Here is a 57671-nt window from a genome sequence, read left to right on the forward strand (position 1 = left end):
CAGCGTCGAGACGATGGCCGTCTCGACCGTCAACCCGCCGGCGCGGTCGATGACCGGATACATCAGACCGGCGACGATGCCGACCAGCGCGAAGACGAGGCCTGCGGTGGCACCGAACGCCACGTAGTAGCGGTCGGCCTGCGTCGCCGCCGCGTACACTCCCGCGAGCACGAGCGTGGCGAGGACGAGCGCGGCGACCGGCGCGGAGAACAGGGCCGATCGCATGGCGGGAACCGCTCCGTAGACGTATCCCAGCGTCACCACGACCAGGACGAGGTACGCCACGAGCGCGCGGTAGCCGTCCGTTTGAAGGCTCTCACGCAGGTCGCCGCGCGTCTTCAGTCGAAGGAAGGCTACGCCGTCGACGACGGTTAGCGCGACGACGGCCGATCCGACGACGACTCCCGGAAGCGTGACGATCGTCGTCGCGCCGAGCAGCCAGTTCGCCGTGAACATTCCGAGGAAGAACGGTGCGGTGAGGCTGCCGATGACGAACGCCCGTCCCCACCACCGTTGCCACGCCTCGTCGTGGCGCTGTTCGTACATCTCGGGGGCGAGCCCACGAAGAATGAGCGCACCAAGGATCGCGAACAGCAGCAGGTAGTGGCGACTGAACAGGTTGGCGTAGACCGCCGGGAACGCCGCGAACATGGCGCCGCCGAAGACGACGAGCCATACCTCGTTGCCGTCCCAGAACGGCCCGATGGCGGACAGTAACTGCTCGCGTTCGTCGGCGTCCTCGCGGGTCACGAACAGTGCGCCGACCCCGAAGTCGAAGCCATCGAGGAACAGGAACGTCGCGAAGATGCAGAACAACAGCCCGAACCAGAGGTCCGCGAGCGGGAGCCCGAACAGGGGGTCGGTCGCGAGCGAGACCGGGTCAGTCATCGGCCTGCACCTCCGACGCGGGCGTCCCCGCCCCGTCCAGTTCGGGACCCTCCACCTTCGGCGGGCCGGCACGAATGAGCCGGACGACGACGTACGTATAGAGCGCGAGCAGTCCGAGGTAGACGACGACGAACCCGGCGAGCGTCGTCGTCGCTTCGACAGCCGTGAGTCCCGTCGAGACGCCCTCGCTCGTTCGCAAGACGTCCTGGATGAGCCACGGCTGACGACCGACCTCGGTGACGACCCAGCCGAGTTCGACCGCGAAAATCCCCAGCGGCGTCGAGATCATCAGGGCCTTGTGGAGGAGGTCGTCCGCGAGGAGTTCGCCCCGCCACCAGCGGTAGCCGCCCCAGACGGCGAGCAGGATGAACCAGAAGCCGAGCGCGACCATGAGCCGAAACGCCCAGAAGACGATCGCGACCGGCGGTTGGGGCCCGCCGAACTCCTCGAGTCCCTGAATGGTCGCCTGTGGATCGCCGCCGCTGGCGAGCCACGACGCCCCGCCGGGGATGCCGATGCCGAAAATGTCCTTGGCCCGCGGATCGAGGAGTTCCTGGATGCTCGTCGGGAACGCGACGATGTACTCGGGGACGTAGGAGTCGGTCTCCCAGACCGCTTCCATCGCGGCGAACTTCTGTGGCTGCGTTTCGACGACGTGTCTCGCATACAGATCGCCGTGGAGCACCTGCAACGGCGCGGTGATGAGCAGCGCGAGGAGGCCGAACTTGAGCGTCGTCTCCCAGAAGCCGATGTGCTCGACCGGATACCCCCACACGTAGTGTCTGAAAACGAAGTAGGCTCCGAGCCCGGCCATGAACAGCGCGACTGACTCGACGGCGGCGTTTTGCATGTGGACGAACATCCAGGGGAACCGCGGGTTGGCGTAGGCGGCGACCGGATCGACCAACTGCACGATCGTCCGCCCGTTTTCCGTGGCCAGTTCGTAGCCCCGCGGGGTCTGCATCCACGAGTTGGCGATCAGAATCCAGAGCGCCGAGAGCCACGTTCCGAGCCCGACGGCGATCGCCGAACACATGTACAACACGTTTCCGACGCGTTCGCGACCGAACACGAAAATCCCGAGAAACGTCGCCTCCAGCATGAACGCCATCATCCCCTCGAGCGCGAGCGGGCCGCCGAACAGTTCGCCGGCGGTCATGGAAAACGCCGCGAAATTGGTACCGAACTCGAACTCGAGGACGATCCCGGTCACGGTGCCGACGACGAAGCTGACCGCAAAGATTTGCGTCCAGAACCGTCGCAACTGCTCGTAAATCGGTTTTCCGGTGCGGATGTCTTTCCACGTGAAGTAGACGAGAAAGGGTGCAAGCCCCATGCTCATCACGGGAAAGACGATATGGACGATGGTGGTCAGTGCGAACTGTACCCTGCTTGCGAAGACCGGGTCGATCATGATCTGTGTTGGGGAACGCGGGAACTGCGATTCATCAACCGGTGCTTTTCGATCCGAATGATTCGCCCTATTCGTATCCGAGAGGCCGAAATGCGGTAGTATTTGTGGTCGGAACGTCGAAAACGACGGTCGTCTCGAGTTGGCAAGACCGCGGCTCGAACCCGCCCGGATCGGGCTGGTGTCGCGTTTCCGCTACGGGCCGACGAGAGACATCGAGCCGTAGCCCAGTCCGAACGCGAGCACGAGCGAGCCGATCCAGGCGGCGACGGTAAGCCCCAGTTTGCGGGGGCTGACGCCGGCCCCGCCGGCGACCGCGAGTCCGCTGCCGACGATGGCGCTCACGACGATCTCGTTGAACGAGACCGGCACCCCGAGCAGGACCGCGGTCTGGGCGATGAGAAACGAGGGGACGAGCGTCGCGATCGACCGGCGCGGGCCCAGCGACGCGTACTCCTGTGAGATCGACTTGATCATCCGCGGTGCGCTCGTCCAGGACCCGACGAGAATCCCGACACCCCCGCCGAGCAACACCGCGATCGGCGACACCATCGGCACCGTCGCGAGCAGCGGAAACAGCGGGCCGACGGCCAGTCCGACCTGGCTCGCGCCCGCCGAGAACGCCACGAACGCGCCGAGTGCGAGCAGGAACCGGCGCAGGCCGCCGGCCTGATCGCGGCCGATATCCCAGCGGACGGCGGCCGCGACGACGACGCCGATGCCGAGCGAAATCGCGGCCGTTACGGCAGTCCCGTCCGCCGAGACCGCAGCGGCTCCGGCGGCGGCGAGCGTTCCACCGACCGACGAGAGGAAGGCGAACTCGAGGTTCGCGACGACGGTGCCGACGATCCCGGCGAGGAGCGGCACGCTGACGGCCTCGGGCACGTCCGGCCGCGGGAGGACGCTGGCGATCCCGTATGCGATACCGCCGCCGACGAACGGCGTGAGCACCCACACCGAGCCGATTTCGGCGTACTTCCCCCAGGCCGGATCGCCGCCGAGCGCGACGCCGACGCCGATGACCGAGCCGGTCACGGTAAACGCGGTCGCGATCGGATAGCCGGTGGCGATGCCGATCGCCATCAGCCCGGCACCGATCAGCAGGACGACGATGACGCCACCGACCGGGAGCGTGATCCCCTCGACGAGACCGGTGCCGACGGCTTCCGAGACGCGTCCGCCCTGCGTTACCGCTCCAGCGAAGCCGAGGATGCCGACGAGAAACGCCGCGCGCATCGTCGGTATCGCGTTTGCGCCGACGGCCGGCGCGAAGGGCGTTGCGCCGCTCGAGCCGGCACCGATCACCCAGGCCATGAACAGGCTCGCGACGGCCGCAGTAGCGAACAGCAGTATCGTTGTGAATTCCATTCGTATCTATCAGCCGTGTTTCGGTTCTCGAGACTCGAGGGGCGTCAGTCGGCATCCGATGGGGCGACTTCGGTCGTGGCGTGCGTGCTCCGCCAGACACCCTGTAGGTAGGCACCGACGAACATGCCGGCGAGGGCCCACAGGATGGTGACGTTCCCGACGCCGAGGCTGGCGTAGGCCGCGCCGGGACAGATCCCCGAGAGGCCCCAGCCGACGCCGAAGATCGCGCCGCCGATCAGGACGTTCCGATCGAACGGCTTCAGCCGGCGTTCGTACCGGTCGCCGGTCAGCGGCGCGCTATCCCGGAGACGGGGCATCACGGCGAAGGCGATCCCGGAGACGATCGCCGCGCCGAACATGACGAACAGCAGTCCAACGTCCTCGAACTGTAGGAAGTGCAGTACGACTTCCGGGCGCGCCATCTGGCTGAACCCGAGACCGAACCCGAAGATCAGGCCGCCGACGAGGATCAGCGGCATGAACAGGGGATGGCGATCCGCCATTACGGACTCACCCCCAGTGCCGCGACGATCTGTGCAGTCGCGATCGCGACTGTCAGGAACGTCAGCACGCCGACGATCGAGGTTTTCGACGCCGAGCCGACGCCGCAGACGCCGTGGCCGGACGTACACCCTTTGCCGATTCGGGTGCCGATCCCGACCAGGATGCCGCCCAGGAACAGCCGCCACGGTTGGACGGCCGTCGACCAGAGCGTCACGCCGCCGACCTCGTACAGTTCGCCGGTCGTTCCGGCTTCGTAGAGCGAGGTCGTGATCACTCCGGACTGGACCGTCGCCGCGAACGCCAGCGCGCCCAGAACGATCCCAAGCGTGAACACGACGCGCCAGTCCCGGGACGAGACGTACCGCTGGAACCGCGACTGCCCGGAGACGTACGATAGCGTCGACTCGAGGAACGTGCTCGCCCCGGCCGGGATGCCGGTTCCGACGTAGATGACGACCGTGCCGAGACCGACGAGCATTCCGCCGACGGCGTAGCGACTGATCCCGTTGGGGAACAGTTCGGCGGTCAACTGAAGTGGGACTGGGTCGGCTACCATTGGGGGTTAGTCACCGGCGAGCGACTCCTGGCTCGCCGCACAGTTGTTCGGGCCGAGTTCGAGTTCGAACGCGTCCGCGTCGTCGGCCGTCTGCTGGCCGAGGTTCGTCGGGATGATGTCCTCGTAGTTAGCCGGCCGAGGCGGCATATCCGAGAGGATCAACTCGACGAACGCGTCTTCGTCCATCGTCAGGGCGTCCATCTCCGCCTCGAGTTGCCCGAGCGGTGCGGTGTAGGTCCCGTCTTCGGCGGGCTCGGCTGCGTCGCTGACGTGAGCGCCACCGATCAGCGTGTCATCGGGGAGGGGCAGCACGCGCTCCTGGAGCGACTCGTAGAGCTGCGCGGCCGCCTCGGGAGCGCCGTCGTCGCCCTCCTCCAAGTCGGGTCGGGCGACGCTCTCGACGAACAGCCCGTCGCCGGTCGCGAGCAGCGAGCCGTCGAGCAGATACGCGGTCATGCCGGAGGTGTGGCCGGGCGTGGAGACGGTCTCGATCGTCGCCGACCCGACCTGGAACTCGTCGCCGTCCGCTGCGAGGGTCATCTCGTCGGCGTAAGTGACGCCACGGTCGACCGATGCCTCGGGGATGACGCCATCGACGCCGACGGCATCGAGCGCACGGACCCCGGAAATGTGGTCCGCGTGAATGTGCGTGTCGATCGCGTACTGCAGGTCGACACCGAGTTCGTCGGCGTCCTCGAGATATTGATCGGTGAACGCGCGCAGCGGGTCGATCACGGCCGCGTCGTCGCCGTCGACGACGAGGTAGCCAAGACAGCCCGTCGCGGGGCGCTGGTACTGGTAGAGCGTTCCGCTCCCGTCGTAGCGCTCGACTTCGACGCGGTCGTAGATGCGCGCCCAGCCGTTCATCCCGTTCTCGAGGTGATCGACATCGTAGCCGCGCTCGGTCAGCGTTCCGGCGACGTACTCGCTCGAGCCGCCCTTCGCACACACGACGGTAAGTTCGCGGTCATCGGGAAGCCGTGCAAGAACGTCGTCGTCGATTTCGTCGTCCAAGAACTCGAAGTACGGGATGTTGATTGAGTCGACGTTCCTCCCGTCGATCTTCCACTCGGCGTACTCCGATTCCATACGGGTGTCGAGGAGCGTGATAGCCTCTCCCGCGTCGATTCGGTCCCTCAACTCGTCGGGACTGACCGATTCGATTTCTGCGTCCGGCGTTGGAAAGTCCATGTCGTCCATGTTGTACAGTTCCCGTTATCGGCTACTCGCACTTAAGAGTTTGCGTAGTATTTTCTATACTCTGCAATATCATTACCTCAAACCCAAGTGTAGAAGGCATATACAGGCCCATAGACCAATCTGAGGCAAATACTGGGAGAGAGCCGGATACGGATGTTTGTATATTGTACAATAACCGGTGACCTTTTATGGGTGCAGGCTATATTGTGCAATAGCTCCAATACGGAGCATAGAAGCAACCCATGAGTTCGGAATACCAGACCACGGAAACGCTGGACGTGACAGGACAGTCCTGTCCGATGCCCGTCGTGAAGACCAAGCAAGCAATCGACGACCTCGAGGCCGGCGATGTGCTCGAAGTCGTCGCGACGGACTCGGGCAGCATGAGCGACATTCAGGGATGGGCCGGCGGCACCGACGGCGTCGCACTCCTCGAGCAGGTCGCGGACGACGACCGGTACATCCACTACGTGGAGAAGACAGGGGAATGAGTACGGAGCACTCGCCGCCGTCGACCGACGACGCCGATCTCGAATTCGACCCCGCCGAGTTGCAGGCGCTGCGCGAGCGCGTCGCGGCACTCGAGGAGACGGCCGCCGATGGCGACGACGGGACGAAGATGACCATCGTCGCCACCCAGGGAAGTTTCGATATGGCGTACCCGCCGTTGATCCTGGCGAGCACGGCCGCCGCCTTCGGCTGGGACGTCGTCGTCTTCCACACGTTTTGGGGCCTCGACATCCTCCACGAGGAGAAGTCGGCGGACCTCAAACTGAGCGCCGTCGGCAACCCGAACATGCCGATTCCAAACGCCATTGCCGCACTTCCCGGGATGGATACGGTGGCCACGAGACTGATGCAAAAGCGGATCGACGACAACGGGACCGCCACCATCGAGGAACTGATCGATCTCTCGCTCGAGAGCGGCGTCGATTTGCAGGCCTGCCAGATGACGATCGAGTTGATGGACTACGACGAGGACGACTTCTACGACGGCGTCACTACCGGCGTCGGCGCGGCCACTGCGCTACAACACATGGCCGACTCCGACATTCAACTCTTCGTCTAGGAACCCGTCCGACTCGGTACGCGCCAGACGCGTTCGTTTTCGATCGCGGTGTTCCGACTTCGGTATCGTGAGTGGTGTTATTGTATGTCACGATTCTTGGTTCTGAATTAAAACCGATCGCGATTATGGACAGGACATCCCAATCACGTTCTATCCTTCCCACTTTGCATTCTGAAATAATTGATCGGGTAGATATTTAACGCATGAATTTCCAACCACTGTCTTATGCCAGTTCAGAGCGACATGACGTTGCTTTACATCGTGGCCGGATATCTGGCCGTAATGCTCGGCGTCGGTGTCTGGGCGTACGGCGAAACGGAGACGGCGGAGGACTTCATGGTTGCCGGTCGAAGCCTCGGCGCGGTCGTCATCGCCGGGACGCTGCTGGCGACGTGGATGGGGTCCGGGACGGTGACCGGCGGCGCGAACTCGATCGCGTACGATAACGGCCTGATTCCCGCGATCCTTATGGGGACGGCTTCCCTCATCGGTATCGGCGTTTTGAAGATGCTCGCACCGCGTATTCGGCGGTTCGACAAGCTCACGGTCCCCGAAATGATCGGGGAAGAGCTGGGCGACGAAGGGCGGATCATCAGCCTGCTCGTGATCGCGTTCGCGTACGTCGGGATCGTCTCCTACCAATTCATCGGTATCGGGTTCGTGTTGAACGTGACGACCGGGCTCTCGGTCATGCAAGGAACGCTCCTCGGAACGGTCCTCATCATCGCACTCGCGGCGATGGGCGGTCTCATGTCGGTCGCGTACACGGACGCGATCAGCGCGTTCCTGATGCTCGTGGGTCTCGTCATCGCGGTGCCGTTCGTGTTCTTCGAGGCCGGCGGCTGGTCGGGCATTACAGCGAACGTTCCCGCAACCCACCTCGATACGTTCGGGGACCTGTCGTTCGTCGAGTTTTTCGCACTCTGGGCACCGCCGCTCCTGTTGATCCTCGCCGACCAGAACATGTACCAGCGGATCATCGCCGGCGAAACCGACGACGGAACGAACGCAGGACTGATCGCCTGGTTCGTCGGCGCGATCGCGACGATGACGCTGGTCCCCCTGATCGCGTTCGCTTCGCGGGCGATGTTTCCCGAACTCGACCCGGGAATGGCCCTGATCGCGACGACGACCGCGCTCCCGACGTGGGTCGGCGGTATCCTTCTCGCCGCCGCGACGGCGTTTATTATCACGACCGGGAGCTCCTACCTGCTGTCGGCCTGTACGAACCTCTCCCAGGACCTCTACAAGGGGTTCGTTAATCCCGACGCGCCGGACAGCCGGATCTTCTGGCTGACGCGGGTCCTCGTGATCGTCCTCGGGCTCTTCGCGTTCGTCCTCGGCCAGTACTTCCCGACCATTCTCGAGGTCCAGATGTACTCGTACACGGCGTACGGGGCCGCGATCACGCCGCCGCTGCTTTCGATCTTCCTGTTCCGGGATCGGCTGACGAAAATCGGCGGGCTCACCGGGATGGTCACCGGTGCCGTGCTCGCGGTTTCCTGGGACACGGTTCTGGGCAGCCCGTACGGATTGGACGCGGTGATCGTCGCGGCACCGATCGGGTGCGTGCTCATCGTCCTCGTCAGTTACCTCACGAGCGCGCTGTCGTCGCCGTCGCCGACCCGGGCCTGAGCGTCCGCCGACGGACGGTCGGCCGTTTCGTCGATGGCTACAGCCCTCCGACCGTTCTTTCCGAGTGAGATCGGCTGTGTCCGAATCACGGCGTCCTGTTCGACATGCGGCTCTCGTTCACTGCTCACCGAGGCCGTGACCTCGACGAACTGTTCGCGCCGGCCAACGGCGGGCGCTGCGGTACCTCGACTCCGTCTCCTGGGACGGCTGTCCCCACTGTACGGGGTCTCTCGAGGAGGTAACGTTCGCCACGCCTCGCCTGGAGCCGGATGCCCGACTCGAAACGCTCAGGTGGGACACTTCGACGATGGTGATGGCCGGTCTGTGCTGGCGGCAGTGTGGCGTCTCGGTCCGGCTTCCCGCGTGCCTGCGCGACCACGACATCGACTACAGAACGTTCGAACTGGCGTACGGTTCACCCTCCCGGACTACGAGAGAGAAGTACTCGACGACGGCGTCGTGGGCCGATTCGCGAGCGGCGACGACCAACCCGACAGGGCGCTGAACACTCGATCGGACCGACGCACGTCGCTAACCGAGGAGCAGTGACCGTTCCGGGAAGACGCCTTCGAGGGGGCGAACGGATCAGTCGCTTCGTCGACCGATAGTGCGGATCGGGCGTTCATTCGCTAGTTTCCTATCAGGAGTGCGCTTGATACCCTGAACGCCGATTTTTCATAACCGCACCAGAATTTTTTATACCGAAATCGTCGGTACATCGAGTGGGTGTAACACCCATGACAGAATACGACATCGAAGAGGTCGACGACGAGGAAGCACCGGCGCTCCATCAGCATCACAAGGTCGTCGAGTCCGACGACTGACGACCTTCGGACGATCCACGGGGACGCTACCGGGCGTCATCGGACGCCGGCGGCCGGCGGAATGACGTCGGCCCGGTAGCGCCCGTGGGTGTCCGATTTTCGGGATCGGACGAGAGAAACTGAACGATTCGACGATACGTATGAAGGTTAGAACGAACAACCTCGTGCAGTTCGACTGGAACGGACCCGCGGACGGTGGAATACGCGGGACCGTGTTCGTCGACGGAACGACGAACACGTACGAACTCGACGACATCGACGTCGTCGAACTCCTCGAGTACGCGTTGACGGCCCGTTCGAGGGACGACCTTCGAACGTTCGCTCGCGACTCCCTCGGGTGTGATACGACGGCGGCCGACGACCTCCTCGACACGCTGATCGAGACCGGATTCCTGCTGCCGGACGATCACGAGAACTTCGTCGCGTATCGGACGTGGATGGAAAAGGGCTGGCAACGGGCGCTTTTCTACCATCTCCGTACCCGGACGGCAAACGTCGAACAGCCGACGCCCCCCGACGACCGAGAGGGAACGACCCGGAGCGGCGAGTCCCTCGAGCCGCCGTCCGCGAGGGCTCGAGACGGGCCGCGTATCGACGTTCCCGACCCCGACGACCTCCCAGACGAGTCGTTTCGAGCGGTCGCGTTGCGGCGACGCACCCATCGAAACTTCAGCGGTACTGAGATGGACCTGACGACGCTCTCGACGGTCTTACACCACTCTTTCGAGCCGGTGAGAGCCGCCTTCGATCACCTCGAAGAAACGCCGCTCGCCGAAACCGAGCCTGGTGCGGTCCGGCGAGCGGGACTGCGCGTGTATCCCGTCGTCCAACGGTGTCGGGACGTTCCGCCTGGCGTCTACGAGTACGACATTCGAGAGCACGCCTTGTTCCGAATCCGCAAGTTCGATACCGTTGAAACGGCCGACGACGCGGTTACCGATGCTGCACACCGGCAGAATCACCACACGGATGCGGCCGTCTCGTTCGTTTTCGGTTCGGTATTCGACCACGATCAGCGGTGGTGTCCGAAATCCCGCGGGCTTCGGAACAGTTACCTTCACGTCTCGGAACACGCGCATCGACTCGTCCTCGTCGCGACGGCACTGCGATTGCGGAACTTCGTGACGCCGGCGCTCAAGGACGAGCGGATCGACGCGCTCGTTGGAGTCGACGGGGACGACGAGGCGATCACGTACCTGGTCGCGATCGGTGAGTGACATGCGGGGACGCGTTCGGAGTGATCCGCGATGAGGCGAGTCGTGGTCGTCGCCGGCGTCGGACCGGGACTGAGCGCCGCCATCGTTCGCGAGTTCGCCGATCACGGGTGGTCGGTCGGCTTACTCGCCCGGACCACCGATACGATCGACTCGCTCGCCCGGGAGATCGAAGACGATGAGACCGCGGCGATTCCCGTCCAGGCCGACGTGACCGACCCCGGGGACGTGGAACGGGCGTTCGACGAGATTCGGACGGAACTCGGAGCCGTCGACGCCCTCGTCAATCACGCAGCCACCGTTTATGCCGGGGGTGTTTCGGATGTCACCGCCCCACAGTTCGAGGAGATGTGGCGGGGGTGTGCCTTCGGCGCGTTCCTCTGTGCGCGGGCGGTCGTCCCGAACATGCACGATCGGAACGACGGCACGATTATCTTCACCGGTGCCGACGCCGGAACGCGTGCTCGAGCGGACGCGGTCGGGTTCAGCAGCGCGAAGTTCGCCGTCCGTGGACTCGCCCAGGGACTGGCGAAAGAACTGGGTCCGGACGGGGTTCACGTCGCTCACGTCGTTCTCCACGGCGGAATGGATACGCCGCGTACCCGACGGGCGATGCCGGATATCGATCACTCGTCCCTTCTCGATCCGGAGGAAATCGCGACGACCTACCGGCACCTCGCCCGTCAACCGCCGCGCTCGCGGACGACCGAAGTCGACATCCGGTCGTACTGAGCCGCGTGTTACGGCCCGCGAACTCGAGTACTCGGTTACCCGGCTTCGGTGCCCGCTCCGTCCCCGGAGCCGGCGGACGGAACGACGTCCTTCGGGACGGGCGATTCGACGGCGACGAGGAGCCACAGTCCGACGAGCATCGCGACGTTCGTAACCGCGATCATGGTGATCGGAGACGTGACATCCGCTATCAGCCCGCCGAGAGCCCTGAATCCGATCATAAACGCCATCGAGATCATCACGACCGTCGAGAGGATCGTCGCGCGGCCGATCGAATCGGCGTGGGCGTTCAAATACTGCTCCTGAAGCGGTTTACTGACGTTTCGAGCGACCCGACAGGCGAACAGGGCGGACAGCGCCACGAGCGGAGACAACGGGGCGACGACGAACAGGACGCCGACGCAAAGCGGCGCGCTCAAAAACCACCACCTGATCCCGACGATCCGTTCGAGAGTTCCCGAAAAGAACGTGATGGCGGCTGAGACGAGCGAAAACCCTGCGTAGAGCCAGCCGAGTTTGCTGATGTCGATACCGATGCCCGTCGCGATCGGTTGCGTAAACGTCGCGACGAGACCGAGGTACGCGGTAAACAGACCGCTGTAGACGACGAAGGACCTGAGACCCGGAGTCGACAGGAACTCGCGGACGACCGGGAGTGCGTCCAACGGCGTGAACGACTCGGCGTCGGCCCGGTCGCCGACCGATGTCGACAAGCCGAAGACGGCGACGATACTACAGAGATAGAGCCCGGCGTTTCCGACGAACGGATAGAACCAGTTTCTCGTCGCCATCCACGCGCCGAGCAGGGCCGTACCGGCGCTCACCGCTAGCTCGATCGCCTTCGCCCGCCCCTGAACGGCGGTAAACGAATCGCCCTCCCCGGATCGAGTCAACGTGTCGTACAACCAGGCGGAGGCGACTCCGGAGCGAAAGACGATGCCGACCGCCCACACGACGTACGCGACGAGAAAGCCGGCGAACGTTCCCGAGACCCCGAACGTAAGCATGGCGACGATCGTGAGCGCACTTCCGGCGACGAGCATGCTCCGTCGGCCCAGCCTGTCGCCGAGATAGCCCGCGGGCACTTCGCCGAGCAACGTCGTGAGCGTAAAGAGCGCGGTCAGCAGTCCGATCGCCGAATAGGACAGCCCACGGTACCGAACGTATTCGATGATGACCGGGGCGATGAACCCTTGACTCATCGTCGCCCGATAGAGATAGTATCGGCGGACGTCGCTTCGAGCGCGTTCGACGGTATTCGTGAGCAGCGACTCGGCCAGCACGGGTGTCAGGGATCGGCGGACAGCGCAGCGTAGGCGAGCAGCGGTTCTTCGGCGTGGTCGACGCCGAAGCAGTCCTCGAGGTACTCGTCGTCGAATTTGAACCCGGCCATCGTCGACAACCCGTACGCTCGAGCGGTGATCCTGAGCGTCTCGAGGACGTGCCCGAGGTCGTGTAACAGGACGCGATACGTTCGCGGCTCGCGGTACCGCCACATGCTTCGTTCGACGACCGACGTACAGCCGATGAGAGCCGCCGGGTCGGAGTCGATACCCCACAGCAGGGGCTTTGTGAGGTCGGTGTCGGTCGGGAGCCGTTCCAGCGCGTGCTCCCGAACCGAATAGTGGTAGATGCCGGCGGGGAGCTCCGTCGCTTCGAACACGGCCACGTACCCCTCTGTCGGGTGACGCGCGCCGCCCGACGGGACCGGCTTTTTGAGCTTCGGTCCCTGGTGTTCCGTCTGCAGTTTGCCCGTCTCTCCGAACGCGAAGTACAGGATCGCAGAGAGGGTCCGCGCGTCGAGCGCGTCCCGGGTCGAATCGGCGCGTCCGAACAGCGATGTCGACAGGGCGTCGGCGACGGACACCCGTTCGGCATCCTCGATCGGCGGTAACTCGATCCGCTCGTCGACGTCGTAATCCTTGTAGATCGCCGGCGGGTCCTCTCGCGCCCGGTACTCCCGCATGAGTTCGGTTTCCATTCCCTCGACGCCCTCGTACTCGGAGTTTTCGACTGCCTCGTCGATGAACGGATAGTCACGGACGTACTCGTGATACGCCAGCGCGGCCCGCCAGCCGGTGGCCTCCCAGGAGGCGGTTCGACTTCCGTGCCGGTCTGCCGGACGGAGAAAGCCGGCGTCGATCAGGTCCGCGACGAGGTCGGCGGCGGCGTCCGCCGAGAGATCGAGCGTCTCCAGCAGCGTTTCCTCGAGGTCCTCTCTCGAGTACCGCCCGTCTATCTCGTCGAGACCACGAAGGATCTCGGCGCTCGAGAGTTCGAACGTTCGGGTGGCAAGCGGGTCAACGGCCAGTAGCGACGGCTCCTCCGTCCGACCCGCCTGTTCGGTCGTCACGGACAGGAGTCCGTTTCGCGTATATTCGACTATTCCTGTCATGGTTCCCCAGTCCACAATTAATGCTATAACCCTTCTGGTGCAACTCTCACAACGGCGGCCGGGACGGTACTCGACGGAACGGACGGTCGCTAGGCGATCGGGTAGGAAACGCCGGTTACCACGCCGACGACCAGGCCGAAGGTGCTGATCGTCATCAGCGCGAAGTGCGGGGCAAACGCCTTCGCCGCGCGCCGTTTCGAGTCGGTCAACGCCGTCGCGACTTGCCAGGCGATCGCTCCGCTCCAGAGGACTGCGAGCCAGAGCCAGCCGGTGACGAAGAACGATACCCAGGCCGAAACGATCCCGGAACTCGCTCCCGGGGGGAGCGACAGGGAAATCCCGAGCCCCTGCGCGACGACGTTCACGGTGTGGCCGCCGTTTTCCAACAGTCCCGCGATAACGAAGTCCCCGAGCGCCCACATCAGGCCCAGCGGCGCGTAACTGAGTCCGAACTTCGTGAACGACGGTTCCCAGTCGAGGCCGCTCCAGTCGCTCGCCAACTTGTTGGCGACGGCGAACCCGACGAGTGCCACGACGACGCTCGCGAGATAGGCCGTCGTCGAGACGAGCAAGCCCGGCAACTGTCCACCGAGGGCGGTCAGGATGGCGCTGCCGAGGACGAAGTTGATCGGGATCGCACCCCAGATGACGAGTGCGATGATCGCTTCGTCGACCAGCGGGATCCGCTCGGTAATTACCTTGGCCCCGGGCCAGCGAACCCGGAGTTCCACGTCTTCGTCCGGCTGTTCCGACGTACACCTCATGCAGGCGGTACACCGGCGATCGGTGCTCAGATAGTCGCTCTTGTACTCGAGCGTGGCACATTTGACGCCGGTTTCCGTGTTCTGGGCGACCTCGAGCGGGGAGAACTTCGCGGTGACGCTCATCACGCCCGTGGCGGGGCAGACGTACCGACAGAACGCCTGTCGCTGGTAGACAAGACTCACGGCCACGGCGACGCCGACGATCGCGAGCCAGTAGTACGGAACGCGACGCGGCATATACGAGACGCCGAGGTCGGCCATCCCCCACCGCGCGAGGACGAACGTAAGCGTCGTCAGCGACAGGATCGAGAGCGACAGGCCGAACGCGACCCGCTTCGATCGTGTATACATCGGGAAATGGCGCTGGAGACCGAACCGCTGCGTGAACCGGACGATCGCTCCCAGCGGACAGAAGTAACACCAGATCCGGCCGAAAAAGAGGAGGCTAAGTATCATGATCGGGGCCCACCAGAACCCGAAGAACACGACGCTACCGAAGTTCCGCCCGGAATCCGTCGGTCCGACCGCAGCTCGGTAGAGCGCATAGAAGAACACCGCGACGGTGAGCAGGTTGACGGCGTGCTGTACGTTCTTGTTCGTAACGAGGTACCGGACGACCCTGTTTTTCGTGATCGTGATTCCCCGTTTCGAGGTGCGATCCGCTGTCATCGGCGGTTTTTTTCTCCGGATGAGTGTCAATCGTTTGGTGCGATACTCGAAGGAACTCGAGCGAACGGAGTGGGTCCCCTCTCCGGCGACAGTTGCATGGACGAGCGAGGCGGTGTGAGTAGTGAAGCGGCGAGTGAGACGGCACGCGATCGACTTTTCTCCCCACTCCACGGGAATCGGTGTCGACGCAGCGGTGATCGCGGGCCCTGGACCTGGCCGGTGATCGATACGGAGCCAAACCAGAATTCTTACAAACACAGTTTCAGTAGAACAATTCAGCTTTCACATGGCCAGCATCGAACCGTTTGCACGGAGTGTCAGCCGCGACTGCCGCGGCGTATCGGTACCGTCGGCTGATCGAGCGTCCCGCGCCGGGGGGCGCTTTCGACGGAGTGACTCCCGTGACGACCGTCGAACCCGGCATTCGACGGGACGATACTGATGGACTGTTCACGTCGACGACTGCTCGCCGGCGTCGCCGGTGGGGGACTCGCGTCCCTCGCCGGGTGTGCGGGGGACAGAGCAGCCGACGAGACCGCATTTACGATCGGGCTCGCGTCGGATCCGACCGACACCAGCCGGTACGACAACTGGGGCGGCATGGCTCCGTACTGGACGCGCGTCATCGAGCCGCTGGTCTGGGGCACCGACGACATGCAACCCAAACCGTGGCTCGCGACCGACTGGACCGCGACCGACGACACCACCTGGGTGTTCGACCTCCGGAAGGGCGTCCCCTTCCACAACGGCGAGGAACTGACCGCCGACGACGTCGTCCACACGTTCGAGGAAAACATCCTCACCGAGCGCGGCGACTTCGTCTACGGCTGGCTCCACCTCGAGCCGGGCAGCGTCACGAAGATCGACGACTACACCGTCGAATTCGAGACGACGGACCCGTTCCCCGGGTTCCCCGGAACGATCGCCCACAACATGATCGACATCCAGCACCCGGACGCCGATCGGCGGGCGGGGAAGATCATCGGCACCGGACCGTTCACCCTCGAGGAGGTCCGGCGCGGCCAGCACATCCGTGTCGAACGGTTCGCTGACTACTGGGGTGGCGACCCGACCCCGACGGCACTCACGTTCCGGGCGGCCGAAGACGAGACGACCCGAACCGACCTCCTCGAGAGCGGCGAGGTCGATCTAATCTATAACCCGTCAAAGGGACGTCTCCCGGCGCTTCGCGAGAGCGACGACGTTCGCGTCGACGCCCAGCAGTCCGCGGGGGCGATATCGGCCTGGATCAACATCCACCGCGAACCGACCGACGACGTGGATCTTCGGCGCGCACTCAATCACGCGATCTCCCAGGAAGAACTCGTCAGGACGGTGCTCGAGGGGGTCGGCGAACCCGCTCGCGGCCCGATTTCGCCGGTCATCGACTGGGTCGACGAGGACGAACTCCCGACCTACGAGCGCGATCAGGACGCCGCCCGCGAGTTCGTCGATCGGTCTGCCTATGACGGCGAGGAACTGACCTGTCTCGTCAGCGCCGACATGGACGACGGCAGGACGATCAGCCAGGTCCTCGAGTCCCAGTTCGACGAGATCGGTGTCGACGTCGCCATCGAACTGCTCGAGAACGCGTCCGTCAAAGATCGGACGGACCGCGGCGAGTTCCACCTCCAGGTCGGGAGTACGGGTTCGAACAGTCCCGGCGCGGACTACATCATGTGGGAGAACTTCCACACGATGGGCGTCGACAACAAGGACCTCTACGAGGCCGAGGGGACCGGGCTGTACAACCTCGGCGGCGAGGTCGACGACCTCATCGAGACCGGCTACCAGTCGTACGATCCGGCCGCAAAGCGCGACGCCTACGTCGAAGCCCAGCGGCGGATCATGGACGCGGCCGTCGTCGTCCCGCTGTTCTACCAGGAGTACGTCGTCGCCGCCGACGCCGCGGTAGAAGGCCTCGAACTCCACCCGATCGAACGGTTCGCCGAGTGGCGCGATCTGACGCGAACGGCCTGACGAAGAGATGATCGGCTACGATTACCTCGCGTCCCGGCTCGCGACGTCACTCGCCGTTACGTTCGGCGTCTCGGTCGTCACGTACGGCCTGATCTTCCTCACGCCCGGGGACCCGGCCGAGATCATTCTCTCCCAGCAACTCGACCGCCAGCCCTCCGCGGCCGAGATCGAGGCGTTCCGAGCGGAACACGGGCTGAACGATCCGGTCCCGGTTCAGTACCTGAACTGGCTGACTGACGTCTTCAGGGGCGATCTGGGGACCTCCTACTACAGCGACATGCCCGTCTCGACGCTCATTATCGAAGTGGTACCGTTTACCCTCGAGTTGGCCCTCGCCGCGATGCTCGTCGCGCTCGTGATTTCGATCCCCGCCGGCGTCGTCAGTGCCGTCAACCGCGGGTCTCCGATCGACCATGCGAGCCAACTGGGCGCGCTGCTCGGCGTTTCGATGCCGAACTTCTGGCTCGCGTACCTGTTGATCCTGCTGTTCCCGCTGACCCTCGGCGTTCTCCCGGTCGCCGGTGCCGGCAGTGTCGGCCATCTCGTGTTGCCGGCGATCACGCTCGGGTCCGGCATGGCCGCCGTCGTCACGCGGCTCGTCCGAAGCTCTATGCTCGAGGTCCTCGACGAAGCGTACGTCGACACCGCCCGTGCCAAGGGGTTGCGCGAGCGGATCGTCGTCTACAAACACGCGTTGCGAAACGCGCTCGTGCCGGTCGTGACGATCCTCGGGCTCCAACTGGGGACGCTGCTGAACGGGGCGGTCGTCGTCGAGATCATCTTCCAGCGGCCGGGGTTGGGTTCGTTGCTCGTCGACGCGGTGTTCGAACGCAACTACCCGGTGGTGCAAGCCGTCACCCTCGTCACCGCGATCGTCTTCGTCGCGACGAACCTGCTCGTCGATCTCACCTACCGGTATCTCGATCCCCGCGTCCAACTTGGAGGTGAGACGGCGTGATCGCCGCTCTCGATACCATCGTGACGGGCCTTCGACGCCGGTACCGGGCGGTCCGCACGTCCCGTGCGCTCGCGGCGTTTTTCGCGAACCCGCTCAACGTCGCGGGGCTCGCGATCGTCGTCACCCTGTCGATCGCCGCCGTACTCGGCCCCGTCGCCGCCCCGTACGACCCGGCGAGTCAGGACCTCGCGAACCGGTTACAGCCCCCGACGCTGGCCCATCCGATGGGAACCGATCAGCTCGGACGGGACGTCTTCTCGCGACTCCTGTACGGGGCCCGACTCTCGTTCGGTATCGCCGTCGCCGTCACCGCGATCAGGCTCGTCCTCGGGACGGCGATCGGTCTGCTCGCGGGCTACGCCGGTGGCTGGGTCGACGAGTTCCTGATGCGACTCGTCGACATCCAACTCGCGTTCCCGGGCCTGGTGCTCGCGCTCGTGGTCGCCGGCATCCTCGGCCCCAGCCTGCGAAACGTGATGCTCGCGCTCGCGGTCGTCGGCTGGGCCTCCTACGCCCGCCTCGTCCGCGGCAGCGTCCTCTCGACGAAAGAACGCGAGTTCGTCAAGGCCGCCAGGTTGATGGGCGTCTCCCGGATTCGCATCGCCGTCCGCCATCTCCTCCCGAACGTCGTCGGCCCTGTTATCGTCCTCGCCACCATGAATCTCGGGACGGTCATCCTCGGAACGGCCGGCCTCTCGTTTATCGGCCTCGGCGCACAGCCGCCGACGCCCGAGTGGGGAACGATGCTCTCGGCCGGCCGCCACCACCTCCGTGGGGCGTGGTGGCTCGCGAACGCCCCGGGTGCGGCGATCATGCTCACCGTCTTCGGGTTCAACCTGCTCGGCGACGGGCTCCGCGACGTACTCGATCCGAACCACGATACGACCCTCGAGAAACCAACGTGATCACAACGATGACAGCACAACCACCGGATTCCGCACTTCTCTCCGTCGAGAACCTCCACACGCGCTTTCGGACCAGTGAGGGCCCCGTCCACGCGGTCGAGGGCGTCTCGGTTACCGTCGACGAGGGTGAGATCGTCGGCCTGGTCGGCGAGAGCGGGAGCGGCAAGTCCGTGACCGCACGCTCGATCGTCGGCCTGCAGGACCCGGGCGAGATCGTCCGGGGATCGATCCACCTCGACGGCGTGGCCGTGACCGACGCGACGGACCGACAGCTCCGCCGGCTCCGGGGGGACACCGTCTCGATGGTGTTTCAGGACCCGACCGAGACGCTTAATCCCGTCTTCGACATCGGCGAGCAGATCGCCGAATCCCTCAAGGTCCACGATCAACTCGACTCCCAGTCCCTGCTCGAGTACCTCCACGTCCCGCCGTTCAGCAGCCGATCGGAGTGGCGCGAGTACCGCGAGCGGGCGATCGAACTCATGGCGCAGGTCGGCATCGCGAACCCCGAAGACCGCGTCGACGCCTACCCGCACGAACTCTCCGGCGGGCTACGCCAGCGGGCCGGCATGGCGATCGCTCTCGCATCCGATCCGGACCTGCTGATCGCCGACGAACCGACGACGGCGCTGGACGTGACCACGCAAGCACAACTCCTCGAGCGACTCCGGCGGCGCAACGCCCAGCGCGGAACGGCGATCCTGTTGATCACGCACGATCTGGGCGTCGTCGCCGACATCTGCGACCGCGTCGTCGTGATGTACGCCGGCGAGGTGATGGAAACCGGCCCGACCGACCGTATCCTCGAGTCCCCACGCCATCCGTACACGAAGGCGTTGCTCGAATGTCTCCCCCAGCGCGTCGATCGCGGCAGCCGCCTGCCGACGATCGAGGGATCGGTTCCCGAACCGACCGGCGACCGGACGGGCTGTTCGTTCGCGCCCCGGTGTGACCGGGCGACCGACGCCTGTCGGGACGGTGAGATCCCGACCGTCGATCTCGGCGACGATCGCGGAACCGTAACCTGTGGCGAGTCGAGCGCGCTCGAGTCGCACGCCGCGCGTTCGGGGACGGCCACATCCGACGGAGCCCCCGAATCCGGTTCGGCGACCACCGGGAGCGCTCCCGGCGGCGGTCCGGACCGGTCGACATCCCCGCTCGTCGAACTCGAGGGGGTTTCCAGACGCTACTCGCTCGCGAACGGGCCGATCGAACGCCTCCTCGGGACCGACGACACGCTCCGAGCCGTCGACGACGTCGACCTCGAAATCCGGGCCGGGGAAACGCTCGCGCTCGTCGGCGAGAGCGGCTGTGGCAAGTCCACGCTGGCCTCGCTGCTCACCGGCCTCGAGACACCGACGACCGGCACGGTTCGAATCGACGGCACGCCGGTGGGAACCGCCGCCGACCGCGATGCCGAGACCCTCGCCGACGTCGGCGTCGTGTTTCAGGACCCGCGCTCCAGTCTCAACCCCCGACTGACCGTCGAGCGGGCGATCGGCGAACCCCTACGGAGCAACGGCTGGGACCGGTCCCGTCGTCGGGAACGTGTTCAGGAGTTGCTCGAGCGCGTCGGCCTGGCGGACCGCCACGCGACGAGCTACCCGCACGAACTCTCGGGCGGCCAGGTCCAGCGCGTCGCCATCGCACGCGCGATCGCGCTTGATCCGTCGGTGGTCGTCCTCGACGAGCCCGTCTCCGCGCTCGACGCCTCCGTCCAGTCCCGTCTCCTCAACGTGCTCGCGGACCTCCAGGCCGACCTCGACCTCACGTATCTGTTCATCTCACACGACCTGACTGTCGTCGAACACATCGCGGATCGCGTTGCGGTGATGTACCTCGGGGAACTGATGGAGGTCGGCCCCGCCGACCGCGTGTTCGACTGTCCGACCCACCCGTACACGAGGGCGCTGCTCGAGGCGATTCCGTCGCTCGACCCAGGCGGTTCGACGGGGACCTCGCTCGAAGGCGATCGTCCGAGCCCGGTCGATCCGCCGGGCGGGTGTGTCTTCCGGAACCGCTGTCCGATGGCCGAGCCGAAATGTGCGGAGACCGATCCCGACCAGCGTCAGTTCGGGCCAGTACGCGCAAAATGCCATATCGTCCATGAGTGAGGACTGGACAGCGTCTCGCTAGACCGGGTTGCGGAACGCGTCGGTCGTGGAACGATCAGACGGATGTCGCCGTCCGCTCGTTCTCCCACGGTTCTTCTCAATCCGCGCCATAACTCTCGCTGAGCGGGTCGACGAGATCAATGGGCTCGACTTCACGGCCTGCTTACGTCTCAAGCCGGCTCAAGTAGCCGGTGCCCTGAAACCCAATACAACCTGATTGTTGGCCACTGTCCAGATTCGGTCGCGTTTGCAGCGACTCAGCGGCCTCGAATACGATGGGCGTGGTATCCCGACCGATCCCCTTACCAAAGCGAACAGCGGCCATCCCGAACCCACCCGCTAATCGACTCGTCCGTTTCGGTAAACCGGACGGCTTAATCGGGAGACCTGCCAACGAGTACTATGGTTCGTCGAAGCGTTTTGTTCTCGCCCGGTAACAAACCAGAGCTCATGCGGAAAGCGGCCGAGAGCGAGGCCGATGTCGTCGTCTTCGACCTCGAGGACGCAGTTGCACCGGCGGACAAGCAGGATGCACGCGAGGCCGTCCGCGAAGTGCTCGCCGAGATCGACTTCGACTCCGAGCGGGAGCTCTGCGTTCGTGTGAACCCGATCGGAACGTCGGCTGCCGCCGATCTCGAGGCGATCCTCCAGGGGACACCCCCGGACAGTCTGATGCTTCCGAAAACGGAGTCAGCCGCGGACATCCAAACGGCCGACCGGCTCCTCGCGGAACACGACGCTTCGATCCCGGTTCTGTCGCTCATCGAATCCGCAGCGGGCGTCCTCCGGGCCGATGCGATCGCAGCGGCCGATGCGACTGCTGCGCTGTTGTTCGGGGCCGAGGATCTCGCGGCCGATATCGGCGCGACGCGGACGAGCGAGGGAACGGAGGTGTTGTACGCCCGCGAACGGACCGTGCTCGCGGCCAGCGCCGCCGAGATCGACGCCATCGACATCGTCTATACCGACTACGCGGACACGGACGGCCTCCGCGAGGAGACGGCGTTCGCCGCACAGCTCGGGTACGACGGCAAAATGGCGATCCATCCCGATCAAGTGCCGGTCATCAACGACGCCTTCACGCCCAGTGACGAGGACATCGAGTGGGCGGAGCGCGTCCTCGATGCCCGCGATCGGACCGCTGCGGGCGTGTTCGAAGTCGACGGGGAAATGATCGATGCGCCACTCATCGCACAGGCCGAACGCATCCTCGAGCGCGCCGGACGGTCGACGTGACCGATCCGGGAGCGAAGCGACGCCCCGTTGTTACCGCGCGTCCCTGATCCCCGCGAGCGCGTCGGGATTCTCGATACTGCTCATGTCGCCCAGGTCCTCGCCGGTGTAGAGCGCCTCGACGGCACGCCGAACGATCTTGCCGGACTGCGTTTTGGGAAGTTGGTCGACGAACAGTACCTCTCGCGGGCGGAACGGCTTCCCGAGTTCTTCGCCGACCTGCGCGCGCAGTTCCTCGCGGAGGTCGTCGGTCTCCTCGGAGCCGTCCTCGAGAACGACGTAGGCGACGACGGCAGTGCCGGTGGTGTCGTCGGGTGCGCCGATGGCGGCGGCCTGGGTGACGGCTTCGTGGTCGATGAGCGCACCCTCGACCTCGGCGGGGCCGACTTTGCGGCCGGCGACGTTGAGGGCGTCGTCGGCGCGGCCGTGGAGGAACCAGAAGCCGTCGTCGTCCGTCTGGGCCCAGTCGCCGTGGTCCCACAGGTCGTCGAACGTCGACCAGTACTCCTCGAGATAGCGGTCGTCGCCCGACCACAGGGATTTGGTCATGGAGGGACAGGAGTCGCGGGCGACGAGATAGCCGCGTTCGGTGTCCGCTTTGACGGAGTTGCCCTCGCGGTCGACGATGTCGATATCCATGCCGAGGCCGGGGCCGCCGAGCGTACAGGGTTTCAGCGGCTGGATGGGAAGGGGCATCAGGAAACAGCCACAGATCTCGGTGCCGCCGGAGATGTTGATGATCGGGGCCTCGCCGTTGCCCACGTTCTCGTGGAACCAGTGCCAGGACTCGGGGTCCCAGGGCTCGCCCGTCGAGCCCAGAACGCGCAGCGAGGAGAGATCGTGGCCCTCGAGCCAGTCGTCGCCGTGTTTGCGTAATGCGCGGATCGCGGTCGGCGAGATGCCGAACTGGGTGAGCTTGTGGCGGTCGATCATGGACCAGAAGCGATCCGGCTCGGGGTAGTCGGGCGCGCCCTCGTACATGAAGACGGTGCCGCCGAACGTGTGGGTCCCGATCACCGTCCACGGCCCCATCATCCAGCCGATGTCCGACACCCAGAAGAACCGGTCCGACGGCTTGAGGTCCATCCCGAAGTGGACCTCCTTGGCGGGCTGAACGAGTGCGCCGGCGTGGGTGTGGACGATTCCCTTCGGCTTGCCGGTGGTGCCCGACGAGTACAGCAGCATCGATTCCTGCGCACTCGGGAACGACGTCGTCTCGTACGTGTCGTCCTGGGACGTGACGGCCTCGTGCCAGTGTTCGTCGCGACCCTCGTTCCAGGGAGTGTCCTCGGCCTCGGCAAGACCCAGTCGATCGTAGACGATAGTGGTGTCGACGTGGCCGACCGCTGCGATAGCCTCGTCGGCGGCCTCCTTGAGGCGGACCTCGCTCCCGCGGCGGTAGAAGCCGTCGGCGGTGAACAGGATCGAACACGCCGAGTCCGCGATCCGAGTCGCCGTCGCATCGACGCCGAACCCGGAGAAGATCGGCACCGCGATTGCACCGATCTTGAAACAGCCATAGAGGATCGAGATCACCTCTGGCACCATCGGCATGTAGAGACCGACGGTGTCACCAGTGCCGACGCCGCGTTCCTCGAGCGCGTTCGCGACCCGATTCGACTGGCGGTGAAGATCGTGGTAGGTAACCTCGCGAACCTCGCCGTCTTCGCCCTCCCAGAGGCAGGCAACGTCGTCACGCGTCTCGCTGTCGACCGCGTGACGGTCCACGACGTTGTGGGCGATGTTGAGTTCGCCGCCGGGGTACCAGTCGGTGAACTGTGGCCCCTCGCTGTCGTCTCTGACCTCGTCGTAGGTCTCGTCGAACTCGATCCCGAGGTAATCGATGATCTCGTCCCAGAACCACTCGACGCCGGATTCCGGAACGCCGTCGATGTCGGTCGTCGTTCGTTCGACGAGTTCCTCGTAGTCGTCGATCCCGTACTCCTGCATGAACTGCCGGACGTTCGTCGATTCGACGAACTCCTGGCTCGGTTCGTGTGCGATGTCGTCGATCTCCGATAGCTCTGTCATTCGTCGTTTATTTCCGCAGTGGAACTGCTGGTTGGCGGGCGATACGTCGATGCGAGTGGCGTCGGCCGATGGGAACACGTATTCCCTCGCCGATCGTTGCCGGGCCTATGAAGGCCGTCGTCCGAGCGAACTTCGACGACAGCGTCACCGCCTACGACGCCTACGAGCAGCGAACCGGTCGGTTCACCACACTCGCAGAGCTGCTGGCCGCCGAGTTGTCGGCTCGAGTCGACGGCCCGTTCGAGTCCGTCCTCGATGCCGGTGCCGGCACGGGCGCGAGTACACGCGTTTTCGCCGAGCGAGCACAGCGCACAGTCGCACTGGACATCAGCCGCGAGATGCTGCGTGAACTCGAGGCCGCGCCGCGGGTGCAGGCGGACTTCGATCACGTGCCGTTCGTCGACGGCTCGTTCGACGGCGTCGCGTTTACCGCGTCGCTCTTTCTCGGTCCCGAGCCGACGGTCGCAACGCGGGAAGCGGCCCGGGTCCTGCGTCCGGGCGGGGTCGTCGGTGCCGTCGCGCCGCTTGGCTGGGTCGACGCCGACGGAACGGACGTCTTCGCGGACCTCGAGCGGGAATCGCGGTCACCGACGGGTGCCGACGCGGTCGAGACGGCGCTCGCCGACGAGTTCACCGTCACGACGGGGACGTGGCGGTTCGCGACGACGGCCGCCGACGTGCGGCGGTTCCACGCGATTCCGGCGATGGCGGCGCGCCTCTACCCGAAACTCGCCGCCGAGGAGCGCGTCGCGACGGCGCGGGATCTGCTTGGCGGCCTCGAGGGCACCGTCGAACAGCGGTGGCGATGGATCGTCGGCGTCGCCGACTGATGTTTCCCGGTGTTCACGCCGAGGATGTCAGTCGGCGTGGTCGCGTTTCAGCGAGAGCGCGGTCCGGTCGAACTCACAGACCAGCGGTTCCTCGGGATCGTTCACTTTGAACACTTCGACGTGCATGGTGACGATGCCGCGCTCGCCGTCGCTGGTCTCTCGTTTGTCGGTGACCGTCGACTGGACCCGGATCGTGTCACCGTGATAGACCGGTGTCGGATGCTCGACGTTGTCGTACGAGAGGTTCGCGACGATCGTGCCGTCGGTGGTATCGGGGATCGTGAGCCCGACGGCCAGGCTCATGGTGTAGAGCCCGTTGACCAGCCGCCCGTCGAACTGCGTCTCCGACGCGAACTCGGCGTCGAGATGCAACGGCTGCTGGTTCATTGTCATGTCACAGAACTGCTGGTTGTCGCGCTCGCTGATCGTCCGTCGCTTCTCGTGTTCGATGGTCTCGCCGACCTCGAACTCCTCGTAGTAGCGTCCTGTCATTGGTGGTTGTGAAACGTTCGAAGAGTGATCAGAGGACGGTGCCGTGTTTCTTGTCGGGCAGGTCCTTCTCGACGGTCTCGTAGAAGGCAAACCGCGCCTCGAGTTCCTCCCGCAAGTCGCTCGGCGGGACGATTTCGTCGATGACGACCTCGCTGGCCATCCGGTGGACATCGATATCCTCGCGGTACTCCTCGCGGAGTTCCTGCTCCATCCGCTTGCGCTCCTCCTCGTCGTCGATCTCGGCGAGTTTGCGTGCGTAGACCGCGTTGATTGCCGCTTCGGGGCCCATGATAGCGATTTCGCCCGACGGAAGCCCGATGACGCTCTCGGGATCGTAGGCAGGGCCGGACATCGCGTAGATGCCCGCGCCGTAGGCCTTGCGGACGACCACCGACTGTTTCGGCACCGTCGCCGAGGAGGTCGCGTAGATCATCTTCTTGCCCTGCTCCAGGATTCCGTCTTTCTCGACCTGCGATCCGGCCATGAAGCCGGGCGTATCACAGAGGTACAGCAGCGGGATGTCGTAGGCGTCACAGGTCCAGATGAATTCGGCGGCCTTCTCGGCGGCGTCAGGGAAGATCGCGCCCGCCCGATGGGCCGGCTGGTTGGCGACGATCCCGATCGGCCGGCCGTCGATCCGAGCGAAGGCGGTGATGATCTCCGGGCCGTACTCGGACCGCAACTCGAGCGTCGACCCCGCGTCGACGATCCGGTCGATGACATCGAACATGTCGTAGCCCTTGTTGGGTTCCTGGGGGACGACGGCGTCGATGCCGTCGGGCGAGGCGGCAGGTGCCTGCCCGTCCGTCCGGGGCGGAGTCTCGTCGCTGTTATTCGGGAGGTAGCCGATGAGTTGGGCGACCAGTTCGCGGGCGTGTTCCTCGTCTTCGGCGATGAGGTCCGCACTCCCGGAGTGCTGTGCGTGGACGTCCGGACCGCCCAGTTCCTGCAGATCGATCTGTTCCCCGGTGACCATCTCGACCATACGCGGGCTGGCGATGGCCATCGCGCTCACGTCCCGGACCATGACCGTGAAGTCCGCGAAGACGGGGGTGTAGGCTGCGCCGGCGATACAGGGACCGTAAAGCACGCAGATCTGGGGCACCCGACCGGAGAGCATCGAGTGGTTGTAGTAGTACTTCCCGATGCCCTCGCGGTTGGCGAAGAAGCCGGTCTGCTGGTCGATCCGCCCGCCCGAGGAGTCCATCAGGTACAACACCGGCTTGCCCGTCTTCAGGGCGCGCTGTTGCATTCGCAGGAACTTCTCGACGCCCTTCGCGGCCATGCTGCCGCGCTTGACCGTGTAATCGTTGGCCATGAAGTGGACGTCTCGCCCCTCGAACTCGGCAGCACCCGTAATCAGACCGTCGGCCGGCAGCCGGTCGTCGTCGTCCTCGTCGGTGTTCGCACCGTCCGGATGCCAGTCGTCGAACGCCGCGAACTTGCCGTCCTCGAAGAGACAGTCGTCGCCGAACCAGAGGTCGATCCGGTCGCGGACGAACAGTTTCCCCTGGTCCGGCAGTTGGGCTTTGTACTTCTCCGGACCGCCCGCGAGGATGTCGTCGATCTCGTCCCGCAGCGTCTCCTCGCGCGCCGTCGGGCCGAGTTCCGAGTCCGGGTCAGCCTCGGCCGTCGCGTCGGTCCCGCCGTCGTAGGACGCGCTGCCGATCTCCTCGCCGCCGTCGGTGACGACGGTGACGTCGTCTCGGTACTGCGACGCCATCGCCTCGGCGATCGCCTGTGCCTCCGCGTCGGTCGTGTCCGTTGAAATTCGAATTCGCATCGGTGTTACTCCAGTGTCACGAGCGTATCGCCCATGTCGACGGAATCGCCCGCCGTGATCGGGACCGACTCGACCGTCCCGTCGGTGGCGGCGACGACGTCGTTCTCCATTTTCATCGCCTCGAGCACGCAGACGACATCGCCGGCGGCGACCTCGTCACCCTCCTCGACGGCGACGGAGAGGATCGTGCCCTGCATCTCCGCGGTGATGGCGTCGGCGGTCGCAACCTCGGCGGTATCCGTCGTTGCGGCTCCGCCACTGGACCCGCCGCCGGTGTCGGCACTCCCGGCCGTCGACCGCGGGAGCGCGTCCTCGATGACGACATCGAATCGCTTGCCGTCGACCTCGACGGTGACTTCGCTGGTCGTCGATCCCGTGCCATCGCCGTCGGCGGCCGCTGCGGGACCCCAGCGGTCGACGGCCGACTCGAGCGCGTCGGCCTCGAGTTCGCGGTCGAGGTACTTCGTCGTGTGATCGCCCGAGACGAAGGTCTCGTCGTCGAGCATCAGCCGGTGGAACGGGATCGTCGTGTGGACGCCGTCGACGGCGAAGTGCTCGAGCGCGCGTTTCGAGCGCTCGAGGCAGTGTTCGCGGTCGTCGCCCCTGACGATCAGCTTCCCGATCATCGAGTCGTAGTCGCCGCCGATCTCGTCGCCCTGTGCGACCGCGTGATCGAGGCGAATCCCGATGCTCGTCGGCGGCCGGTAGGTCGTCAGTTGCCCTGGAGTGGGCGCGAAGTCGGCGGCCGGGTTCTCGGCGTTGATCCGGTACTCGATCGCGTGGCCGTCGATCTCGACATCGTCCTGGGCGAAGGAAAGTGCCTCGCCGGCGGCGACTCGCAGCTGCCAGCGGACGATGTCGATCCCGGTCACCTCCTCGCTGACGGTGTGTTCGACCTGGATGCGGGTGTTCACCTCCATGAAGTAGAACTCGCCGTTCTCGACGAGGAATTCGACCGTCCCCGCGTTCGTGTACCCGGCTTCGCGGACGCCCTGCCGGGCAGCCTCGCCGATTTCGTCACGCAGATCGGCGTCGAGCGCCGGGCTCGGGGCCTCCTCGATGACCTTCTGGTGGCGACGCTGGAGCGAACAGTCGCGTTCGCCGAGGTGGCGGACGGAACCGTGCCGGTCCGCGAGCACCTGGACCTCGATGTGTTTGGGTGCCTCGAGGTACTTCTCGACGTAGACCGAGTCGTTCCCGAAGTAGGCCTCGCCCTCGCGGCGGGCGCTCTCGAGGGCGTCGTCGACTTCGGCCTCGCTGCGGACGATCTTCATGCCGCGGCCGCCGCCGCCGCCTTCGGCCTTGATCGCGATCGGATAGCCGAACTCCTCGCCGAGCGCTCGCACCTCGTCGGCGTCGTCGACCGGTTCGGTCGTCCCGGGGACGACCGGGACGCCGGCGTCCTGCATGACGGTTCGGGCCTTCGTCTTCTCGCCGAGGGTCTCCATGGCGTCGCTGGGTGGGCCGATCCACGTGACGTCCGGCGTCTCCTCGACGCGGCGGGCGAAGTCGGCGTTTTCCGCGAGGAACCCGTAGCCGGGGTGGATCGCATCCGCGCCGGTTCGCTCGGCGACGTCGATGAGTTCCTCCTGATCGAGGTACGATTCACTGGCCGGCGGCGGGCCGACGTTGTACGCTTCGTCGGCGTAATCGACGTGGCCGCCGTTACGGTCGGCATCGCTGTAGACGGCGACCGTTTCACAGCCCAGTTCCTCGCAGGCAGCCATGACGCGCACCGCGATTTCGCCGCGGTTCGCGACGAGAACTTTGTCGAACATGGTCAGTAGGATTTGGGGAAGCCGAGTTCCTGGCCGATGTGGTTGTAGGCCATCTGCTGGGAGACCGGCGCGAGTCTCGTAAGGTTGATTTCACGCCACCAGCGCTCGACATCGTACTCCGTGGCGTAGCCCCAGCCGCCAAACGCCTGCATCGACTGCTTGACGGCCTCGATGCCGGCCTCGACGGCCGTCGCCTTCGCGACGTTCGTCTCGTAGCCACACTCCTCGCCCTGATCGTAGAGCCAGGCGGCTTTCTCGCGCATGAGCGACGCCGTTTCCATCCGCGCGTAGGCCTGCGTGATCGGGAACGAAACGGCTTGATGACTCCCGATCGGTGCGTCGAACACCTCGCGGTCGGTGGCGTACTCGATGGCCGTGTTCGCGGCCAGCTTTCCGATCCCCGTGCCGGCCGCGGCGAAGCCGATGCGCTCGGGGTTCAACATATCGACGAGCGCCCACCAGCCCTCGTCTTCCTCGCCCAACAGGTTCTCCTCGGGCACGCGGACGTCCTCGAGGAACACTTCGCACGACTTCGAGTAGTTGATCCCGTGTTTGGAGATCGGTGAGACGTCGATGCCGGGCGCATCCATGTCGACGATAAAGAGGCTGATACCGTCGGTCCCCCGGTCGACCTCCGCGAGCGGCGTCGTCCGGGTGACGATGATCATGTTGTCCGCCCGGTCGGAGAAGGTAATCCACGCCTTCTGCCCGTTGAGGACGTACTCGTCGCCGTCTTTCTCCGCTCGCGTGGCGACGTTCAGCGTGTTCGTTCCCGCCTCGGGCTCGGTGATCCCGATCGAGAAGTTCCGCTCCCCGGCCGCGATATCGGGGAGATACCGCTCCTTCTGGGCCTCGGTGCCGTTCTCGCGGATGCCGACGGCTGCCATGCCGGCGGTGAGCACCAGATACCAGGTGCCGGCCATGCCACAACCCTCGGCACAGAGCGTCTCCATCGCCAGCCCCATCTCCTGCATGCCCATCCCGGCACCGTCGTACTCCTCCGGGATCAACAGGCCGTGGAAGCCGGCATCCGCGAGTTCGTCCCAGAACCCCTGGCCGAACTCGCCGGCTTCCTCTTTCTCTCGCCAATACTCCGGTCCGTATTCGGCTGCGACCGCTTCCGCGGTCGACTGAATCATCGAACGTTCGTTGGTAGCTTCGAAATTCATTCTGTGGTTTGTCGGATTGTATATTCGTGATCGATCGTCTCGAGAGACAGTCGCTTACGTCGATGTCTCGGTCTCTTCGGCTGCATCGTCCTGCAGTTCGGTTCGGCGGATCTTCCCAGTGACCGTCTTCGGTAACTCCTCGCGGAACTCGATCTCCCGGGGGTACTCGTGGGCCGACAACTCGTCGCGCACGTGGGTCTTGATGTCTTCCTCGAGGTCCGCGGTGGGTGTCGTCCCCTCGCTGGGCACGATGTACGCCTTTACGATGTTCCCACGTTCCTGGTGTGGCTTCGGGACGACGGCGGCCTCGGCGACGGCCTCGTGTTCGCCGAGCGAACTCTCGACCTCGAAGGGGCCGATCCGATAACCCGACGACAGGATGACGTCGTCCGCACGCCCCTCGAACCAGAAGTAGCCGTCCTCGTCCTTGTGTGCGAGGTCCCCCGAGAGGTACCACTCCCCGTCCGGTCCGTCGACGAAACACGACGCGGTCTTCTCGGGTTTGTTCCAGTACTCGTCGAAGAAGCAGGGGTAGTCCCCGCGCTGGGCGATCTCGCCCGTTTCACCGGGCTCGAGGACGGCACCGGTTTCGGGGTCGACGATGTCGGCCTCGATGCCAGGGAGCGGCTTGCCCATCGAGCCGGGCCGCAGTTCCATCGTCGGGTAGTTGTTAATAATCATGTTGCCCGTTTCCGTCTGACCGTACGTGTCGAGGATGGTGACGCCGAGTTCGTCCTCGCCCCAGTCGACGACGCCGGCGCTGAGCGGCTCGCCGATCGAGAGCGCGTGGCGCAGGTCGAGGTCGACGTCGGCGAGGACGGACTCGTTCTCGCGGAGCATCCGATAGGCCGTCGGAACCGAGAACAAGACGGTGATCGGATACTCGTCGAGCAGAGCCGCCCACGTTTCGGGGTCGAACTCGCCCTCGTAGGTGAACAGCGAGGCCCCCCAGAACCAGGCACCCAGGGTGTTGATCACGCCGGTCAGCCAGCCCAGATCACCCGTACTCCAGTAGAGGTCGCCGGGCTGGAGATCGACGGCGTACCGCTGGGTCGCCGCCACGCCGGCCACCCAGCGCTGTTTGTGGCGGACGCCCTTCGCCAACCCGGTTGTCCCCGACGTGTAATAGAGCAACGCGTCGTCCTCGCCGCCGGTTTCGGCGGCGTCGTACGACGTACTTGCTCCGTCGAGTGCCGTGTTGAAGACGACATCGTCCGCGGGCGCGCCGCCACCGCGGTCGACCGTGATGACGTGTTCGACCGTCGGCGCGTCCGCGAGGGCGTCCGCGACCGTCTCGCGGTTGTCGGTCGTCGTCACGACAACGTTCGCATCGCAGTCGTCGAGCCGGTAGGAGATGCCGTCCGGTCCGAACCGCTCGTTGACGCTCCCCCAGACGGCCCCCCGCTTCAGCGTCCCAACCATCGCCACGTAGTGTTCGGGAATCCGTGGCATATACGAGAACACGCGGTCACCCTGTTCGACGCCCAGCCCCTCGAGGACGTTCGCGAACTGGCTCGAGCGGTCGGCCAACTCCCGGAAGGTCAGCTTCGTCAACTCCCCGTCGGTCCCAACCTGATAGAGTGCGACCGTCTCGCGTTCGGTCGCGTGCCGATCGGCGACCTCGTGTGCGATGTTGAGCTCCCCTGGTGCGTCCCAGTCGGCTTCCGCGTAGATGTCGTCCCACGAGAATTGCTCCCGTTCGGCCTCGTAGTCGGACAGGTTGTGGCTGGACACCATACACCGCCCCGCAATTCCCTCACCATATATATCTGTACCGGTAAATTCTGCATTGAGAATAGCATAACACTATACATGATAGTATCTATTTGGGGGCTCTTTTGCGATACCGTCTTGCGTAAACGTATCTGTTTACAGTATATGAGAGTACAGATATGTCAGATCGAAAGTGTTCGGCTTCGCGTCCGGCTCTCAGCTCTCGTCGCGTTCGTCGTCGCTTTCCGCGTCGTGACGGCTGTTCCAGGCCTGTCGAGCAACGTCACGAACGGATTCCGGGAACGACTGTTCGAACGCGACTCGCGGGGCGATGTAGGAATCCTCCCAGCGGGGGTCCCAGGCCGCGTTCACGTACAACCGAGAGCCGGTTTCCCCGTCCTGACGGTATCGGGGCCGCTTCGCCGCCGGCGCGGCCGATTCGCTGAAGACCCAGTCTCGAGACGGGTGCGCTTTCACCCAGATATCGCCGAGGACGCGCCCGAGGTCCCGCGGCGAGACGTCCTCGTCGACGATAACGACGGTATCGAACAGCGACGAGAACGTAAAGAGGATGTTGGCGAGTTGCCACTCGAAGCCGGCATAGAGGACATCCGTGGCAACGAAGCAGATTCCGAGTTCGGTCTCCGCAGGCAACAGTACCCACTCGACGGGCGAGATCCCCCAGTAATCGTTGACCCGGTGGTACAGCGACGCTGCCGCCGAGACCCCGGTGAGTTGTACGTCGTCCGCGAGCGGCCGTCCGACGGGGGCAAACGGGAGCACCGGGTCGTCGGTCGCGATCACTCGCTCGATAGAGAGAGCCAACGGCGTGCTCGCGACGACGTGCTCCCACGCCTCCTGCCGGTCCGACTGGAAGTCGGGGTGTCGATCCTCGACCGTCGTCTCGATGACCAGTTCCGTCGCACTCGGGACGAGACCGCCGTTCGTCGGGACGAGCGGGACGTTGTCCGCGACGCCACAGTCCTGTACTGGGTGTTCGATACGTCCCGTGACGGCGAGCAGATAGGCGGTCGTAAGCGCCGCCGGCGGCACGCCGAGAGCGATCGAAAGCGTTCCACCGTCGTCCAGCAGCGACGAGACCGCGGCGGGCGTGTACACGCCGAGCGTGTCGTCGCTGATGACGGACCCGTAGATCGGTGCCCAGTGCGATCCGTCGGCCGTCGAGACCGACACGATTCCCAGAGTCAGCGAGGGCCAGACATCGTCGGTTCCCCGCGGCAAATGCAACTCCTGGACGGCGTCGACGGTGCGTGCGGCAGCCTGGCCCGCGTACGTCGGTTCCACACCAGCAGCCGGACCAAGGGCCGTGATCGTCTCCAACAGGGTCACGAACGGCGCGTCGGGATCGAGTCCGAGACCCAAGGCGAGCCGCGACCACGGGTAGGAGTCCCGGTGTCGCATCTGATCGGGACCGCTGAACGTCCCGCTGGCGAGGTCGACACCGTCGGCCCGTTCGTATCGGAGCGCCGGCCCGCTCGCGCGGAGCGCTTCCGCCGCGACCACGTCTACAGGGACATCAGCAGGTTCGTCGAGGGTCACGAGGTCATCGTCGCCCGCCAACCCCCGTAGGTACTGTGCGAACGGAATCATCGTGACTCACCGGTTCGCTCCTCGAGGAGGTCGAACGGTGCCGGCGAGACACCCGCCTCGACGAGGCGTTGCTGCGCTCGCTTTCGCAGCGAGTCGTCTTCGGGACCGTCCGCCGCCGGCCGGTCGCTGGTCGCGTCGATGTACGCCTTCGCGGTCTTGGCTTTCGAAGTTCCGACATCGGCGCTGCCCTTCTCGTCGGGGGTCTGGTAGATGTTGAGGGGGACTTTCGGCATCCGCTCGACGCCGAACTGGTGAAAGTCCGCGTCCGGATCGGCCTCGAGCGCGATCGCCGTCAGTACGGCCCGCGGGTCGAGCGGATCGGTGTCGGCGTCGACGAACACGAAGAAATCGATGTGAAGCATCCCCCAGGTCGTAAACACGAAGTTCGCCAGTTCGTGCAGGGAGCCCGGATAGGGACGGTCCGTCGCGATGACCCAGACGGTCCGAGAGGTAAAGCGCCACGGGACGGCCATCGTGACGTCGAAGCCGGCCGCCCGAAGGCCGAGGGTCGCGTCGGGGCCGGCCGCAGCGGTCTGGAGCGTGCTGCTCGAGTTCTGGCCGTATCCGACCCCGGTTCCTTCGACGCAAAACGGCACCCGCGGCTCGGTGCGGCGGGTTATCGCGTCGACCGCGAACACCGGCATGGACCGCCGCGGCCCGTTCATGTACCCGAAGTAATCGCCGAACGGCCCCTCGTCGAGTCGCTCGCCCGGAAGCACCCGCCCCTCGAGGACGAGTTCCGCCGTCGCCGGGACGTAGAGGTCGTTCGTCTCGCACGCGACGAGGTCGACCGGGCCGTCCTTCAAGCCGCCCGCGAAGGCCGCTTCGCTCCGGCCGGTCGGAATCCACATCTCCGTGCTACACTGGACGGCCGGTTCAGCGCCGAGGACGACCGCGACCGGCATCGGTTCCTCGCGCGGTTCGTAGTCGTAGTAGTAGAGGTTCGGTGCCTGTTCGCCCGCCAGAAACAACAGGCTCGCGAGGGCGTCGTCGTGGATCATCATCCGATGGTTCGACCAGTGTCCCCACTGGGTCTCCGGGTCCGGCGCGACGACGGTGTGGAGGTTGGAATAGCGCCCGCCATCGCCCTGATGGAGATACGGCCAGGGGATCGACAACATGTCGACATCCGCCCCGGTATCGACGACGGCCTTACAGGGGGCTGCGTCGCGGTCGACGACCCGCGGCTCCCGGGGTGATCGAAGCCGATCCACGACCGCTTCGTAGTACGCTGCACCGGACAGCCCGGACGGCAGCCCGAACGCCTGGGCGAGGTGGTCCCACGGTCGGCACCGCGGGCCACGATACGGGTCGCCGACGAGCGACGCGTCGATCGCGGTCTCCCCGATCGACTCGAAAACCGGTACCTCACCGTCCGAACGGTTCGCAAGCGTCGTGATCGCGCTCACCTCGAGATCCCACGATCTGTCGTCGCCGAAGGAGACGAGAGCAGCCGCATCGTCGAGAGACTGGAGGAACTCCCGGAACGACGGCCCCGTCATGACTCGTGCTCCGAGCGGGCGCGTCGGAGCGGATCGTCCTCGAACTCCGTCCGAACGTTCTCGTATGCATCCAGCAAGGCGGGCTGAGTCTCCGCGAGATACTGAAACGATAGTTCCCGAAGGGCCTCGGCAGTTGAATCGTACTGCCCTGATTCGACGAGATACCGCAACACCACTTTGAGATCGTCGGATCGCGTGTTAACGATGTTCGAGGTCGTTTCTTGATCGCTCGCGAGTCGACGAAGGAGGTCCTCGTTGATACCCGCGGAATCGATCTCGTCAATAAGTTCGATATAGCGCTCCTTACTGACGTTTTCGTGTGGTCCAGCGACGACGGTCAGCGGGGACGGATCGGTGAGATCGTCGGGTTCGCGAGCGATCCGGACTCGAGCCTCAAAGATACGCTTCGTCTCCGCATCGGTTATCTGGAGTGTCGTTTCTGTGCGCTCGTCGTCGGGCAGATGCTCCTCTGCTGTGATGTAGTGGTTCGACATGGCCTCCACGTTGTCGTTTCCGCGGCCCGCGTCTCGCGGTTGCACGAGCCAGTACGCGTTGCTATTCTCGTTCTCCCCCTAAAGAGGATAGGTTCGTCCGATCGCAGAGTCGGACCGTCCGGTCCCACCTCCCGTGACTGCGCCGGGATAGCCGGAGGGCGGGTGACACGGAACGCAACGGTACGTGGGATAGAAATATGATCACAGCCCGAATTGGGACGGATAGATGCCGACTGACGAGACGGACGACGACGCGGAGCGATCATGGATAGACCGACTCATCGACCTCGTATGGATTCTGCCGTAACCGTACCCACGCCGAGGTCACCGTGCACATCGGTCACCCGATCCGATGCCAGTGAGACGCGTCGTGTTCATCGCGGGAGCAACGATCATTTGATGAGTATCCCGAAAGTATTTGAAAGTGATTGATCCAGAAACACATTCCATATATGATTGGTTCCGACACGTGTCGGTTTCTATGTATTCCAGCTCGAGACCGGGCCCATGACGATAAAGTACCGCCGTGAGAACGATGCTGGAGCAACGAAAAGCACGGCGGCTGTCGCCCGCTGTGGTCTCGCAACTGATTCCAGAGTCGGTAACGGCGGCCGTTTTAGCCGGTATGATATCGATCCGGCCTCCACTGCGGATCGTACTGGTAGCCGGTTGGGCCCCGCTGTCGGCCGACTCTCGGCTCCGGTCTCGAGTCAGTGAATGCACCCCCTCGAGACGAACATCTATGGAATAGATAGTGTAACTAGAATAGACTATTTGACGAAAGTCGAGATGCTCGCCCCAGTTTCGAGTCGTGTTCGCTGCCACACCGACGGCAGTGAGTCACCGCTCGGAACTGTCGATCGACCCCGGCGGCAAAAGTTTACACACATACGAATGTAACTCCAGGGCGGACGGGAGACACGCGGACGGGAGCACGGGAGCGTCCGACTCGCTCGAAACGACCTGTCGACCTACCCCGCGGACCATGCTACTCCGCCCGGGGGGTTCCCTCATCGACGCTGTTACTCGTTCCGACAGTGCCGAATCACACGTCTATGGGGCGTGGGTGTCTGTCATCGGCCGATCTGTCGCCTACGATCCGTTCACCGCTCGAGAGCCGTTTCAACTCCTCCGAAACGTCATGTCCCCACTGGCTCGGGGAGAACCGTCTACTCATCACGTTCGGAAGCGTTGCGTGGTCGTTCAGTGGACTCGCCCGCTGGTGCCATTTTTTCAGTCCCACACCGAATCCACGACCTCGAACTCCCCCTCCTCGGCGTGGGACGATCCTCGAAGAACTCTTCGACAGAGCCGAACGTTTACTATGGCCGCAACGAAACGGGCTCGTAATGACGGGCACATCGAACCGGTCGGTCGAACGGGCGTTCAGGATCGTCGACGAACTCGCGGCAAACGGGAGCGGGCGGGTCTCCGAGCTGGCGGAGCGCCTCGATATGCCCGTCAGTACCGTACACAACTACCTCCAGGCGCTCGTCTCGACGGGCTACGTCGCCGTCGAGGACAAGGAATACGCGACGACGACACGGTTTCTCGAGGTCGGGCACCGACAGCGCCACCGGCTGGAAGTGTTCAAGGCCGTCAGCGACGAACTCCAGGATATCGCGGCGGAAACGGGCGAACACGTCACGCTGCTGGTCGAGGAAAACGACCAGTGCGTGATCGTCGCGGTACAGGAAGGACCCGACGCGGTCAATCTGTTCGCGTACCCCGGCGCGAGAATGCCGCTTCACGCGGCAGCCCCCGGGAAAGCGATCCTCGCACACATGCCCGACGACCACGTTCGGGAGATCATCGACCGCCAGGGACTCGTCGAGATGACGAAGCGAACGATCACGGACCCCGACGTGCTCTTCGACCAACTCGAGCGGATCAGAGAACAGGGGTACGCCGTCGACGAGGGCGAGCGAATCGCGGGTATGGTCTGTATCTCCGCGCCGGTACTCGACAAGGGAGACCGTATCCGCGGTGCGATCTGCGTCTGTGGCCCCCAAAGCCGCATCGACGAGGCGAGGCGCGAGGAGATCGCCGAGATCGTCCAGCGGGCGGCGAACGTGACACAGGTCAACCTCGATTACGTCTGATCAGGACCGGCCACACGTGTCGCCGTCCGAACGCGGCCGACCGAGGCCCGCAATGCCGACGGTGGCCGCCGGCAACCTATCGGCCGACGAAGTCGGGTTCGCCGTCGCCGAAGAACGCCTCGAGTCCGCGTTCGTAGTCGTCCGTTCGCGTCGCGCCCGCGATTGCGTCCGTCTCCGCCGCGAGCTGGCGCTCGAGCGAGCGGTCGTAGCTGTCGGTCAGCAGTTGCGTCGTCGTCCCGAACGCGTGGGTCGGTCCGTCGGCCAGGTCGGCGGCCACGTCGGCCAGCCGGTCGTCGAACTCGTCGGCGGGAACGACCTCAGTTGCCAGCCCCAGTTCGCGGGCCTCTTCGGGGCCGATGGGCTCGTCTCGGAGGACGATCTCCTTGGCGGTCCGGAGACCGACCAGTCGCGGCAGGAAGAACGTCGCGCCACCGTCACCGGTCAGTCCGATGCCCGGATACGCGAACGTGAGCGTCGCGTCCTCGCCGAGGACGAGCAGGTCGGGGAACAGCGTGAGACTGAACCCGATCCCGGCGGCGATCCCGTTGACGCCACCGACGACCGGCGTTTTCGCCCGGTGGAACTGGACGATCGCTTCGTGGGCCCGCCCCGCTAGCTCCCGGATATGTGCCGCGTCGGAGTCGTCACCCGAGAGGGCGGTGAGATCGGCTCCCGAGCCGAAGAAATCGCCCGCGTGCGTGAGCACGATACACCGCGTGTCCGGGTCCTCCCCGAGGGTCGTCGCCACCGAAACCAGTTCGTTCGCCATCTCGAGGGTCAGCGCGTTTCGCCCGGCCGTGCTATCGAGCGTCACCGCTGCAACGCCGTCGTCGTGCTCGATCGAGAGGTTGTCGTATGCGACCATCGATCTGGCGTTCGCGGCCGTCTCGCTTAACGGTTTGCGCTTTGCATCGGACCCGGCCGGTTCTGGGGAAGCCGATCTAGACCGCGTCGGTCAGATCGAGGGGGTCGTCGACGAACAGCTGCGGCTCCATCTCCGCGAGGTCGTCGGCCACGAGCGGCTCGAATCCCATCTGGTCGAGGACATCCGTATCGGGATCGAGCCCCGGCGCGACCTCGGTGAGTACGAGGCCGTCCGCAGTGAGTTCGAAAACGGCGCGCTCGGTCACGTAGACGACCGGCTGCTCGGTTTCGACGGCGTACTCGCCGCTGAACGTGATCTGCTCGACCGACTCGACGAACTTCGGGCTCGTTCCCTCGCGTTCGATCGCGAGCGTCCCGTTTCCGGTCGCGATCTCGAGGCCGTCGGTCGTCAAGGTTCCACAGAAGACGACCTTGTCGGCGTTCTGGGTGATGTTGATGAACCCGCCACAGCCGGGCAGTTGCGAGCCGAACCGGCTGACGTTGATGTTGCCCGTGGCATCCGCCTGTGCCATGCCCAGGAAGCCGATGTCGAGTCCGCCGCCGTCGTAGAAATCGAACTGCTGGGGCGAGGAGACGAGCGCCTCGTGATTGACCGCGGTCCCGAAGCTGATCCCGCCGGACGCGGCACCGCCGACGGGTCCCGACTCGACGGTCTGGGTAATCTCGTCGTCGACGCCGCCGTCGGCCGCGACGGCCGGCACGAGTTCCGGGACGCCGACCCCGAGATTGATAACCGAATCCGGCTCGAGTTCCATCGCGGCGCGGCGGGCGATGATCGCGCGGGCATCGAGCGGACGGGCATCGCTCTCGTCGTCAGCCGGTCGCTTGATCTCGCCGCTGTAGGCCGGGTTGTAGTCCTCGGCGTACGTCTGCTGGTGGTGGCTCGGCGGCGCTTCGACGACGGAATCGACCAGCGCGCCGGGGACGGCCACGTCGCGAGCGGTGAGCGTTCCCGAAGCCGTGACGCGCTCGACCTGTGCGATCACCGTCCCACCGGAGTTGTGGGCTGCCTGAGCCATCGCCAGCGCGTTCGAATCGAGCGCTTCCCGCTCCATGGTGACGTTCCCGTCTTCGTCGGCCGTGGTCCCCCGGATGAGCGCCACATCGATCGGCACCGAGCGATAGTAGAGGTACTCCTCGCCGTCGAGAGTCACGAGATCGACGAGGTCCTCGTCGGTGACGTCGTTTGCCTTCGCTCCCTCCTGTCGCGGATCGACGAACGTCCCCAGCCCGACGTGGGTGATCGTCCCGGGTTTGCCCGCAGCGGTGTCGCGAAGCATGTGATCCATCACGCCGAACGGCAGGTTGTAGGCCTCGATCTCGTTCGCGACGATTCGCTCCATCAGGTCGGGGGTAAAGCCCCAGTGGCTCGCGATCGTCCGCTCGAGCATCCCGTCCTGAACGAGGTGTGACAGGCCACGCCCCTGTCGGTCGCCCTCCGCGGCCGGATGATACAAGGTGAGCGAGCCGGGCTGGCCGGTTTCGGCGTACCGCTCGCCGAGCGCTTCGAGGACGTACTCGGGGAGTCCGACGGCGACGAAGCCGCCGATGCCGATCGTATCGCCGTCGTCGATGCGTTCGATAGCCGCCTCTCTGGACTGCCGAACTGTCATACCTACTCCTCGCAAGGGGCGCTATTTTTAGTTACCTATCGCCGGCTCTCGAGCCGCCGCATCGACCGAAACACCGGTCTCGGAGCGTGCGCTCGGGGAGTCGATAACCCGCTGTTGCTGTTGCGCACCGAGCGGAAACGCTGGACTGTCGCTCGATCGGACGGCTCGGGACGGTGACCAGCGGAATCGTACGCTTTACTATCCCGCTCACGAAAGTCCACGTATGGAGTTGACGAACGAACAGCAACTCATACGGGACACGGTTCGAGAGTTCGTCGAGACCGACGTTCTCGAGGGGATCGACGAGCACGACGCGGACCAGACCTTTCCGGAAGACGTCTGGGACGGGCTCGCGGAGCTCGATCTGACCGGGCTGACGGTTCCCGAGGAGTACGGCGGGTTCGACGCCGACGAAGTGACGTACAGCATCGTCAACGAAGAACTGGGGCGGGGACATCTGGCGGTCGCGACGGCCCTGTCAGTCCACTGTCTGGCGACATCGTGTATCCGCCAGTTCGGAACGCAGGAGCACAAAGACGAGTGGCTGCCCGAGATGGTCGACGGCCGCCCGGTCGGCGCGTTCGCGCTGTCCGAGCCCGACGCCGGCTCGAACCCGGCGGAGATGAGCACCGAGGCCCGACTCAAGGACGGCGAGTACGTCATCAACGGGAAGAAACAGTGGATCACGAACGGCAAGCGGGCGGGCGTCGTCGTCCTGTTCGCGAAGACCGATCGCGACGATCCCGACACCGTGACGCAGTTCCTGGTGCCAAAAGACGCGCCGGGGCTGGAAGTCGGCAAGAAGGAGGACAAACTCGGACTGCGCGCCAGCGACACGACGACGTTGCTCTTCGACGACGTACGCATCCCGGAAGCGAACCGGCTGACGGAGGTCGGCGACGGACTGAAGGCCGCGTTCTCGATCCTGACAGGCGGTCGGATCGCGATCGCCAGCCAGGCCGTCGGCGTCGCTCAGGCCGCCCTCGACGCCGCCGTGAGCTACGCCAACGAACGCGAACAGTTCGGGGAGCCGATCATCGAGCATCAGGCGATCGCCCACAAGCTCGCGGACATGCAGACCGACGTACAGGCCGCACGGCTGCTGACCCGCGACGCCGCCCGAAAGAACGACGGCGGACTCGATCCGCAGGCGGCAAGCATGGCCAAGTACTTCGCGAGCGAGACGGCAGTCGACGTCGCGAACGAAGCGGTGCAGGTCCACGGCGGCTACGGCTACACCAAGGACTTCGACGTCGAACGCTACTACCGGGACGCCAAGATCACCACGATCTACGAGGGGACCTCGGAAATACAGAAGGAAGTCATCTCACGCCACCTGTCGGAGTAGCGTTACTCGTACTCGTAGAATCCGACGCCCGTTTTCTTGCCGAGGTCGCCGGCCTCGACCTTCCGTTTGAGGAGGTAGGCGGGCTTGTACCGGTCACCGAGTTCCTCGTAGAGCGTCTCGGACGCGTGGAGACAGACGTCGAGGCCGATGTGATCCGCCAGCGTCAGCGGTCCCATCGGGACGTTCGTACCCAGTTCCATCCCCGTATCGATATCCTCCTTCGAGGCGACGCCCTCGTCGTAGGCGCGAATCCCTTCGTTGATCCACGGCATCAGGATGCGGTTCGTGACGAAGCCGGGCTTGTCGTCGGCTTCCCACGTCGTCTTCCCCAGTTCTTCGGCGAACGCGTGTGCCAGGTCGGTGACTTCGTCGGTCGTCTTCTCGCCGACGACGATCTCGACGCCCTCCATGATCGGCACCGGATTCATGAAGTGCAGGCCGACGACGGCGTCCGGCCGCTCGGTCGCGCTCGCGATCGACGTGATCGAGAGCGTGCTCGTGTTCGTCGCGAGGACGGCATCGTCGCGACAGATCGCGTCGAGGTCGGCGAACACGTCGCGCTTGACCTCGAGGTCCTCGAGTGCCGCCTCGACCACGATGTCACAGTCCGCGAGGTCGTCGAGGACGGTCGTGCCGGTGATTCGATCGCGAACGTCGGCGGCTTCCGTGTCGGTCAGTTGCTCTCTGGCGACGAGCCGGTCGAGACTGTCCGCGATCGTCTCGAAGCCGTTGTCGACGTACTCCTGTTCGATATCACGCATCACAACGTCGTAGCCCGCGGTTGCGGCGACCTGTGCGATACCGCTGCCCATCGTCCCCGCGCCGACGACGCCGACGCGGTCGATCGTCTCTAGCTGTGGAGCCATCGTTCGGTGATGCTCGGACGGTCGTAGTAAAGCTCCCGACTCTCGTCAGCGGCGACGACTGTGGTCGCGCACCGATGATCGCCGTTCGACACAGCGATATCTCACGACTGGACGCACACGACGGTGTCCGTGCCGAGGCCGAAGTTCGACGACCGACCGGACGATCAGTTCTATCCGGCCGCGTGAGGCGACGCTGTCCCCGTTACAAGCCGTGTTTGTGCTGCTCTTTCTCGCGGAGTTCGACGCGGCGGATCTTCCCGCTCGAGGTCTTGGGGAGTTCCGCGGTGAACTCGATCCGGCGGGGGTACTTGTAGGGAGCCGTCTCTTCCTTCATGAACGTCTGGAGATCGTCTTTCAGTTCCGGACTCCCCTCGTAGCCGTCAGCGAGGATCACGTAGGCTTTGACGACGCTGCCGCGCTCCTCGTGGGGACTATCGACGACGGCGGCCTCGGCGACGGCGTCGTGGCTGACGAGCGCGTCCTCAACCTCGAAGGGGCCGATCCGATAGCCCGACGAGATGATGATGTCGTCGGCCCGACCCTCGAAGAAGAAATAGCCGTCCTCGTCGCGGGAGGCGAGATCGCCCGTCCGATAGTACTCCCCGGAGAACGTCTCCGCGTCGAGATGGGGCTTCTCGTAGTAGCCATCGAAGATCGCCGGTGAGTCGACCGGGACCGCGATCTCACCGATCTCGCCCGTCTCGACTTCCTCGTCGTCGTCGACATCGATGATCGTCGCGCCGACGCCGGGCGTCGGCTTACCCATGCTCCCGGGCTTGATATCGATCCCGGGATAGTTCGTCACCAGGGCGACGGTCTCGGTCTGACCGTACCCGTCCCGTGGGGTGACGCCCCAGGCGTCTCGAATGCGCTCGATCGGGTCGCGATTGAGCGGTTCGCCCGCCGAGAGCGTATCGTTGAGATCGACATCATAGCTCTCGAGGTCGGCGTTGGCGAGCATCCGGTACTGGGTCGGAACGGCACAGAGCTTGGTGACGCCCTCCGACGACAACAGTTCGAGGAAGGTGTCGGGCTCGAACGCGCCGTCGTAGATGAGCTGCGTCGCACCGGTCGTCAGCCCGACGCCGACCGGACTCCAGAACCACTTTGCCCAGCCGGTCCCGGTCGTCGCCCACAGCAGTTCGTCCTCGAGATCGGTTTCCTCGTCGATCCCCCACCAGTAGGGCGCGTTGATCCGATTGAAACAGTACTGCCAGCGGTGTTTGTGCAAGACCGGCTTCGGCTGGCCGGTCGTCCCGCTGGTGTAGTTGATCGACATCGGATCGTCGGCGGAGAGGTCGGGACCGTCGTACTCGGTCGACTGGCCGTCGATCACCGACCGGAACGTCGTCCACTGGTCGCCGTCGTCGTCTCTCCCATCGCCGTCGAGAACGATCACCCGCTCGAGGGGCGTCTCCGCGAGGATCGGTTCGACCATGTCGGTCAGCGACTCGTGGACGACGATCGTCGACGCGTTACAGTCGGTCGCCCGAAATTCGATGTCCTTCGACCGCAGCATCGACGAGCAGGGAACCAGCAGGGACCCGGTCGCGAGAGCGCCGAGTTGGACGGCGAACGCGTCGGGATGTCGCGGGAAGAGGTGCATAACGCGGTCGCCGGACCCGATGCCGAGTGCCTCGAGTCCGTTCGCGAAGCGGTTCATGCCGTCGCGGAGGGCGGCGTACGTCCGCTCCTCGCGGGCCCCGTCCTCGTCGAGAAAGCGGACGGCGACGCGGTCGCCGAACGATTCGGCGTGGTCGGCAACGACTGCGGGGATCGCGTACGATTCCGGAACGTCCCATTCGAAGCTCCCGACCGCATCCTTGTAATCTACTCCCATGGGTGGTCAATCATACCATACCGTCTTTAGTGTTTTGTCGTTCCAGATCGCATTGCCGGAGCGGACTGGTCTCGGGGCTGTTCAACCGCCGAAACCGCCGCTCGGCAATCGGGACGGAATCGATCCAAGCGGCCGGTAGCGACTCCCGCTACCACCGGGGCCGGGTCACGCGATCGACAGCAAGACTTTAGAACACTGGCAGAGATATTCACACTCATGTTTGACACTCAAGAGCTCGACGATATCCGCGAGCGGCGAGCCGAGTGGAAAGCGGAAACGCTCGAGCCGACGCTCGAGGCTCACGGCGAGCGAAAGGAGCGGTTCGCGACGGTTTCGAACCACGAGGTCGATCGACTCTACACGCCAGCGGACATCGCCGATCTCGATTTCGACGACGATCTCGGGTTTCCCGGCGAACCGCCGTACACGCGCGGTCCGTACCCGACGATGTACCGCGGGCGAACGTGGACGATGCGCCAGTTCGCCGGCTTCGGCACCGCCGAGGAGACCAACGAGCGGTTTCACTATCTGATCGACGAGGGCCAGACGGGGCTCTCGACGGCGTTCGACATGCCCTCGCTGATGGGGCTGGACTCGGATCACCCGATGAGCGAGGGCGAGGTCGGGAAGGAGGGCGTCGCCGTCGACACGCTCCGGGACATGGAGATCCTCTTCGACGGGATCGACATCGGCGCGGTTTCCACGTCGTTTACGATCAACCCCTCCGCGGCGGTCATCTACGCGATGTACATCGCGCTGGCCGACCAGCAAGGCGTTCCGCGCGAGGAGGTCCGGGGGACGCTCCAGAACGACATGCTCAAAGAGTTCATCGCCCAGCGGGAGTGGATGATCCCGCCGGAGCCCTCGCTGGACATCGTCACCGACACCATCGAGTTCGCCACCGAAGAAACGCCGCGGTTCCACCCCGTCTCCATCTCGGGCTATCACATTCGGGAAGCGGGCTCGACCGCCGTACAGGAGGCGGCGTTCACGCTCGCCGACGGCTTCGCCTACGTCGAGGACTGCCTCGATCGAGGGCTCGAGATCGACGAATTCGCACCGCTGCTCTCGTTTTTCTTTAACTGCCACAACTCCATCTTCGAGGAGATCGCGAAGTTCCGCGCAGCACGGCGTGTCTACGCTCACGTGATGGAAGACTGGTACGGCGCAGCGGCCGACGAATCGAAACGGCTCAAGTTCCACACCCAGACCGCGGGGCAGTCCCTGACCGCCCAGCAACCGCTGAACAACATCGCTCGGGTAACGATTCAGGCACTGGCCGGCGTCCTCGGGGGGACCCAGTCGCTGCACACCAACAGCTTCGACGAGGCGCTCGCGCTCCCGAGCGAGAAGGCAGTCCGCGTCGCCTTACGCACCCAGCAGATCATCGCCGAGGAGTCCGGCGCGGCCGACATCGTCGACCCGATGGGCGGGAGCTTCGCCGTCGAAACGCTCACGAACGAACTCGAGGCGGAGATCATGACGTATCTCGAGGAGATCAAGGAGATCGGCGACGGCTCGATGCGCGACGGCGTTCTCGACGGCATCGAGCAGGGCTACTTCCACCACGAAATCGGCGAGGCGAGCTACGAATACCAGCAACGCGTCGAACGCGGCGAGGAGGTCGTCGTCGGCGTCAACGAATACACCATCGCGGAGGATACCTCCCCGGAAATCCTCGAAGTCGACGAGACGACGCGCGAGCGCCAACTCGCTCGGCTCGAGGAGGTGCGGGCGGAACGCGACGACGAGGCGGTCGACGCGACGCTCGAGGCGCTGTCGGACGCGATCGACCGCGAGGAGAACGTCATGCCGTTCATCATCGACGCGGTGAAAGCGTACGCATCGATGGGCGAGATCATGGACGTGTTCGAGGAGCACCACGGATCATACCAGGAGAACATCACTCCCGTTTAACGCTCGACGACGACCCCGTGACGACCGACGGACACGACCGCGAAACCTCGGGATTCTGTCAGGACCGATCGTTTTTGCGGATGGGGAGGCCATCACGACTCGGTCTCACTCACAGTACCACCATCATCAATCGTGGACATTATTGCGGGAAACGAACACGGACGTTCGATATCGATGGCGATCCGATCGCGTTTCCCGTACGAATCGTACGCTCGCCGAGTGCTGTAGATCGACTCGATGACGGTGACCGAAAGAAGGTACCCGGAGGTCGGCACCGTCGAGAGTATTCCGGTTCCGTTCACCACCCGTAGAGCGGTGAGCGGTCAGTCAGTCAGTCAGTCGGGGATCGCGTTCTTGCACAGAAACTGCACAAAAGCTACTCGAGACGCGCGTCTAATCAGTGGGCGGACGATCGGGAGCGGCAGTATCGAGTCAGATGCTATTCGTCTCGATATAGTGGTAAATAGTCCGGCGGCTCGAGGCAGGTCGCGGACTGAACAGGGACGAACGCCCTAGCCCCGATGATCGTAGACGCGTTTGACTTTCCCGGTTTCGGTCCGCTCGATACTGCCGGGGTCGGCGATCGTGAGTCGATCCGGGGTAAAAGACAGGACGTTCGAGAGCCGACGCAGGATTCGATCGTGGAGGTCGTCGAGGTCGGTCGTCGCCTCCGGTTCCCGTTCGACGGTGAGTGTCATCCGATCGAGATTGTCCTCGCGATCGATATCGATTCGGTAAAACGGTGCGATCTCCTCGAACTCGAGGACGACATCCTCCACTTCGCTGGGGTACAGGTTGATCCCACGGACGATCAGGAGGTCATCCGCACGTCCAGTGACGTTGTCCATTCTGACCATCGTTCGACCGCAGTCACAGGTGTCGTAATTCAGCGTCGTCAGATCACCCGTTCGATACCGGAGAACCGGTAGCGCCTCTTTCGTAAGGGTCGTCAAGACGAGTTCCCCCTCCTCGCCCTCTTCGAGGGGGTCGCCCGTTTTCGGATCGACGACTTCGGGATAAAAGTGGTCCTCCCAGATGTGGAGGCCGTCCTGGGCCTCGTGACACTCCATCGAAACGCCGGGGCCGATGATCTCCGACAGTCCGTAGATGTCGACGCCGGTCACGTCGAGGCGCTCTTCGATCTCTTCCCGCATGGGGTCCGTACACGGCTCCGCCCCGAAAATGACCGTCTCGAGCGGGAGTTCGCGAACGTCGACACCCATCTCCCGAGCCGTCTCGGCCAGATAGAGCGAGTACGACGGCGTACAACTGAGCGCGTCGCTTTCCAGGTCCCGAAGCAATTCGACTTGTCGCTGTGTCTGCCCGCCGCCGATCGGAATGACCGTTGCCCCGAGTCGTTCCGCACCGTAGTGGAGGCCGAGGCCGCCAGTGAACAGGCCGTATCCGTACCCGTTTTGCAGCGTCTCGCCCGGTTCGACGCCCGCCGCACGGAGCGAGCGAGCGACCACCTCGCTCCAGACATCGATGTCGGTGTCCGTGTACCCGACGATTTTCGGCTTTCCGGTCGTCCCGGAGGAGGCGTGTATTCGCTGGAGGTCGCTCTCGTCGACGGCGAACAGCCCGTCCGGATACGCCGTGCGGAAGTCCGCTTTCGTGGTCATCGGAATCAAATCGAGATCATCGATCCCGTCGATAGCAGTCGGATCGACGCCGGCCTCGTCGAACGCCGTCCGATACAATTCGACGTTTTCGTACGCGTGTGCAACCGTCTCTTGCAGTCGGTTGTCCTGTAGCGCGCGGAGTTCGTCCCGCGAAAGGGACTCGTGACTGCTCTCGAGTGGAGTTCGTGATTGTGACATGGGTGGCGATCGTGTTCCCGGTGGTCCCGTGAATGCGTCTCGAGTTACCATACCGTACACATCCACTTATCACACAACCCCAATATATGGGTGCTATAAGTGTCCCACTGTCAGTACGGCCGCGACAGCCACTCGGAACCGAGGGCGAAACGGCTCGAGCGGGCCAGTCGCGTGACCCATACGCTTTTGTCATTCGGACGAACATACACGATATGGACCAGCTCCCGGGAGTAGCCGAGCAACGACTCATCGATACGCACGCGCATCAGCCGACGGCGGAGTTCCTGGAAGACGCCGGCGGGGAGATGATGAAAGACGCGGCCCGAAAGTTCGGCACCGACCTCGAGACGTGGGGATACGAGGAAATGCGGGCGGAATACGCCGACGCGGGCATCGGCCGCGCCGTGCTGTTAGGCTGGGACGCCGAGACGAATACCGGGAACCCGCCCGTTCCAAACGACTACGTCGCCGACGTTCGGGACGAATACCCCGACTTTTTCATCGGATTCGGAAGCGTCGATCCGCTCAAAGACGACTGTGTGGAGGAAGCGATCCGGTGCGTCGAAGACCTCGATCTCTCCGGCTTCAAATTTCAACAGATAGCACAGGGGTTCGATCCGTCCGCTCCCGAGTACGAGGATCTGTGGACGACGATCGAAGACCTCGGAGTGCCGGTCGTCTTCCACGGCGGCAACTCGACGCTCGGTGCGTGTTCGGCGGGCGGACGCGGGTTGAAGGTTAAACACGGGAATCCGTTGCTCATCGACGACGTCGCCGCCGAGCATCCGGACCTGGATATCCTGATCGCACATCCGGCGTTCCCGTGGGAGGCGGAGCAACTCGCGATCTGCCAACAGAAAGGAAACGTCTATATGGATCTCTCGGGGTGGCTGCCGAAGTACATCGACGAGCAGGTACTGCAGTATGCGGGCTCGGTCCTCAGTGACAAGGTCATGTTCGGGACGGACTACCCGATGATCCACCCGGACGAGTGGCTCGAGTCGTTCGCCGCTCATACCGACTACGACGAGGCGACCCAGCGGCGACTGCTCTTCGAGAACGCGGCGGAGTTTTTCGGACTCTAGGTCACACTGGGGCGGGACAGTCACGGGCGCGATCCTTTCTTGTACTGGCCGTTCGGTTCTCCCGAGACCCGGCCGCAACCGGTCCGGATCGCATTATAAAGCCACCATATGTAGTTGTGAATCTATATTGGGACTCCCACACACCATTCGGTCAACGACGAATTCGCACGCCAGAACCGCGGGAATGAGCGTCCGTCTCGGGGCGGATCGTCCCGCTCAGAACGGGGGACGATCCGGGATGCCGGTGCTGAGCCGGGAACCCCGCCGAGCGGCTGGTTTATTCTTACAACAATAGGAACGTAAGACGATCATCGGCGTAACAACTACCGGTTCGGTGATCCGTGGCTGCGAGCCGAACCCACCCGCCCGACCGGTCGACGCCCGAACGGACAGTTCACCGAGGACGTACCGATGGCCCCTTTGATGAGGACAGGACCAGCCATCGCGAAAGAATCGAGGCGACGGTGAAAGCGGATACGCTTCGATCGGACCGTCGATCCGTCTCCGAGTTACTCGTCCGTCACGTGGATCGTCTCCTCGACGACCATTCGCGGCCCAGCACCGACATCGATGAATTCGGCAGCGTCATCCATGACATCCGTTCCGACAGCCGAGGCGAACGCCTCGTTCATCGCTTCGACGCTCTCGAAGGAGAGGTTGAGAACGCCGTCGTACTCGGCCTCGTCCGGTTCCGTCGGGACCGACGTGCTGTAGCGTTTCAGTCCGGGGAGCTGCGCCGCGATCGCCACGTGCTCTCCTCGCCAGCGGTCGACGAATTCCTCGTGGGTGTAGCCGTCCGCTCTGATGAGGACATCGACTACCGTTATCATGCATGTCACCTCTCACGGTCCGACGACTTTGCTCTATCGGTAGGACCGGTCTCACCGCACGTTCCGAACGGCGGGTCCGGAAACCATGTCCGACCGGGCCGAGTCGGCTGTAAACACACGAGTCGATATCCGCAGCTCCACGGGACACTAGCCGAAAAGATCCCTGAACAAGGCAGCCTGCGCTCGGCGAAGTCGTTCGAGAAACGCCGACTTGCTAATGCCGATCGCATCGGCGACGTCGCTCGCATCCGCCTCTCGAGGGACGGTAAAGTAATTCAGTTCCAGGGCGTACTGGATGCTCTCGACCTGGGTGGGTGTGAGATCCCATCGACTGGCGACCGGTTCATCGTCCTCGCCGTGGAGTTGATAGATGCGTTCCAACCGAACGCCGACCGTTTCGCCGGCTGTTTCCATGACGCCGTCGAGGACATCTCGACCGACGACCGCCCCGGTTAACAGCGCTTGGCCGGCCCGGTATTCGATGGAGTCGACTAGCAGGCCGGCGCTGATGAGTTGGTGGATAATACAGGGCTGTTTCGACAGACAGCGGAAATTATCCCGGTTGTCCGTTCGCGAACGGTGGAGGTACCGTATTCGGTCGTCACCGTCGAGCGTTTCGGCGAGTTCGTCGTGCGGCGAGGCACTGAACTGCAACAGCACGTTCCCATCGCTTCGCAACTGCGGTGGCTGGGCAACGATATCCGTCCCCGTCACCCGCGTCGCCTCCGCGAGCGGGCAGTCGTCACCCGTGATACGGAACTCGACGATCAGACAGTCACTGATCATTACACGTCGGTACAGCGGACCCAAATATAAACCCCCGACATACGCGGGTCAACCGGTAAGGTACCATACCACGATACATCGCGTATGGACCTCGAGACAGTCATGGAACGGGCAGGGCCCAGGGAGTTCGGGCCGGGGGACGAACTACCCGAAAAATATCGCAAAGCCGCGACTCGAATGATCCAATTTCACGCCAACAGCGAAGTCATGGGCGGGTACCTCGATAAGACGTTTACGCGAAAGGCACCCTCGCTCGATCGAAAACTGGCGAACACGGCGAAAGTGCAGGACGAAATCGGCCACGCACAGTTGCTCTATCGCGCTGCCGAGACGCTGGATGTGAAAACGCGAGCGGAGATGCTCGACGAACTCGCGACCGGCGAGGGGAAGTTCTTGAACTGCTTTCACTATCCCGTCGATTCGTGGTACGAGGCACCGATGATCGACTTCTTCGTCGATGGCGGTGCGATGCGTCGGCAGGCGACGCTGAAGTCGACCAGTTGGACGCCGTACGCACACGCGATGGATAAGGTCTGCTTCGAGGAGGGGTTCCACGTGAAACACGGCGAGTCGATCCTCCGAGAGCTCATGAACGGCTCCAAGGCGACCCAAGAGCGCATGCAGGAGACGTTCGACGTGTGGTGGCCGCGCATCCTCCAGTTCTTCGGCCCGACGAACGACGAGAGCGTACACGACGACTTCGCCCAGGCCGTCGGCCTCAAAACGGCGACGAACGACGAACTCCGAACGTCGTTCCTCAATATGTATATCCCCAAGGCCGAAAAGTACGGGTTGGAGATTCCGGAGTATCCCCGTATTTACGAGCGGGACGACGGAACGATGGCCGTTCGTGAGGACGACCTCGACTGGAAGGAGTTCTGGACCATCTCGAGGAACGAATACGAGGGTTCGACCGAACAGATCGGCTCGCGTCGTCGCCGGCAGGACGCGGTCGAATGGGTACGCGAATCGCTTGAGACGTGGGAGTCCAGTGCCGGACCGACCCCACAGACGGCCGATTAAAACCGATGATTTGGGAAGTATTCAGACAGGAGGAACCGGGCGACTCCCACGAGCACGTCGGCAACGTCCACGCACCGGATCGCGAAATGGCTACGCTGTTCGCCCGGATTCAACACGCCCGGCGAATGCAAACGAACTCCCTCTGGGTCACGCCACGGGACGAGATCGGAGAGGTCACCGCCGAAGAAGCCGCGTTCGGCGGTCGAACCGACAAATCATACCGCTGGGCGATGACGTACAACGACATCGACGCCTCGTTCGCCGAGGAAGTCGCTGACAGTGAGTCCGAACAACGCGAAGCGGCCCGCAAGCGCCGGGAGGCGCTCCGAGAGGAGGAGAACGAAGCATGAGCGAGACACCGCGACCCGACACCATCGACCGACGGGAACTATCGGCCGAACAGCAGGCCGCAGTCGAGGAGTTGCTCTTCCGACTGGCCGACGACGAATTCGTCCACGCCGAGCGCCTGACCGAGTGGCAGATTTACGCCCCGACTCTCGAGTCTGACCTCGCGATCGCCAACATCGCACAGGACGAGTTCGGTCACGCTCGCCTGTGGTACGACCTGCTCAAGCAACTCGGGTACACGGAGCCGGAGTGTATCTGGGAACGGGACCCAACCGAGTGGACTCACAGTCTACTCGTGGAACGTCCCTTCGATGCGGGCGACTGGGGTGACGCCGTTCTCCGGGGCTATCTCTACGACGTCGCCGAACGGATTCGACTCGAGGCGGTCGCCGACACGAGCTACGCACCGCTGGCGGATCGCGTCGGGAAAGCCCTCGAGGAAGAGGCGTACCATCGGGAACACGCCACCAACTGGTTGGAGCGGCTGACTGCGGACGACGATGGGCAGGCCCGGATGCAGGACGCGCTCGACGACCTCTTTCCCGCTGCGCTATCGCTGTTCGATCCCGGGCCGCGCGAGGACGATATCGTCGCGTTCGGGTTCCGGACCGAATCGCTCGCGGCGATGCGTACCGAGTGGCTCGAAACGATCGGGCCGTCGCTGGAGGCGCTGGGGCTGGCCGTCCCCGACCCTGACGAGGTGGCGCAATCGAACGGTCGCGGTCGCTATGGGACGCACACCGATGCGTGGCACGACCTCTACGACGAGGTCACGGCGACGTATCGCGAGGTCGATTTCGAAACGCCCGTCGAGCTCCGCGCGACGGAGGAATGACGATGCCGACGAACACACCGACGGAGTCCGAGGCCTGCACCTTCACCGAGTTCAGCGACGGGGACCCGTCCAGCGAGTATCCCAAAACCGGATCGGAGGCGGACGGCATCGAAGCCGAAGTCTGGAAGGCCCTCTACGAAGTCGAGGACCCCGAAATGCCCGTCAGTATCGTCGATCTCGGGCTGATTTACGACGTCGACATCGAGGACGGTCGCTGTGGCGTGGCGATGACGCTCACCTACACGGGCTGTCCCGCCCGAGAGATGTTGCTGAACGACGTGAAATGTGCGGCCGAAACGGTCCCGGAGGTCGACGAGGCGACCGTCGAGCTTCGGTACACGCCGGCGTGGAACGTGAACATGGTAACCGAGGACGGCAAAGACAGCCTTCGGGACTTCGGGCTGAGCGTATGACGGAGAACGATCCGAGCACGACGACGACCGGCGAAACCGACGCACGGTGTCCCTACTGCGGGTCGGCGGAGACGAGACGCGACCATCCCAAGGGACCCTCGCTCTGTCGATCGATGTACTTCTGCGAGAACTGCCAGCAACCGTTCGAGAAGTTCGCCTGAGCGCGTTCCGCTACTGCTTCGTTTTGATCAGGAACTTCATATCGCCCTGGAAGACGACGGTTCCGTCTTGATTGGTCATCTCCGTATCGAGCACGACCAGACCGACATCGTCGCGGTCCCCGATTTCCTTTGTCTCGTCGACGACGATCTCGAGCGAGATCGTATCGCCGATGTGGACCGGCTCGGGCAGGTCCATGTAGTTCATGCCGAGGAAGGCGTAGGCCGTTCGTTCGACGATACCCGTTCGGTAGACGAACCCCGTCGCATGGACGAACGTCATCGGTCCGTGTGCGATGCGCTCATCGAAGTCCTGCTCCGCCGCGTACTCCTTGTTCGTGTGGAGTTCCGTCCAGTCACCACTCAGCGCCGAATGCATCACGAAGTCCGATTCGGTGACCGTCCGACCGACGCTCACGAACTCCTGACCCGGCTCGAAGTCTTCGAAGTGATGTGGCTCGTAACTATAGGCCATGATCGTAGTACCGAAGCATCACGTAAATAAGTTGCTTCGATTGAACGACTGCGATTCCGACGGTCGAGAGACGCCAGCGGTGTTATGGACCGCAGGAAGGGCGATCCCGCCATCGGACCGCAACGAAGCGCCGTCGTGAGTGGCGTAACCGGAATGGTATCACGACCCACTATTAAAACCACGATATGTCGTGGGGAGAGTATAACCGATTCGACCGTCTATTCACAGTCGAACGATACGCGGCCGCCCCCTCGGGCCAGCGAGCCGTCGGCTTACAGTTACGAGCATATGATTGTAATGAGTAGACGACTGACATCGAGTCAAACCGCGTCGAAGACGCCGTGACCGAACGCATGTCTTCCATCGACCGACCGGACGGGAAGTCGGCGATCGGCCATCGACAATGAGCCGACTCACGTACCCGTCGGACCTTGATCTCGAGTCGAACTGGGCGTCCGGCGAGATCGTAGCTAACGGCTGTCGACATCGGTTCGTGAAGGCGGGTACGGGAGCGGGGCCGCCCGTGCTGTTTGCACACGGGTTCACGGACAATTGGCAGTGTCTCTCGCCGCTCGCCGCACGGTTCGCCGACGAGCACGAGGTGATACTGTACGATGCCCGAGGCCACGGGTTGAGCGAAGCCCCAGGGACGGGCTACGACGCGGACACGATGACCGACGATCTGCTGTCCCTCTGTGACGCCCTGAACGTCGAGCGCCCCATCCTGTACGGGCATTCGCTCGGTGCGGATTCGCTCGCTCGTGGCGCTGCCCGGGGTGGGCTCCAGCCTCGAGCGCTCGTGTTGGAGGACCACCCCGCACAGCTGTTCGAAGCGCTCGGGGAGGATCACCTCCCGAACAAACGAAACCAGCTCGACCGGTGGAGTACCGCCACTCACGAATCGCTCCGCGACGAATTCGAACCACAGTATCCCCGTTTTGCCGACGTACTGGCCACCGCTCGAAAGCAAGTGCGATCTCAGGTACTGGGGATTACGAAGCGTGGGTTCGAGCCGTTAGAAACCGTCCTCCCGGAGCCACCCTGTCCGGCGCTACTCCTTCGTCCCGACCCCGCCGTCGCGTCCTACGCGGCTCCCTCACGGGACCGACGATGGGCAACCGAAACAACCACAGTCCGAAGCGTCGACGGCGCGGGACATACGATCTTCCGGGATCGTCCGTCCGTCTGCCTCGAACTGCTCGAGGAGTTCCTCGCCGAACGGGACATCGGCAGATAGAGCCCGGAGACAACGCCGTCGCTGTGAGAATACCGAATCCCGCACGGGAACCAAGCGACCGGTACTCGCCACCGGAAGCGAGCGTGGTCGCGGGCACGATCGGTGCCTGCCCGCGGAACCGACGACCCACGACCGACGTCAGGGGGTCGCTCTCACGAATCGTGCTCCACGAAGGCGTCACCAGCAGCTTCGGCCATCTCTTTCGCTTCGATATGCGAGTACGATGTCCGGACCACTGCCTCGCTGTTATCCAGCAGACGAGCGGCGGCGGTAAAGCCATGCTGTCGAACCATCACCTCGCCGACGCCGCGACGTCCACCGTGGGGGACGAGATAGCCGTGTTCGTCGTCGAGGTCTATTTCCGCCGCATCGCACAGGCGGCGCATGATCCGACGAGCGCCATCGGTGTTGATCGAGGAGGGTGTCAGTTCGTACTCGCGAAGCGCGTCGAAAACGTCCGACTGACCGGTACAGCCCTCGACGAAGCCCTCGATCTCGTCCGCTGACCAGCCGTGTGTGTCCCGGAGTCCCGTTCGGAGCGTCTCGTACAGCGTCGGGAGGTGGAACGTCGGAAACACCGGCCAGTCATCTCCGGCAGGATCGAGTATTCTTCTGTATCGCGACATGGGCTTTATAGCCTGCTCGGTCAGCGATCGATCGGACCAGTCTTGCTTTTTCGCGAGGACGGTCATCGTCCGATCCGCAAGCGAGACATCGCCCCACTCGAGGCCGTTTCGACGGTCGTCCTTCGGGTCCGCGAAGATCTCACCGCCGCGAACGCCGGCGTAACAGAGGACGTACACGAGCGCCCGATCGCGAAACTCCTGAATCGCGTCGCACCCCTTCTCGTCGGCGGCCTCGTGTGCTCGTTCGTCGACGTAGCGCGTGATCCGGGTCCGATGATCGTCCGTCCACGACTGTTGCTCACCGGATCGTCGGCCGTCGGTTTCCGGAAGGGGTTCCGTCGCGACGTTCCGCTGGGCGTAGTTCGCCTCGAGGAGTCCCTCGCGAACACACCACCCGATATAGGCACTGACGTGTGCGTAATAGGTTCGAACCGTCCCCGGTGCGAGGTTCCGTCCCGCAAGCGCTCGGGCGTACCGTCTGAACGTTCGTTCGTCCAGTTCCTCGAACGTCACGTCCGATCCAGTCTCCACCTCGAGCCAGTCGAGGAAGTCATCAATACAGCGCTCGAGGTTCCGTCGATAGTTCCCGCTCCCCTCGCCGCCCTTCGCTTTGGACCGCAGGAACGCGGCGAGCGGCTCGGCGACCGTCGTCGATTCGGCCGTCACGCTCGGTCACCCTCGGGAACCGGGTTCGTGCTTGATTCCATCGTTCGTGATTCACGGAGGGCGTGGACGTTCATAAAACTACACGTGATTATCTCACTAATCAAGTGTGAACCGCAGAAGCAGCAATTCCGGTAATATCAGCAGTATAAGTGTGCTGTGGATGGGTATTTCGATTTTGTGAACCAATATCCGCTATACAAAACATGAGAGAATGGAAGCTGAGAGTCGTGCATGGAGCACGATTTTCGAATCGACATCAATCGCAGCGTAGAGCCACGCTTTCTCTTCGTTTCCGAGTTGAATCTGTTTCTCATCGACCGCAACACCGTCCGGTTGTACTGTGAAGTCTTGCTCGTAATAATCAGCGTAGGTTTGGTACCAGTGCTGAATCGTGGCTCGGCGTCGTTCGACGCCGAACTACTCACAGAGGTCTCGACACTCCGCTAACGAGGCTGCTCCAGCATGGGCAGCGCACGCCAGCCTGATCAGCCAGGCTGGCGTTCGCGTCCGATCGGTATCCAAACATTCCACATCAGAAGAACCCGTTACATCGACGTGGAGTTCTTTGAACAGCATGTTCCCATTTCCCTCGAAGAACTCCGCTCAGTTCAACCTCAATCCAGCAGTGCCCCACTTTGAGTACTGCACTTTGTCGGTCGGCAGAGAACTCAATAGCTCCTCGGAGCACTGCTCAAGAAATGTTTAACCAATTAGGCAGTCAATCCCCTATAACTGTGCTCGATCTCGCTGGCGAACTGGACGATCCAATCCGCGTCCTCTACGTGAACTCCGATCCCGCGTTCGCGGAGTTGGTCCAAACCAAGTTACAACAGACGAGTACCGAAATCGACTATCGATCTGCGAACGGTATCGACGAGACAATCCACAATCTGAGTGCGGGCCGAATCGACTGTATCGTCACGGCATACTCGCTCGAAGATTCAGACGCTATCGAGCTTACGGAGTCGATTCGGCA

General features: G+C 64.0%; 49 protein-coding genes and 1 pseudogene (2 of these 50 only partly in view). 22 read left to right on the plus strand and 28 right to left on the minus strand.

The window, feature by feature from the left end; all coding sequences use genetic code 11:
• From cydB to FGF80_RS18025, 6 genes are all read right to left on the minus strand, one after another.
• Nucleotides 1-888, minus strand: the 5' portion of a protein-coding gene (gene cydB / locus FGF80_RS18000) for a cytochrome d ubiquinol oxidase subunit II (RefSeq protein WP_138655621.1). Its footprint begins 114 nt before the window's first position; only the first 888 of its 1002 coding nucleotides appear in the window; its start codon is at nt 886-888; the stop codon falls past the left edge of the window.
• A complete protein-coding gene (locus FGF80_RS18005) occupies nt 881-2302 on the minus strand; it encodes a cytochrome ubiquinol oxidase subunit I (protein WP_006187450.1) in 1422 nt (473 codons plus the stop codon). Before FGF80_RS18005 ends, cydB begins: the two co-directional genes overlap by 8 nt.
• A 192-nt stretch (nt 2303-2494) precedes the next feature.
• Nucleotides 2495-3667, minus strand: a complete 1173-nt coding sequence (locus FGF80_RS18010; RefSeq protein ID WP_138655622.1) for an inorganic phosphate transporter — start codon at nt 3665-3667, stop codon at nt 2495-2497.
• A 44-nt stretch (nt 3668-3711) separates the two neighbouring features.
• Nucleotides 3712-4170 carry a YeeE/YedE family protein gene (locus FGF80_RS18015; RefSeq protein WP_006187448.1) on the minus strand — a complete coding sequence of 153 codons (459 nt, stop codon included), beginning with the start codon at nt 4168-4170 and terminating at the stop codon, nt 3712-3714.
• Entirely contained in the window at nt 4170-4727 is a 558-nt protein-coding gene (locus tag FGF80_RS18020; protein ID WP_006187447.1) for a YeeE/YedE family protein, read from the minus strand. Before FGF80_RS18020 ends, FGF80_RS18015 begins: the two co-directional genes overlap by 1 nt.
• Before the next feature lie 6 nt (nt 4728-4733).
• The gene (locus FGF80_RS18025; protein ID WP_138655623.1) at nt 4734-5927 is read right to left on the minus strand and encodes an MBL fold metallo-hydrolase; all 1194 of its coding nucleotides are present in this window, start codon (nt 5925-5927) and stop codon (nt 4734-4736) included.
• Nucleotides 5928-6169: 242 nt separating this feature from the next.
• Here FGF80_RS18025 and FGF80_RS18030 point away from each other — a divergent pair, with 242 nt between their 5' ends.
• From FGF80_RS18030 to FGF80_RS18050, 5 genes are all read left to right on the plus strand, one after another.
• A complete protein-coding gene (locus FGF80_RS18030) occupies nt 6170-6418 on the plus strand; it encodes a sulfurtransferase TusA family protein (protein WP_006187445.1) in 249 nt (82 codons plus the stop codon).
• A complete protein-coding gene (locus FGF80_RS18035) occupies nt 6415-6996 on the plus strand; it encodes a DsrE/DsrF/DrsH-like family protein (RefSeq protein ID WP_006187444.1) in 582 nt (193 codons plus the stop codon). Before FGF80_RS18030 ends, FGF80_RS18035 begins: the two co-directional genes overlap by 4 nt.
• Before the next feature lie 225 nt (nt 6997-7221).
• A complete protein-coding gene (locus FGF80_RS18040) occupies nt 7222-8631 on the plus strand; it encodes a sodium:solute symporter family protein (protein ID WP_138655624.1) in 1410 nt (469 codons plus the stop codon).
• A 964-nt stretch (nt 8632-9595) separates the two neighbouring features.
• Complete coding sequence (locus FGF80_RS18045; protein ID WP_138655625.1) at nt 9596-10672, plus strand: nitroreductase family protein; 1077 nt, start codon at nt 9596-9598, stop codon at nt 10670-10672.
• Between the two features lie 30 nt (nt 10673-10702).
• Complete coding sequence (locus tag FGF80_RS18050) at nt 10703-11401, plus strand: SDR family NAD(P)-dependent oxidoreductase (protein WP_138655626.1); 699 nt, start codon at nt 10703-10705, stop codon at nt 11399-11401.
• A 35-nt stretch (nt 11402-11436) separates the two neighbouring features.
• On the opposite strand, the gene FGF80_RS18055 is transcribed toward FGF80_RS18050, so the two are convergent.
• The 3 genes from FGF80_RS18055 to FGF80_RS18065 all read right to left on the minus strand — a co-directional run bounded on the left by FGF80_RS18055 (nt 11437) and on the right by FGF80_RS18065 (nt 15229).
• Nucleotides 11437-12684, minus strand: coding sequence for an MFS transporter (locus FGF80_RS18055; RefSeq protein ID WP_138655627.1), 1248 nt, complete (start codon nt 12682-12684; stop codon nt 11437-11439).
• A 5-nt stretch (nt 12685-12689) separates the two neighbouring features.
• Nucleotides 12690-13796, minus strand: coding sequence for a SagB/ThcOx family dehydrogenase (locus tag FGF80_RS18060; protein WP_138655628.1), 1107 nt, complete (start codon nt 13794-13796; stop codon nt 12690-12692).
• 89 nt (nt 13797-13885) lie between these two features.
• A complete protein-coding gene (locus tag FGF80_RS18065) occupies nt 13886-15229 on the minus strand; it encodes a 4Fe-4S binding protein (protein ID WP_138655629.1) in 1344 nt (447 codons plus the stop codon).
• A 441-nt stretch (nt 15230-15670) separates the two neighbouring features.
• On the opposite strand from FGF80_RS18065, the gene FGF80_RS18070 reads away from it, so the two are divergent.
• The 5 genes from FGF80_RS18070 to FGF80_RS18090 all read left to right on the plus strand — a co-directional run bounded on the left by FGF80_RS18070 (nt 15671) and on the right by FGF80_RS18090 (nt 22422).
• Nucleotides 15671-17209: an ABC transporter substrate-binding protein gene (locus FGF80_RS18070; protein ID WP_006187437.1), complete on the plus strand. Its 1539-nt coding sequence runs from the start codon at nt 15671-15673 to the stop codon at nt 17207-17209.
• Between the two features lie 7 nt (nt 17210-17216).
• A complete protein-coding gene (gene nikB, locus FGF80_RS18075) occupies nt 17217-18167 on the plus strand; it encodes a nickel ABC transporter permease (RefSeq protein ID WP_006187436.1) in 951 nt (316 codons plus the stop codon).
• Nucleotides 18164-19072 (plus strand): nickel transporter permease, encoded by a 909-nt coding sequence (nikC, locus tag FGF80_RS18080; protein WP_006187435.1) that lies wholly within the window; start codon nt 18164-18166, stop codon nt 19070-19072. Before nikB ends, nikC begins: the two co-directional genes overlap by 4 nt.
• 8 nt (nt 19073-19080) lie before the next feature.
• Nucleotides 19081-21186 carry a dipeptide ABC transporter ATP-binding protein gene (locus tag FGF80_RS18085; protein WP_138655630.1) on the plus strand — a complete coding sequence of 702 codons (2106 nt, stop codon included), beginning with the start codon at nt 19081-19083 and terminating at the stop codon, nt 21184-21186.
• A gap of 402 nt (nt 21187-21588) precedes the next feature.
• On the plus strand, nt 21589-22422 hold the full coding sequence (locus tag FGF80_RS18090; RefSeq protein ID WP_138655631.1) for an HpcH/HpaI aldolase/citrate lyase family protein: 834 nt from the start codon (nt 21589-21591) through the stop codon (nt 22420-22422).
• 30 nt (nt 22423-22452) lie between these two features.
• On the opposite strand, the gene FGF80_RS18095 is transcribed toward FGF80_RS18090, so the two are convergent.
• Nucleotides 22453-24450 carry an AMP-binding protein gene (locus FGF80_RS18095; protein WP_138655632.1) on the minus strand — a complete coding sequence of 666 codons (1998 nt, stop codon included), beginning with the start codon at nt 24448-24450 and terminating at the stop codon, nt 22453-22455.
• 107 nt (nt 24451-24557) lie between these two features.
• On the opposite strand from FGF80_RS18095, the gene FGF80_RS18100 reads away from it, so the two are divergent.
• Nucleotides 24558-25280: a class I SAM-dependent methyltransferase gene (locus FGF80_RS18100; protein WP_138655633.1), complete on the plus strand. Its 723-nt coding sequence runs from the start codon at nt 24558-24560 to the stop codon at nt 25278-25280.
• A 27-nt stretch (nt 25281-25307) separates the two neighbouring features.
• Here the strand turns inward: FGF80_RS18100 and FGF80_RS18105 are convergent, their stop codons facing one another.
• From FGF80_RS18105 to FGF80_RS18140, 8 genes are all read right to left on the minus strand, one after another.
• Nucleotides 25308-25772 carry a MaoC family dehydratase gene (locus tag FGF80_RS18105; RefSeq protein WP_006187417.1) on the minus strand — a complete coding sequence of 155 codons (465 nt, stop codon included), beginning with the start codon at nt 25770-25772 and terminating at the stop codon, nt 25308-25310.
• Between the two features lie 28 nt (nt 25773-25800).
• Nucleotides 25801-27555: an acyl-CoA carboxylase subunit beta gene (locus FGF80_RS18110; protein ID WP_138655634.1), complete on the minus strand. Its 1755-nt coding sequence runs from the start codon at nt 27553-27555 to the stop codon at nt 25801-25803.
• A 5-nt stretch (nt 27556-27560) separates the two neighbouring features.
• Nucleotides 27561-29333 carry an acetyl/propionyl/methylcrotonyl-CoA carboxylase subunit alpha gene (locus FGF80_RS18115; protein ID WP_138655635.1) on the minus strand — a complete coding sequence of 591 codons (1773 nt, stop codon included), beginning with the start codon at nt 29331-29333 and terminating at the stop codon, nt 27561-27563.
• Nucleotides 29334-29335: 2 nt separating this feature from the next.
• Nucleotides 29336-30502, minus strand: a complete 1167-nt coding sequence (locus FGF80_RS18120; protein WP_006187414.1) for an acyl-CoA dehydrogenase family protein — start codon at nt 30500-30502, stop codon at nt 29336-29338.
• Nucleotides 30503-30556: 54 nt separating this feature from the next.
• Nucleotides 30557-32239, minus strand: a complete 1683-nt coding sequence (locus FGF80_RS18125; protein WP_138655636.1) for an acyl-CoA synthetase — start codon at nt 32237-32239, stop codon at nt 30557-30559.
• 192 nt (nt 32240-32431) lie between these two features.
• Nucleotides 32432-33826, minus strand: a complete 1395-nt coding sequence (locus FGF80_RS18130; protein ID WP_138655637.1) for a UbiD family decarboxylase — start codon at nt 33824-33826, stop codon at nt 32432-32434.
• A complete protein-coding gene (locus tag FGF80_RS18135; RefSeq protein WP_138655638.1) occupies nt 33823-35328 on the minus strand; it encodes a UbiD family decarboxylase in 1506 nt (501 codons plus the stop codon). The genes FGF80_RS18130 and FGF80_RS18135 overlap by 4 nt, the downstream gene beginning before the upstream one ends.
• Nucleotides 35325-35822 carry a hypothetical protein gene (locus FGF80_RS18140; RefSeq protein ID WP_049908286.1) on the minus strand — a complete coding sequence of 166 codons (498 nt, stop codon included), beginning with the start codon at nt 35820-35822 and terminating at the stop codon, nt 35325-35327. Before FGF80_RS18140 ends, FGF80_RS18135 begins: the two co-directional genes overlap by 4 nt.
• A gap of 1349 nt (nt 35823-37171) precedes the next feature.
• Here FGF80_RS18140 and FGF80_RS18145 point away from each other — a divergent pair.
• Complete coding sequence (locus tag FGF80_RS18145; RefSeq protein ID WP_138655639.1) at nt 37172-37924, plus strand: IclR family transcriptional regulator; 753 nt, start codon at nt 37172-37174, stop codon at nt 37922-37924.
• A gap of 76 nt (nt 37925-38000) precedes the next feature.
• Here the strand turns inward: FGF80_RS18145 and FGF80_RS18150 are convergent, their stop codons facing one another.
• Complete coding sequence (locus FGF80_RS18150) at nt 38001-38789, minus strand: enoyl-CoA hydratase/isomerase family protein (protein ID WP_138655640.1); 789 nt, start codon at nt 38787-38789, stop codon at nt 38001-38003.
• Between the two features lie 76 nt (nt 38790-38865).
• Nucleotides 38866-40422 (minus strand): acyl CoA:acetate/3-ketoacid CoA transferase, encoded by a 1557-nt coding sequence (locus FGF80_RS18155; RefSeq protein WP_138655641.1) that lies wholly within the window; start codon nt 40420-40422, stop codon nt 38866-38868.
• Nucleotides 40423-40645: 223 nt separating this feature from the next.
• Between FGF80_RS18155 and FGF80_RS18160 the strand changes: the two genes are divergently transcribed.
• A complete protein-coding gene (locus FGF80_RS18160; RefSeq protein WP_138655642.1) occupies nt 40646-41770 on the plus strand; it encodes an acyl-CoA dehydrogenase family protein in 1125 nt (374 codons plus the stop codon).
• 2 nt (nt 41771-41772) lie between these two features.
• On the opposite strand, the gene FGF80_RS18165 is transcribed toward FGF80_RS18160, so the two are convergent.
• Nucleotides 41773-42636 carry a 3-hydroxyacyl-CoA dehydrogenase family protein gene (locus tag FGF80_RS18165; RefSeq protein ID WP_138655643.1) on the minus strand — a complete coding sequence of 288 codons (864 nt, stop codon included), beginning with the start codon at nt 42634-42636 and terminating at the stop codon, nt 41773-41775.
• A 202-nt stretch (nt 42637-42838) separates the two neighbouring features.
• A complete protein-coding gene (locus FGF80_RS18170; RefSeq protein ID WP_138655644.1) occupies nt 42839-44476 on the minus strand; it encodes an acyl-CoA synthetase in 1638 nt (545 codons plus the stop codon).
• 216 nt (nt 44477-44692) lie between these two features.
• On the opposite strand from FGF80_RS18170, the gene FGF80_RS18175 reads away from it, so the two are divergent.
• The gene (locus FGF80_RS18175) at nt 44693-46393 is read left to right on the plus strand and encodes an acyl-CoA mutase large subunit family protein (RefSeq protein WP_138655645.1); all 1701 of its coding nucleotides are present in this window, start codon (nt 44693-44695) and stop codon (nt 46391-46393) included.
• Between the two features lie 512 nt (nt 46394-46905).
• On the opposite strand, the gene paaK is transcribed toward FGF80_RS18175, so the two are convergent.
• A complete protein-coding gene (gene paaK, locus FGF80_RS18180) occupies nt 46906-48213 on the minus strand; it encodes a phenylacetate--CoA ligase PaaK (protein ID WP_138655646.1) in 1308 nt (435 codons plus the stop codon).
• A gap of 212 nt (nt 48214-48425) precedes the next feature.
• Here paaK and FGF80_RS18185 point away from each other — a divergent pair, with 212 nt between their 5' ends.
• On the plus strand, nt 48426-49298 hold the full coding sequence (locus tag FGF80_RS18185) for an amidohydrolase family protein (RefSeq protein ID WP_138655647.1): 873 nt from the start codon (nt 48426-48428) through the stop codon (nt 49296-49298).
• A gap of 509 nt (nt 49299-49807) precedes the next feature.
• Here the strand turns inward: FGF80_RS18185 and FGF80_RS18190 are convergent.
• Together FGF80_RS18190 and FGF80_RS18195 are read right to left on the minus strand one after the other, a co-directional pair.
• Nucleotides 49808-50128 carry an EthD family reductase gene (locus FGF80_RS18190; protein ID WP_006187400.1) on the minus strand — a complete coding sequence of 107 codons (321 nt, stop codon included), beginning with the start codon at nt 50126-50128 and terminating at the stop codon, nt 49808-49810.
• Between the two features lie 147 nt (nt 50129-50275).
• Entirely contained in the window at nt 50276-50914 is a 639-nt protein-coding gene (locus FGF80_RS18195) for a helix-turn-helix domain-containing protein (RefSeq protein WP_006187399.1), read from the minus strand.
• Nucleotides 50915-50998: 84 nt separating this feature from the next.
• Between FGF80_RS18195 and FGF80_RS18200 the strand changes: the two genes are divergently transcribed.
• From FGF80_RS18200 to paaE, 5 genes are read left to right on the plus strand one after another with little or no spacing between them, the layout of a single operon-like run.
• Nucleotides 50999-51937, plus strand: coding sequence for a Phenylacetic acid catabolic protein (locus tag FGF80_RS18200; protein ID WP_006187398.1), 939 nt, complete (start codon nt 50999-51001; stop codon nt 51935-51937).
• A gap of 5 nt (nt 51938-51942) precedes the next feature.
• Nucleotides 51943-52287, plus strand: a complete 345-nt coding sequence (paaB, locus tag FGF80_RS18205) for a 1,2-phenylacetyl-CoA epoxidase subunit PaaB (protein ID WP_006187397.1) — start codon at nt 51943-51945, stop codon at nt 52285-52287.
• Nucleotides 52284-53120, plus strand: a complete 837-nt coding sequence (gene paaC, locus FGF80_RS18210; protein ID WP_006187396.1) for a 1,2-phenylacetyl-CoA epoxidase subunit PaaC — start codon at nt 52284-52286, stop codon at nt 53118-53120. Before paaB ends, paaC begins: the two co-directional genes overlap by 4 nt.
• Nucleotides 53117-53533, plus strand: a complete 417-nt coding sequence (gene paaD / locus FGF80_RS18215) for a 1,2-phenylacetyl-CoA epoxidase subunit PaaD (protein WP_138655648.1) — start codon at nt 53117-53119, stop codon at nt 53531-53533. Before paaC ends, paaD begins: the two co-directional genes overlap by 4 nt.
• Nucleotides 53530-53694 (plus strand): 1,2-phenylacetyl-CoA epoxidase subunit PaaE, encoded by a 165-nt coding sequence (gene paaE / locus FGF80_RS19380; RefSeq protein WP_006187394.1) that lies wholly within the window; start codon nt 53530-53532, stop codon nt 53692-53694. Before paaD ends, paaE begins: the two co-directional genes overlap by 4 nt.
• 10 nt (nt 53695-53704) lie before the next feature.
• On the opposite strand, the gene FGF80_RS18220 is transcribed toward paaE, so the two are convergent.
• A complete protein-coding gene (locus FGF80_RS18220) occupies nt 53705-54166 on the minus strand; it encodes a MaoC/PaaZ C-terminal domain-containing protein (RefSeq protein WP_006187393.1) in 462 nt (153 codons plus the stop codon).
• A gap of 403 nt (nt 54167-54569) precedes the next feature.
• Here FGF80_RS18220 and FGF80_RS18225 point away from each other — a divergent pair, with 403 nt between their 5' ends.
• Nucleotides 54570-55403: an alpha/beta fold hydrolase gene (locus FGF80_RS18225; protein ID WP_138655649.1), complete on the plus strand. Its 834-nt coding sequence runs from the start codon at nt 54570-54572 to the stop codon at nt 55401-55403.
• A 152-nt stretch (nt 55404-55555) separates the two neighbouring features.
• On the opposite strand, the gene FGF80_RS18230 is transcribed toward FGF80_RS18225, so the two are convergent.
• Both FGF80_RS18230 and FGF80_RS20025 read right to left on the minus strand, forming a co-directional pair.
• A complete protein-coding gene (locus FGF80_RS18230; protein WP_138655650.1) occupies nt 55556-56695 on the minus strand; it encodes a tyrosine-type recombinase/integrase in 1140 nt (379 codons plus the stop codon).
• Nucleotides 56696-56914: 219 nt separating this feature from the next.
• Nucleotides 56915-57268 (minus strand): annotated as a pseudogene (locus FGF80_RS20025) (IS6 family transposase); the annotation flags it as partial.
• Nucleotides 57269-57393: 125 nt separating this feature from the next.
• Between FGF80_RS20025 and FGF80_RS18240 the strand changes: the two are divergent.
• Nucleotides 57394-57671: the 5' end (the start) of a PAS domain-containing protein gene (locus FGF80_RS18240; RefSeq protein ID WP_394348255.1), read on the plus strand. Its footprint extends 3664 nt past the window's final position; only the first 278 of its 3942 coding nucleotides appear in the window; the start codon lies at nt 57394-57396; the stop codon falls past the right edge of the window.

Origin of the sequence: Natrinema pallidum (genome assembly GCF_005890195.1) — an archaeon.
Lineage (GTDB): Archaea > Halobacteriota > Halobacteria > Halobacteriales > Natrialbaceae > Natrinema > Natrinema pallidum.

Excerpts from the sequence above, each read along its gene's own strand:
- paaC (WP_006187396.1), top strand. The coding sequence starts at position 52,284 with ATGAGCGAGACACCGCGACCCGACACCATCGACCGACGGGAACTATCG.
- nikB (WP_006187436.1), top strand. The coding sequence starts at position 17,217 with ATGATCGGCTACGATTACCTCGCGTCCCGGCTCGCGACGTCACTCGCC.
- FGF80_RS18125 (WP_138655636.1), bottom strand. The coding sequence starts at position 32,239 with ATGGTGTCCAGCCACAACCTGTCCGACTACGAGGCCGAACGGGAGCAA.
- FGF80_RS18045 (WP_138655625.1), top strand. The coding sequence starts at position 9,596 with ATGAAGGTTAGAACGAACAACCTCGTGCAGTTCGACTGGAACGGACCC.
- FGF80_RS18035 (WP_006187444.1), top strand. The coding sequence starts at position 6,415 with ATGAGTACGGAGCACTCGCCGCCGTCGACCGACGACGCCGATCTCGAA.
- FGF80_RS18100 (WP_138655633.1), top strand. The coding sequence starts at position 24,558 with ATGAAGGCCGTCGTCCGAGCGAACTTCGACGACAGCGTCACCGCCTAC.
- FGF80_RS18085 (WP_138655630.1), top strand. The coding sequence starts at position 19,081 with ATGACAGCACAACCACCGGATTCCGCACTTCTCTCCGTCGAGAACCTC.
- FGF80_RS18010 (WP_138655622.1), bottom strand. The coding sequence starts at position 3,667 with ATGGAATTCACAACGATACTGCTGTTCGCTACTGCGGCCGTCGCGAGC.
- FGF80_RS18060 (WP_138655628.1), bottom strand. The coding sequence starts at position 13,796 with ATGACAGGAATAGTCGAATATACGCGAAACGGACTCCTGTCCGTGACG.
- FGF80_RS18040 (WP_138655624.1), top strand. The coding sequence starts at position 7,222 with ATGCCAGTTCAGAGCGACATGACGTTGCTTTACATCGTGGCCGGATAT.
- FGF80_RS18115 (WP_138655635.1), bottom strand. The coding sequence starts at position 29,333 with ATGTTCGACAAAGTTCTCGTCGCGAACCGCGGCGAAATCGCGGTGCGC.
- FGF80_RS18130 (WP_138655637.1), bottom strand. The coding sequence starts at position 33,826 with ATGATTCCGTTCGCACAGTACCTACGGGGGTTGGCGGGCGACGATGAC.
- FGF80_RS18110 (WP_138655634.1), bottom strand. The coding sequence starts at position 27,555 with ATGCGAATTCGAATTTCAACGGACACGACCGACGCGGAGGCACAGGCG.
- FGF80_RS18065 (WP_138655629.1), bottom strand. The coding sequence starts at position 15,229 with ATGACAGCGGATCGCACCTCGAAACGGGGAATCACGATCACGAAAAAC.
- paaD (WP_138655648.1), top strand. The coding sequence starts at position 53,117 with ATGACGATGCCGACGAACACACCGACGGAGTCCGAGGCCTGCACCTTC.
- FGF80_RS18160 (WP_138655642.1), top strand. The coding sequence starts at position 40,646 with ATGGAGTTGACGAACGAACAGCAACTCATACGGGACACGGTTCGAGAG.
- paaB (WP_006187397.1), top strand. The coding sequence starts at position 51,943 with ATGATTTGGGAAGTATTCAGACAGGAGGAACCGGGCGACTCCCACGAG.
- FGF80_RS18195 (WP_006187399.1), bottom strand. The coding sequence starts at position 50,914 with ATGATCAGTGACTGTCTGATCGTCGAGTTCCGTATCACGGGTGACGAC.
- FGF80_RS18175 (WP_138655645.1), top strand. The coding sequence starts at position 44,693 with ATGTTTGACACTCAAGAGCTCGACGATATCCGCGAGCGGCGAGCCGAG.
- FGF80_RS18005 (WP_006187450.1), bottom strand. The coding sequence starts at position 2,302 with ATGATCGACCCGGTCTTCGCAAGCAGGGTACAGTTCGCACTGACCACC.
- FGF80_RS18170 (WP_138655644.1), bottom strand. The coding sequence starts at position 44,476 with ATGGGAGTAGATTACAAGGATGCGGTCGGGAGCTTCGAATGGGACGTT.
- FGF80_RS18030 (WP_006187445.1), top strand. The coding sequence starts at position 6,170 with ATGAGTTCGGAATACCAGACCACGGAAACGCTGGACGTGACAGGACAG.
- FGF80_RS18120 (WP_006187414.1), bottom strand. The coding sequence starts at position 30,502 with ATGAATTTCGAAGCTACCAACGAACGTTCGATGATTCAGTCGACCGCG.
- FGF80_RS18090 (WP_138655631.1), top strand. The coding sequence starts at position 21,589 with ATGGTTCGTCGAAGCGTTTTGTTCTCGCCCGGTAACAAACCAGAGCTC.
- FGF80_RS18135 (WP_138655638.1), bottom strand. The coding sequence starts at position 35,328 with ATGACGGGGCCGTCGTTCCGGGAGTTCCTCCAGTCTCTCGACGATGCG.
- FGF80_RS18200 (WP_006187398.1), top strand. The coding sequence starts at position 50,999 with ATGGACCTCGAGACAGTCATGGAACGGGCAGGGCCCAGGGAGTTCGGG.
- FGF80_RS18155 (WP_138655641.1), bottom strand. The coding sequence starts at position 40,422 with ATGACAGTTCGGCAGTCCAGAGAGGCGGCTATCGAACGCATCGACGAC.
- FGF80_RS18225 (WP_138655649.1), top strand. The coding sequence starts at position 54,570 with ATGAGCCGACTCACGTACCCGTCGGACCTTGATCTCGAGTCGAACTGG.
- paaK (WP_138655646.1), bottom strand. The coding sequence starts at position 48,213 with ATGTCACAATCACGAACTCCACTCGAGAGCAGTCACGAGTCCCTTTCG.
- FGF80_RS18105 (WP_006187417.1), bottom strand. The coding sequence starts at position 25,772 with ATGACAGGACGCTACTACGAGGAGTTCGAGGTCGGCGAGACCATCGAA.
- FGF80_RS18070 (WP_006187437.1), top strand. The coding sequence starts at position 15,671 with ATGGACTGTTCACGTCGACGACTGCTCGCCGGCGTCGCCGGTGGGGGA.
- FGF80_RS18190 (WP_006187400.1), bottom strand. The coding sequence starts at position 50,128 with ATGATAACGGTAGTCGATGTCCTCATCAGAGCGGACGGCTACACCCAC.
- FGF80_RS18145 (WP_138655639.1), top strand. The coding sequence starts at position 37,172 with ATGACGGGCACATCGAACCGGTCGGTCGAACGGGCGTTCAGGATCGTC.
- FGF80_RS18150 (WP_138655640.1), bottom strand. The coding sequence starts at position 38,789 with ATGGTCGCATACGACAACCTCTCGATCGAGCACGACGACGGCGTTGCA.
- FGF80_RS18220 (WP_006187393.1), bottom strand. The coding sequence starts at position 54,166 with ATGGCCTATAGTTACGAGCCACATCACTTCGAAGACTTCGAGCCGGGT.
- FGF80_RS18185 (WP_138655647.1), top strand. The coding sequence starts at position 48,426 with ATGGACCAGCTCCCGGGAGTAGCCGAGCAACGACTCATCGATACGCAC.
- FGF80_RS18015 (WP_006187448.1), bottom strand. The coding sequence starts at position 4,170 with ATGGCGGATCGCCATCCCCTGTTCATGCCGCTGATCCTCGTCGGCGGC.
- FGF80_RS18050 (WP_138655626.1), top strand. The coding sequence starts at position 10,703 with ATGAGGCGAGTCGTGGTCGTCGCCGGCGTCGGACCGGGACTGAGCGCC.
- FGF80_RS18095 (WP_138655632.1), bottom strand. The coding sequence starts at position 24,450 with ATGACAGAGCTATCGGAGATCGACGACATCGCACACGAACCGAGCCAG.
- paaE (WP_006187394.1), top strand. The coding sequence starts at position 53,530 with ATGACGGAGAACGATCCGAGCACGACGACGACCGGCGAAACCGACGCA.
- FGF80_RS18025 (WP_138655623.1), bottom strand. The coding sequence starts at position 5,927 with ATGGACGACATGGACTTTCCAACGCCGGACGCAGAAATCGAATCGGTC.
- FGF80_RS18020 (WP_006187447.1), bottom strand. The coding sequence starts at position 4,727 with ATGGTAGCCGACCCAGTCCCACTTCAGTTGACCGCCGAACTGTTCCCC.
- FGF80_RS18140 (WP_049908286.1), bottom strand. The coding sequence starts at position 35,822 with ATGTCGAACCACTACATCACAGCAGAGGAGCATCTGCCCGACGACGAG.
- FGF80_RS18165 (WP_138655643.1), bottom strand. The coding sequence starts at position 42,636 with ATGGCTCCACAGCTAGAGACGATCGACCGCGTCGGCGTCGTCGGCGCG.